At 36.4% G+C, this 57671-nt stretch carries 59 protein-coding genes, 3 pseudogenes and 1 riboswitch (1 of these 63 cut by a window edge); of the genes and pseudogenes, 33 read left to right on the forward strand and 29 right to left on the reverse strand.

Annotated elements, in window-relative coordinates; genetic code table 11:
* Positions 1-144: 144 nt before the first annotated feature.
* The 7 genes from LCY76_RS23330 to LCY76_RS23360 all read right to left on the reverse strand — a co-directional run bounded on the left by LCY76_RS23330 (position 145) and on the right by LCY76_RS23360 (position 9857).
* Positions 145-759, reverse strand: coding sequence for a hypothetical protein (locus LCY76_RS23330; protein ID WP_248254887.1), 615 nt, complete (start codon positions 757-759; stop codon positions 145-147).
* Positions 760-778: 19 nt separating this feature from the next.
* The gene (locus LCY76_RS23335; protein WP_248254888.1) at positions 779-2677 is read right to left on the reverse strand and encodes a peptidoglycan DD-metalloendopeptidase family protein; all 1899 of its coding nucleotides are present in this window, start codon (positions 2675-2677) and stop codon (positions 779-781) included.
* A gap of 1 nt (position 2678) precedes the next feature.
* Positions 2679-6035 carry a hypothetical protein gene (locus tag LCY76_RS23340; RefSeq protein ID WP_248254889.1) on the reverse strand — a complete coding sequence of 1119 codons (3357 nt, stop codon included), beginning with the start codon at positions 6033-6035 and terminating at the stop codon, positions 2679-2681.
* A gap of 15 nt (positions 6036-6050) precedes the next feature.
* Positions 6051-8126, reverse strand: coding sequence for a VirB4 family type IV secretion system protein (locus LCY76_RS23345; protein WP_248254890.1), 2076 nt, complete (start codon positions 8124-8126; stop codon positions 6051-6053).
* Positions 8077-8991: a hypothetical protein gene (locus LCY76_RS23350; protein ID WP_248254891.1), complete on the reverse strand. Its 915-nt coding sequence runs from the start codon at positions 8989-8991 to the stop codon at positions 8077-8079. The genes LCY76_RS23345 and LCY76_RS23350 overlap by 50 nt, the downstream gene beginning before the upstream one ends.
* A gap of 3 nt (positions 8992-8994) precedes the next feature.
* Positions 8995-9366, reverse strand: a complete 372-nt coding sequence (locus LCY76_RS23355) for a PrgI family mobile element protein (protein WP_248254892.1) — start codon at positions 9364-9366, stop codon at positions 8995-8997.
* 110 nt (positions 9367-9476) lie between these two features.
* Positions 9477-9857 (reverse strand): hypothetical protein, encoded by a 381-nt coding sequence (locus tag LCY76_RS23360; RefSeq protein WP_248254893.1) that lies wholly within the window; start codon positions 9855-9857, stop codon positions 9477-9479.
* Between the two features lie 286 nt (positions 9858-10143).
* Between LCY76_RS23360 and LCY76_RS23365 the strand changes: the two genes are divergently transcribed.
* Entirely contained in the window at positions 10144-10623 is a 480-nt protein-coding gene (locus LCY76_RS23365) for a hypothetical protein (RefSeq protein ID WP_248254894.1), read from the forward strand.
* Positions 10624-10727: 104 nt separating this feature from the next.
* On the forward strand, positions 10728-11129 hold the full coding sequence (locus LCY76_RS23370) for a hypothetical protein (RefSeq protein ID WP_248254895.1): 402 nt from the start codon (positions 10728-10730) through the stop codon (positions 11127-11129).
* 173 nt (positions 11130-11302) lie between these two features.
* Here the strand turns inward: LCY76_RS23370 and LCY76_RS23375 are convergent, their stop codons facing one another.
* From LCY76_RS23375 to LCY76_RS23400, 6 genes are all read right to left on the reverse strand, one after another.
* Positions 11303-12223, reverse strand: a complete 921-nt coding sequence (locus tag LCY76_RS23375; RefSeq protein WP_248254896.1) for a DUF1259 domain-containing protein — start codon at positions 12221-12223, stop codon at positions 11303-11305.
* A 168-nt stretch (positions 12224-12391) separates the two neighbouring features.
* Positions 12392-12922 (reverse strand): MATE family efflux transporter, encoded by a 531-nt coding sequence (locus LCY76_RS23380; RefSeq protein WP_336606291.1) that lies wholly within the window; start codon positions 12920-12922, stop codon positions 12392-12394.
* A gap of 286 nt (positions 12923-13208) precedes the next feature.
* Entirely contained in the window at positions 13209-14483 is a 1275-nt protein-coding gene (locus LCY76_RS23385) for a DUF3854 domain-containing protein (protein ID WP_248254897.1), read from the reverse strand.
* 19 nt (positions 14484-14502) lie between these two features.
* A complete protein-coding gene (locus tag LCY76_RS23390) occupies positions 14503-14835 on the reverse strand; it encodes a DUF4258 domain-containing protein (protein ID WP_248254898.1) in 333 nt (110 codons plus the stop codon).
* A gap of 171 nt (positions 14836-15006) precedes the next feature.
* Positions 15007-16356, reverse strand: a complete 1350-nt coding sequence (locus tag LCY76_RS23395; protein ID WP_248254899.1) for a hypothetical protein — start codon at positions 16354-16356, stop codon at positions 15007-15009.
* Positions 16344-16565 (reverse strand): hypothetical protein, encoded by a 222-nt coding sequence (locus tag LCY76_RS23400; protein WP_248254900.1) that lies wholly within the window; start codon positions 16563-16565, stop codon positions 16344-16346. The genes LCY76_RS23395 and LCY76_RS23400 overlap by 13 nt, the downstream gene beginning before the upstream one ends.
* Before the next feature lie 389 nt (positions 16566-16954).
* Between LCY76_RS23400 and LCY76_RS23405 the strand changes: the two genes are divergently transcribed.
* From LCY76_RS23405 to LCY76_RS23415, 3 genes are all read left to right on the forward strand, one after another.
* Positions 16955-17227: an excalibur calcium-binding domain-containing protein gene (locus LCY76_RS23405; protein WP_248254901.1), complete on the forward strand. Its 273-nt coding sequence runs from the start codon at positions 16955-16957 to the stop codon at positions 17225-17227.
* Positions 17228-17292: 65 nt separating this feature from the next.
* Positions 17293-17415 carry a DUF4236 domain-containing protein gene (locus LCY76_RS23410; RefSeq protein ID WP_248254902.1) on the forward strand — a complete coding sequence of 41 codons (123 nt, stop codon included), beginning with the start codon at positions 17293-17295 and terminating at the stop codon, positions 17413-17415.
* 129 nt (positions 17416-17544) lie between these two features.
* A complete protein-coding gene (locus LCY76_RS23415; RefSeq protein ID WP_248254903.1) occupies positions 17545-17874 on the forward strand; it encodes a four-helix bundle copper-binding protein in 330 nt (109 codons plus the stop codon).
* A gap of 32 nt (positions 17875-17906) precedes the next feature.
* Here LCY76_RS23415 and LCY76_RS23420 read toward each other — a convergent pair whose 3' ends face one another.
* From LCY76_RS23420 to LCY76_RS23465, 10 genes and pseudogenes are all read right to left on the reverse strand, one after another.
* Positions 17907-18206: a sensor histidine kinase gene (locus LCY76_RS23420; RefSeq protein ID WP_336606292.1), complete on the reverse strand. Its 300-nt coding sequence runs from the start codon at positions 18204-18206 to the stop codon at positions 17907-17909.
* 233 nt (positions 18207-18439) lie between these two features.
* Positions 18440-18982, reverse strand: a pseudogene (locus LCY76_RS24090) (HAMP domain-containing protein); the annotation flags it as partial.
* Positions 18972-19670, reverse strand: coding sequence for a response regulator transcription factor (locus LCY76_RS23430; protein WP_248254904.1), 699 nt, complete (start codon positions 19668-19670; stop codon positions 18972-18974). The gene LCY76_RS23430 and the pseudogene LCY76_RS24090, both read right to left, overlap by 11 nt.
* A 193-nt stretch (positions 19671-19863) precedes the next feature.
* Entirely contained in the window at positions 19864-20418 is a 555-nt protein-coding gene (locus tag LCY76_RS23435) for a YdhK family protein (protein ID WP_248254905.1), read from the reverse strand.
* A gap of 254 nt (positions 20419-20672) precedes the next feature.
* Positions 20673-20972 (reverse strand): annotated as a pseudogene (locus LCY76_RS23440) (alkaline phosphatase); the annotation flags it as partial.
* A 199-nt stretch (positions 20973-21171) separates the two neighbouring features.
* Entirely contained in the window at positions 21172-22110 is a 939-nt protein-coding gene (locus LCY76_RS23445) for a hypothetical protein (protein ID WP_248254906.1), read from the reverse strand.
* 32 nt (positions 22111-22142) lie between these two features.
* Entirely contained in the window at positions 22143-22805 is a 663-nt protein-coding gene (locus tag LCY76_RS23450; protein WP_248254907.1) for a hypothetical protein, read from the reverse strand.
* The gene (locus LCY76_RS23455; protein WP_248254908.1) at positions 22802-23356 is read right to left on the reverse strand and encodes a hypothetical protein; all 555 of its coding nucleotides are present in this window, start codon (positions 23354-23356) and stop codon (positions 22802-22804) included. Before LCY76_RS23455 ends, LCY76_RS23450 begins: the two co-directional genes overlap by 4 nt.
* Positions 23357-23477: 121 nt before the next feature.
* Positions 23478-24332 carry a tyrosine-type recombinase/integrase gene (locus LCY76_RS23460; protein WP_248254909.1) on the reverse strand — a complete coding sequence of 285 codons (855 nt, stop codon included), beginning with the start codon at positions 24330-24332 and terminating at the stop codon, positions 23478-23480.
* A 454-nt stretch (positions 24333-24786) separates the two neighbouring features.
* Positions 24787-25590 carry a helix-turn-helix domain-containing protein gene (locus tag LCY76_RS23465; protein WP_248254910.1) on the reverse strand — a complete coding sequence of 268 codons (804 nt, stop codon included), beginning with the start codon at positions 25588-25590 and terminating at the stop codon, positions 24787-24789.
* A 1043-nt stretch (positions 25591-26633) separates the two neighbouring features.
* Between LCY76_RS23465 and LCY76_RS23470 the strand changes: the two genes are divergently transcribed.
* Together LCY76_RS23470 and LCY76_RS23475 are read left to right on the forward strand one after the other, a co-directional pair.
* Complete coding sequence (locus LCY76_RS23470) at positions 26634-27839, forward strand: ParM/StbA family protein (protein WP_248254911.1); 1206 nt, start codon at positions 26634-26636, stop codon at positions 27837-27839.
* A 17-nt stretch (positions 27840-27856) separates the two neighbouring features.
* Entirely contained in the window at positions 27857-28384 is a 528-nt protein-coding gene (locus LCY76_RS23475; RefSeq protein ID WP_248254912.1) for a hypothetical protein, read from the forward strand.
* Positions 28385-28517: 133 nt separating this feature from the next.
* On the opposite strand, the gene LCY76_RS23480 is transcribed toward LCY76_RS23475, so the two are convergent.
* Both LCY76_RS23480 and LCY76_RS23485 read right to left on the reverse strand, forming a co-directional pair.
* Positions 28518-29129, reverse strand: coding sequence for a hypothetical protein (locus tag LCY76_RS23480; protein WP_248254913.1), 612 nt, complete (start codon positions 29127-29129; stop codon positions 28518-28520).
* Positions 29116-29535 (reverse strand): hypothetical protein, encoded by a 420-nt coding sequence (locus LCY76_RS23485; RefSeq protein ID WP_248254914.1) that lies wholly within the window; start codon positions 29533-29535, stop codon positions 29116-29118. The genes LCY76_RS23480 and LCY76_RS23485 overlap by 14 nt, the downstream gene beginning before the upstream one ends.
* Before the next feature lie 929 nt (positions 29536-30464).
* On the opposite strand from LCY76_RS23485, the gene LCY76_RS23490 reads away from it, so the two are divergent.
* The 21 genes from LCY76_RS23490 to LCY76_RS23590 all read left to right on the forward strand — a co-directional run bounded on the left by LCY76_RS23490 (position 30465) and on the right by LCY76_RS23590 (position 51897).
* The gene (locus LCY76_RS23490) at positions 30465-31688 is read left to right on the forward strand and encodes a replication-relaxation family protein (protein ID WP_248254915.1); all 1224 of its coding nucleotides are present in this window, start codon (positions 30465-30467) and stop codon (positions 31686-31688) included.
* Positions 31666-34434 (forward strand): type IV secretory system conjugative DNA transfer family protein, encoded by a 2769-nt coding sequence (locus LCY76_RS23495; RefSeq protein ID WP_248254916.1) that lies wholly within the window; start codon positions 31666-31668, stop codon positions 34432-34434. Before LCY76_RS23490 ends, LCY76_RS23495 begins: the two co-directional genes overlap by 23 nt.
* Positions 34435-34742: 308 nt before the next feature.
* Complete coding sequence (locus LCY76_RS23500; protein WP_248254965.1) at positions 34743-35531, forward strand: ComEC/Rec2 family competence protein; 789 nt, start codon at positions 34743-34745, stop codon at positions 35529-35531.
* Positions 35531-35752 carry a DUF3006 domain-containing protein gene (locus tag LCY76_RS23505; protein ID WP_248254917.1) on the forward strand — a complete coding sequence of 74 codons (222 nt, stop codon included), beginning with the start codon at positions 35531-35533 and terminating at the stop codon, positions 35750-35752. Before LCY76_RS23500 ends, LCY76_RS23505 begins: the two co-directional genes overlap by 1 nt.
* A gap of 272 nt (positions 35753-36024) precedes the next feature.
* Positions 36025-37020: a DUF3895 domain-containing protein gene (locus LCY76_RS23510; protein ID WP_248254918.1), complete on the forward strand. Its 996-nt coding sequence runs from the start codon at positions 36025-36027 to the stop codon at positions 37018-37020.
* Positions 37021-37033: 13 nt separating this feature from the next.
* Positions 37034-37333 (forward strand): AbrB/MazE/SpoVT family DNA-binding domain-containing protein, encoded by a 300-nt coding sequence (locus LCY76_RS23515; RefSeq protein ID WP_248254919.1) that lies wholly within the window; start codon positions 37034-37036, stop codon positions 37331-37333.
* A 501-nt stretch (positions 37334-37834) separates the two neighbouring features.
* Positions 37835-38719, forward strand: a complete 885-nt coding sequence (locus tag LCY76_RS23520; RefSeq protein ID WP_248254920.1) for an RNA-binding protein — start codon at positions 37835-37837, stop codon at positions 38717-38719.
* Positions 38700-39692, forward strand: coding sequence for a hypothetical protein (locus LCY76_RS23525; protein WP_248254921.1), 993 nt, complete (start codon positions 38700-38702; stop codon positions 39690-39692). Before LCY76_RS23520 ends, LCY76_RS23525 begins: the two co-directional genes overlap by 20 nt.
* A 138-nt stretch (positions 39693-39830) precedes the next feature.
* On the forward strand, positions 39831-41357 hold the full coding sequence (locus LCY76_RS23530; protein ID WP_248254922.1) for a hypothetical protein: 1527 nt from the start codon (positions 39831-39833) through the stop codon (positions 41355-41357).
* A gap of 276 nt (positions 41358-41633) precedes the next feature.
* Entirely contained in the window at positions 41634-41966 is a 333-nt protein-coding gene (locus LCY76_RS23535; protein ID WP_248254923.1) for a hypothetical protein, read from the forward strand.
* Between the two features lie 292 nt (positions 41967-42258).
* On the forward strand, positions 42259-42795 hold the full coding sequence (locus LCY76_RS23540; protein WP_248254924.1) for a hypothetical protein: 537 nt from the start codon (positions 42259-42261) through the stop codon (positions 42793-42795).
* On the forward strand, positions 42774-43016 hold the full coding sequence (locus LCY76_RS23545; protein ID WP_248254925.1) for a hypothetical protein: 243 nt from the start codon (positions 42774-42776) through the stop codon (positions 43014-43016). The genes LCY76_RS23540 and LCY76_RS23545 overlap by 22 nt, the downstream gene beginning before the upstream one ends.
* 112 nt (positions 43017-43128) lie before the next feature.
* The gene (locus tag LCY76_RS23550; protein WP_248254926.1) at positions 43129-43296 is read left to right on the forward strand and encodes a hypothetical protein; all 168 of its coding nucleotides are present in this window, start codon (positions 43129-43131) and stop codon (positions 43294-43296) included.
* A 477-nt stretch (positions 43297-43773) separates the two neighbouring features.
* A complete protein-coding gene (locus LCY76_RS23555) occupies positions 43774-44052 on the forward strand; it encodes a DUF6018 family natural product bioysynthesis protein (protein ID WP_248254927.1) in 279 nt (92 codons plus the stop codon).
* A 94-nt stretch (positions 44053-44146) separates the two neighbouring features.
* Positions 44147-44791 carry a RadC family protein gene (gene radC / locus LCY76_RS23560; RefSeq protein ID WP_248254928.1) on the forward strand — a complete coding sequence of 215 codons (645 nt, stop codon included), beginning with the start codon at positions 44147-44149 and terminating at the stop codon, positions 44789-44791.
* A 590-nt stretch (positions 44792-45381) separates the two neighbouring features.
* On the forward strand, positions 45382-46275 hold the full coding sequence (locus LCY76_RS23565) for an ArdC-like ssDNA-binding domain-containing protein (protein WP_248254929.1): 894 nt from the start codon (positions 45382-45384) through the stop codon (positions 46273-46275).
* Between the two features lie 23 nt (positions 46276-46298).
* Positions 46299-47252: a hypothetical protein gene (locus LCY76_RS23570; RefSeq protein ID WP_248254930.1), complete on the forward strand. Its 954-nt coding sequence runs from the start codon at positions 46299-46301 to the stop codon at positions 47250-47252.
* 250 nt (positions 47253-47502) lie between these two features.
* Positions 47503-47587: riboswitch (cyclic di-GMP riboswitch) on the forward strand.
* Positions 47560-48348 (forward strand): hypothetical protein, encoded by a 789-nt coding sequence (locus LCY76_RS23575; RefSeq protein ID WP_248254931.1) that lies wholly within the window; start codon positions 47560-47562, stop codon positions 48346-48348. (Overlaps the previous riboswitch by 28 nt.)
* Positions 48349-48918 carry a hypothetical protein gene (locus LCY76_RS23580; protein WP_248254932.1) on the forward strand — a complete coding sequence of 190 codons (570 nt, stop codon included), beginning with the start codon at positions 48349-48351 and terminating at the stop codon, positions 48916-48918.
* A gap of 717 nt (positions 48919-49635) precedes the next feature.
* Positions 49636-50748, forward strand: a complete 1113-nt coding sequence (locus LCY76_RS23585; protein WP_248254933.1) for a hypothetical protein — start codon at positions 49636-49638, stop codon at positions 50746-50748.
* A gap of 603 nt (positions 50749-51351) precedes the next feature.
* The gene (locus LCY76_RS23590; protein ID WP_248254934.1) at positions 51352-51897 is read left to right on the forward strand and encodes a hypothetical protein; all 546 of its coding nucleotides are present in this window, start codon (positions 51352-51354) and stop codon (positions 51895-51897) included.
* A 75-nt stretch (positions 51898-51972) separates the two neighbouring features.
* Here LCY76_RS23590 and LCY76_RS23595 read toward each other — a convergent pair.
* Positions 51973-52255: pseudogene (locus tag LCY76_RS23595) on the reverse strand (IS1595 family transposase); the annotation flags it as partial.
* A gap of 314 nt (positions 52256-52569) precedes the next feature.
* Here LCY76_RS23595 and LCY76_RS24095 point away from each other — a divergent pair.
* The 5 genes from LCY76_RS24095 to LCY76_RS23620 all read left to right on the forward strand — a co-directional run bounded on the left by LCY76_RS24095 (position 52570) and on the right by LCY76_RS23620 (position 54609).
* The gene (locus tag LCY76_RS24095) at positions 52570-52746 is read left to right on the forward strand and encodes a DinB family protein (RefSeq protein WP_336606290.1); all 177 of its coding nucleotides are present in this window, start codon (positions 52570-52572) and stop codon (positions 52744-52746) included.
* A gap of 313 nt (positions 52747-53059) precedes the next feature.
* A complete protein-coding gene (locus LCY76_RS23605) occupies positions 53060-53308 on the forward strand; it encodes a hypothetical protein (RefSeq protein WP_248254935.1) in 249 nt (82 codons plus the stop codon).
* A gap of 229 nt (positions 53309-53537) precedes the next feature.
* Positions 53538-53846 carry a hypothetical protein gene (locus LCY76_RS23610; RefSeq protein WP_248254936.1) on the forward strand — a complete coding sequence of 103 codons (309 nt, stop codon included), beginning with the start codon at positions 53538-53540 and terminating at the stop codon, positions 53844-53846.
* Positions 53847-53956: 110 nt separating this feature from the next.
* Positions 53957-54235 (forward strand): hypothetical protein, encoded by a 279-nt coding sequence (locus LCY76_RS23615; RefSeq protein WP_248254937.1) that lies wholly within the window; start codon positions 53957-53959, stop codon positions 54233-54235.
* Entirely contained in the window at positions 54232-54609 is a 378-nt protein-coding gene (locus tag LCY76_RS23620) for a DUF6573 family protein (protein ID WP_248254938.1), read from the forward strand. Before LCY76_RS23615 ends, LCY76_RS23620 begins: the two co-directional genes overlap by 4 nt.
* 111 nt (positions 54610-54720) lie before the next feature.
* On the opposite strand, the gene LCY76_RS23625 is transcribed toward LCY76_RS23620, so the two are convergent.
* From LCY76_RS23625 to LCY76_RS23635, 3 genes are all read right to left on the reverse strand, one after another.
* Positions 54721-55530, reverse strand: a complete 810-nt coding sequence (locus LCY76_RS23625; protein WP_248254939.1) for a creatininase family protein — start codon at positions 55528-55530, stop codon at positions 54721-54723.
* A 13-nt stretch (positions 55531-55543) separates the two neighbouring features.
* The gene (locus tag LCY76_RS23630; RefSeq protein WP_248254940.1) at positions 55544-56884 is read right to left on the reverse strand and encodes an APC family permease; all 1341 of its coding nucleotides are present in this window, start codon (positions 56882-56884) and stop codon (positions 55544-55546) included.
* A 128-nt stretch (positions 56885-57012) separates the two neighbouring features.
* Positions 57013-57671 carry the 3' portion of an IclR family transcriptional regulator gene (locus LCY76_RS23635; RefSeq protein ID WP_248254941.1) on the reverse strand. It continues 76 nt past the right edge of the window, so only the last 659 of its 735 coding nucleotides appear in the window; its start codon lies beyond the right edge, outside the window; the stop codon is at positions 57013-57015.

The raw sequence follows: 57671 nt of genomic DNA on the forward strand, positions 1-57671 counted from the left end.
AGGAGGAGAATCATGGTAGCCATAGTCGGAGATATTGTTAAATATAAAGGGCAAAAAGCCCGTGTTATAGCAGCATATACCTATACAATAGTGGCTGATTTTAAAAATGCAAAAGAACGAATTTAAACCTAAGAAAAAGGCCTTTTATGTGGCCTTTTCTATTGTTTGAATTATCGTCCATATAGATGTTGTTATAAAATAAATTTCACTGTTCTGATCATGGTCAGTCCCAATCAGCTTCATTAGAATAGGTACTTTTACTGTTTTCTTATCCTTATAATCAATCATAAGGAGGGCTTCTGTTCTGTCAGATATAAAGCTCGAATTAACCCGATAGCCAATTCTTTGAATAGAATCGTTCCGTGAAATCCTGGCCATCATTTCTTTCATTACTTGTAGTTTATCTTCTTCCTTGTTCTTATAAAGATCTTTCGAAAACTGTTCAAATTCAAAGCTCTCACTAAATAAAGTGGGATCTTTCATTTGAATAGAAGCGAACAAAAAATTCATGAGAGCAGCAGGGTCCTTATACCGTTGCACCATTTTCTTATCAATGTCCGTCTCATGCTCAAAGTCTTTTGTATAAAGCCAATTCTCAAGTTCTTTTTCTTTTTGTTGATGAGTCTTAATATCATGCTTAATATCATTAACTGCAGCGTGTACATTGACCACCTCTTCACACTTCCTATACTCAAAATATAAGAACGCGGATATTACCATGAAAATTAACAATAAGCTTACTGCAATTTTTCTGATCATAGTCTCTCCTCATCGACAATTAAAATGGAATGACTAATACGGGATTTATTGCATTTGATTTACTGAAATTCCATGCTGGCTTATGTATCTCAAAATGCAAGTGTGGACCTGTAGTATGACCTGTATTCCCCATAATTCCAATTTGAGTTCCCTTCTTAACCTTTTGATTGACTGAAACAAAACGAGTGCTCATATGGGCATATAAGCTCTGATACTGTGTATTGTTTATATTGTGTTGAATTATTACGCAGTTTCCATAGGATGAAGACAAGTAGGAACGTACTACTTTGCCATCAGCTACTGCCACTATAGGTACATTAGAACGTCCACCTAAACCTATATCTACACCAGCATGAAGCTTACCCCATCGTCCTCCAAATCCTGAAGTTACTGTTCCTGTTGCCGGCCGCATGAAACTGCCTTTTGTTGCTAAAGGTATATCACTACCAGGATTGGCAACATACGTAGCCCCATCTTTAAAAATTTGAGAATACTTTAAGATTTTGTTTATATACCAATCCTCATGGTTATAATGCCATATTGCTTTTCTAGGATTCTTTTTATAACCATTTTTAGAAAGATAATTTGCTGCTGAAAAAATGCTGTCCTCCAAATTCCAAGGATCTGCTTTTCCATCCCCATTTCCGTCAACCCCATAGCCATTGCCCTTTTTGATAACTTTTAAGCTAGTAATGTCTAAACTCTTTGAAACCAATCCTCCACCGACATCATATGACCATCCAACCCATGTTGCAGGCATGAACTGAAAATGTCCCTCTGCCCCAACAGGAGAAACCATCATATGGTCGGTAGAGAAGGTTGTTTCTACATAATGTTCAGCAGCCAGGGTATACCAGTCCACCCCAAACCTTTTCTCAGCTGCTCGATAAATAGGCATATATTGAGGAGGTACTCCGGCACCAGGAATGACGGTTCCATCAAAGCCATAGTTACCCATGCTAAATCCTGCTCCCCCGCTACCGTTATCCAGCCAATCAGCAAATCCAAGTGGTAACTTAGTAGAAAATTGATACATGAACTCTACCATTTTCTTATCAGCCTCTTCAGCTCCTATGCTGGTTAAGAAGGTGTCCAACTTGGTGAAATCAATATCAAAGGTCTCGGACTCTTTACTATATTTTTTGGTACGAGTTGATGTGGTAACCATGCTCGTTGGTGTATTGCTATCTTTTTCTGAAGGAGTTTCTTTAGTATTTGTTTCTTTGGTACTTTTTTTCCAAGTACTTACTTTACCTTTATATGTAATAGTTTGTTCTCCATTCCATGCGGTTACGTCTGTTAATTTAGAAACTTTGTGTTTCTTCTTAGATGAAGTCGTAATACATTGATTGTATTCACAAGTTTTAACTTTAGTTTCAGTCCATTCCTCAAACGTTTGGTAATTGAATTCTGGCTTTAGTGCTTCAACCATTTTATCTACGGTTTTTTTATAATCATCGCCCTTTCCATTCATCATTTCAAACTGAATCGTAGCAGCTATAATGGCTGGAGGTACTTTATAAGCCATTTGCAACGGATCATTCAAATCTACCGAACCGTCTACCTTTTTTTGAATATATTCATAGACTTCCTTACTTAACTTATGTGGCTGAATGTTTTCATCGCCGGTTGTTTCGCTGTAGGCACTTACCCCCATGATAACTAGAGCCAAAACCAGGATGATCCCGATTATAACCAAGAAAGGTACACCCAAACCGCCCAAGATACTAACAAGTAATTTTCCTGTCAGCTGTACCAGTTTCAAAGCTACTTGTTTAATTACTTTTGCAGCTACTTTACCAGCCTTTTTTAATATTTTCCGTCCAACCTTACTTGCAGCTTTTTTAGCTTGTTGTTCAGCTACCGAACGGACGACGGACTTTTCCTGTTTAGGGGGGTGAGAAGCGGGTAGTGCCATATCACACTACCCCTTCTTTAATTCTCTTCATTTCAAGTTCTCGACGGCGCTTAAACCTTGCATTCATTGGCTGGGAGAACAATTCATTGGGGTTAACATTTACTTTGTGCTGAATTTGTTCAATCTCTCCATAACCGTTCACCCGGTATGGAGCTCTTTCGTTTATATCTGCAGGAATTATTCTGTTGTTATCATTGACGTTATAATTTTGATAGATTACTTCACCTTTTGTAAGTGAAGGGTCTCCATCGCCAAACCGAGATACGCGATAATCCTTTCCGGATTGATCCTGCATGACAACGTAACTTCTGTCTCTTTCAACAACAAGGCGAACCATTTGAGAGACTGAATGTTCCTTAATGTCTGAAACCGTAAACGATTCATTTGAAACCGCCTGGTTAAATGGATGATATACAGGATTCAGTTGAGGATTATTTTCTCGGCTTCGTCTATTTACTAAAAGTTCATTAGGATTAATTGTTACAGGTCTGCTTGCAGCTATCCTACTACCCCCTGCATCTTTCAAATAGGGGGATGGTTTTCCGTTTTGCAATACCGGCATCAGGGAATCATTTTTAATCATATAATCCTGATAGACGACTTGCCCTTTTTTTAGAGAAGAATCCCCGGAGCCATAGCGGCTTGCTCTAAATGTGACTCCATCTGATCCCTTGGCCATTAAATATGACTTGTCCTGTTCAACAACTAATTGAACAGATCCAGGCATAGATTGCATGTTGCCGTCTGGCCCCTGTTCAGTCGGTACATTCCGTTGGATATCTGTTAATTCCATCATGGAATCTTTAACTGCATTGTTATAAGGATTGTAGCTTCCCGCCATTTGAGTGCCTGCTTGATACCCTTTAAGTCCACCTAGAACTCCTGTTGCGAATGAAACACCATTTCGGAACAACATTTGCTTACCAGTTACATCTTGTGCAACATGGGTGCCAGCTACTTTTATCCCTTCTGATACGCCTTGTATTAATCCATTAGAGGCTCCTTGAAGATATTGTAAGGATCCTGACACAAGGCTTGCATCGGTTTCCATGTTTATAGATTGAGCGGTACCAACGCCACTTGCTACTCCTTGTGCTACAGATGTTGCTAAGACACCAATTTTAGTATCTGCTAAGAATTCACCTGCTTGTGCTAGTCCGGAACCTCTCATTCCCCCAATTAATGCCCCCTTTGAAGCACTACTCATTTGTGATAGGAGGACTTTCCCGCGACTTTTTTCTGGTAGTTGTGTCATAGCTTTTTGATGAAAAGCTTGATATTGTTCTCCTTCTCTTTCCGCCCATTGTGATTCAGCTTTAGAAATACTGAGATTTGGATTGGCAGCTTGTAACTGATTCATAAATTGGCCTTTTTGATTCGCAGCCCATTCATCTGTCATATTTTGAGCCAACTTAGCAGCAAGCTGTTCTTTTGAAATAAATCCCTTGGATAGTGGGGTTGTTGACTTTGAGGATTCAATGGCTTTTGCAGCTTCTGTTCTAAATCCATCCATCTTTTCGAGCTTTGCTTTATTAAATGCTCTTTCTCTCTGTGACTCTGTTAGTTGAGGATTAGTTCTCTTAATTTCATCCATAAAACGAGACTTGTTTGTTCTTTCCCATTGATTAATTTGATCTTTTGCATATTGATCTGCAAAGTCATCGACATTTAACGAATCACCAATATTTGAAGCGGATTTCATAGCTTGCTTAAGGTGTGACTGACCAACTTCTTGTTTCCTTTGGTTCCAGGCTTGATCAATTTCTTGAGTAGATAATCCGGGATGTTGTTTTTTTAGATTTTCTTTGAATGCATCCTCATTTTTATCGACCCAATCTTTAGTTCGAAAAGAAGCTGCTTTCTCGGCAATATCCTGAATAGATTCAACCCTTTGAAGAGCTAAGCCGGATTTACCTTCTTTTTTAAACTGACTCTTTTTATCAGCTAACGATCTAGCCCAGGCCCCATTAATTTCATCTTCAGTAGCATTTGGCATTCGGGTACGAAGCTTATCTTTCATGGCAGTTTCATTTTCAGCTGCCCATTGATCGGTTTTAATCCCAGCGATACTATCTAATTCATCTGCACTTAGTTCTCCTGCTTTATTAAAACCGTCGATGGCGCCTTTAGTTGATTTCACCAAACCATTTATAACACTTTTTCCTGCCTTCGTTGCTACAAGTCCTACTGTAAAAGAAGCTCTACCAGTTAGCCCTCCTGCTGCTGCGCCAACTTCAGATCCTATAACGGAGTTAATGGCCACTTGTTTTGCACCCAGTCCTGCACCAGTAGCCATTCCAGCAAATCCACCAGCTAATCTTCCTGCCTTTTTAAAACCATCACCCCATTTGAGCATACGTGATGCTCTACTGGTGGTTCCTGCTAAGGTATCTAAATTTGATGAAGGATTTACATCTTTGTCTATCCCTATGGATGAGGTAGCCGTGTTACGAAGAGCTTCTACAGGATTTTTATCGTTAAGTGCCCCTTTAACTGTTCCATACATAGCGGCTAAGCTCGCCATTCCTAATCCAGTTGACCATTTTGATAAATTATCTGTCATACCGGTAGCCATGTAAAATAATGAGCGGATACTTTCCGAGATTGGAATAAAGCAACAGTACACAATCATTACTACCATTGCGTTATTTGCTCCTCCAGAAACTTTAAGGATCGCAAATACTACTAGAGCATGAACAGATTGTATGAAGATTGTAGTTACTAATTCTCGCAGCCAGCCAATCGTAATCCCTTTAAACGGTTGAAACATCCAAAATACGACCATTAGAGGTCCAAGCATAATTAAAATGAAGAGTGTAACTGTACGCATTAAATAATAAAAGTTAGCCCAAAAAGTTAGTCCAAGTAAAACAAGAGCAATAAACAGAGTCCCTATCATGCCTGTTTCATCTTCTTTTACCATGTCAGCAATGCTTTTGAACCCTCCGATCGCACTTTTTGAATCGCTCGTTGCAAATTTAAAGAACTTTACAATTACATCATTAAATTTGAACAATATATCGAGTAGATCAGGTAAGTTCATTAAGAAGAATGTAACAATTAAGCAATCCTTTACAAATTCTATTAAGATCCCTCGATTGGTAGGATTAATGCCGGCACTGGAAATCCTGGCACCGTTGTAAATAATTGCAACGATCAGGAAGAATGTAGCAATTAATAACATGATGTCCATGCCATCCATTACACTCTTAAACATATCCTTAGAGAAAATTCCATACACTTTATCCTTAGTGTCAAAGATTAATGTGTTTAATGAGTCTAAGTCCTTGAATGGTTCGATGAAGTCTTTCCAAAGTGAGTAAAGTAATGGGGAGATGATTTTAAATAAACTAAACATTACAGGCGGCCCCCTTTACAATGACTCTCTCATCTTTTTGCGCTTTAGGTACTCATCTAATACTGCTTGGTTTGACTCAACAAATGTCATTTCTTCTTCCGAAGGATCTGTTCTCAACCATATGGAACTCTTTCCAGCTCTGAAAATGCCTTCACCCTTATCAGGGTTGTTAAATAAAATATCAATCTCACCATCAGTTAGATCAAAGTTCTCTCTTATCTTTTTCAAGTCTATTTTGGCTTGTTTGAAAAACAATAAAGTATGTGTGTTTTGAAGAATACCTCGGGCCTTTTTGCTTTCAAGAAGACGCACGAAGTCCTGTGAATCATATAAAATACCGCCGTTTCTTTTCCTAATTCTTCGGGCTACTTTTTCAAAAAAGTCTACCGTTTGTTCTGAATCAACAAATTGCCAGAGCTCAGGAGTTACAATCATCTTTTTCTTCTTAGCGTTATTGATGTTTTTAGCAAAATACTCCCATAAGTAATTGAAAATTACGTGGAAGCCAATTGGTCTTAGGTAAGATTCCTCGAGTTGTGAGATATTAAAGGCAACAAGGCGTGAATTTTCAAGACTATTGGTAACTCCTCGGCCTAAGAAGGTTTGGCCATCGAAAATAGGTTTACTTCCTGTGCGTAAGAATGGTTTTAATGCAGCAATTATACGTTCAGCTTTAGGTTCATTCCCGTATCTTTCAGTGATATAAGTATAAATTTGGAGCATTTCCGGCTCTGGTTTCCTTACTGACGATTGAAGGATTTGGCCATCTACTACTTTCACATCATTTTGGAATAAAGACGAAGGATGCGTCGTAATCTTAAGATCCTCGATGATATGTAAAAGAGCTTCTTCTAAATAATTCCTTTCAAAAACGTTTAATCTCTCATCGTTGTTTCCGGACACAACAACATCAAGGAAGTCTAAGCTTTGATTAACCTTTTCCCTAATGGGAACAAACCGTAAATATTTCTTTCCGTCTCTTTCAATGATTTCTTTGGTATCATCTTCTTCTAACAACTCAATTTCTTCATCATCTTTATCATCTAAGGGTATATCTGAGAAGTTGAGAGCGAACGGGTTAATAATAATATCTGATTCCTCGTTGATATCTAGATAAATTCCTCCCAGACGGTTAACCAGGAGCCTCATCTCGCCATCTGGATCAATAATTCCATAGTGAATGCCTGCAGTACTTAAGCCTCTGGCCACCTGTAGCTTCATTGCTAAGGTTTTACCACTACCTGATACCCCAAATATTGCAGAGTTATAATTATCAGGTCGATATTCCTCGTTACCGAATGGATTCAAAAACTCCTTTTGGCCTGTGATTTTATTAACTCCAATTGGAATACCACCGGTATACTTACCGCTACCGCTAATAAAGGGAGAAAATGTTGATAAAGCTCTTCTATCCATGTTTCTAAGTGAATCTTCAATGTGATTTTCCCCGAGCGGAAGAACGGAGAGAAAACCTTTCTTTACCCTGCTCCACGTAGAAGCTAAGGTGAAAAATCCTCCGTTCATCTCATCTTGCAAAAATTCACTAAAACGGTTTAACTCCTTAAGACTATTTGCATAAGCTACAGCATGCGTTCCAACTAGGAAAAAGTCATTATCACCAAATTGGATTTCTTCCATCAAAATTTCTGTGTCTGCAATCTTTGTCTCGAGCTCACTAATTTGATCTATATTCCCTTTTTTCTTTTGATAAAAAAGATTTGATTTTAACATAGTTAATTGCTTTTGAAGAGTTTTAATCGCATTTGTACGACCCATTTTATGAATATCAATTAGTACATCAACTTCTCCTGTACTAGTTAAAGCTGATAACCAGTTGGTCTGCATCTTCCGAGGATAGCCACCTCTTGGTATATAAAATGGGCGAAAAAATGTCTTTGTACCTAGGGACTGTTTAATCGTTCCATAGTCTTCTGCATTAATCTTTAAACCATCTGGGGAGATGATATCCCAGAAATTTGGTTTAGACTCTATTTGATAAGCAACTGTCTCATCTGATATTTGCTGGTCCAGCTCAGCTTGTTTAACTGGCGTTTTCGATTTTTGCACTGTTTTCTTTTTCAGCAATTTCATGTTCTGTCATCTCCTTCACTAGTTGAACTCTTATTTGGTCCTGATCAGCGGTTGAATACAAAGAAAAATTCTCACTTTCTTTGAGATTTTTAAGTTTTAAGCCAGCTGCCGTACGACGATTTAAAGCATGATAGAAAATATCCAAAATTCCTTCGCTATCTAAAACTTTCAAACCAATTTCTGCTTTTCTTAGTGAACTTGCTGCTGTATTGATTCTTCGTATGATCTCTTGTTTTGCTTTCTCTGTGATTTTTTCTTGAAGCTCATCTTCTGTATCAGCAGTTATGCTACTTGTTTTCACTTGATACTGGAAAATGATATAGGCCTTTGTTTCGAAGCGTGGAGAATAATTTTGCCATTGTTCAAGTTCTTTAATTAAGCTATCGCCGTATGAAAGCGCGTTTGGATGGAGATCTTCTGTATTTCTTAATTCCTTTCTCATATTTTCAATGGGATGAGAAAGATCGATAAAACGATTTTGTAGGTACCAAATCACTTGGTAATCTAAAGTTGCTAACCACGTTTCAAAGGCAACATCGATGGTCTCTTGCTCTGAATTAGATTTAAGGAAGTAATTCACTGGATCCACTTCGCAGTACATAACAAACCGGTTATCTGTGAGATGGAGCATGTTGTCCTTTATATCAACAACACTAGACAAGAGATCTTCCATTAAATTAGGTTCTTGATCGATTTCAATAGTGTTTATTGCCTTCTTCTGATTTCCAAGTGCTTTCTTACCATTAGAAATGGTTTGTTTTTTCGTTTGCTTTTTTTGAAATGGAATAATCGGCAACTTGGCCGCGAGTCTAAAAACGATCCAAGCTATTGAGCCGAAAATTAGTAAAAATATTAAGTCCTCCACTTCCTACTTCCTCCTTGTTAAAATTCTAAATTGAGACATCCACTGTTTAGGTTCTTGGCCTTTTCTCCAAACTCCAATTTCATCTTTGTATCTGAATTTTGTGAGCAGATACTGATCGAGAAACATGTGATACTTTTCTCTTCTCCAAAAACCAAGGGGTAAAAAGATGACAGCAAAAGGAAAAGCTAAGAGTACGGTAGTAATAATTCCACCTATATATCCGCTTAACATTATTCCTACTTTCCAACCAAAAGGAGCAACTATGTAAATTAACGCTCCACATACCAGGCAATAAATAAGTTGACGAGTAGAAACAATCCCAAGTATGGTTTTTTGCTCAGATGTCATATCAACCGGAACAGTCACTTTTCTCATATAAAACACACTCCTATACACATTCCATCCCTCTACAAACACTGGAAATAATGTTTGAAAATAAATTTTTACCCTCCTGTATTAAGAAGGGTAAAGTAGTAATTATTTAATTAAGCTCCAAAACCTTGAACGAAGCCGGCAATTGTCAAACATTTATATACGACCCATCCACCTACACAAGCCATTGCTAATCCACCAAAGGCTTGTGCCCTTGCTTGTGGGTTTGTTTGTGCTGCAGATAATTTGGTTCCTGCGAAAATGAGACATGCTATAACCCAAAACCCTGCAAAAAACATGATAGTTGTTAAAAGTGCATTCATATCTTTAAATAGTCCAGCAGATCCTTTCTTTGAATATCCAGTTACTTTAGAAAACGGATCGGTTGCTGCACTTGCTGAGATTGGATGTGATAATACCATTGCTGCTCCTAAGATTGGAAGCGTATTAAATAGGAAATTCAATTTGCTTTTTAAGTTAAATGGTTTCTTCATCTTATTTTCCTCCTTCTTTTTTTTCGAGATGGTTTGCATTCACTTCACCCTCCTTTAAAAACGCAAAAAAGCCCCGAAGCGAGAAAAATAATTTACATTTTTCTCGCTTCGGGGCATCCCGTTTAGGTTATGTAGTTTTTAATATCTCCAATATAATCCAAATAAAGACAAAGAGCAATACATTTTCCTATTAATCTCTTGTAATCAATAATGGATTGGTATAAAATTACAATATAGTAATAAAGTACTACGTTTTATACCCTAATAGGAAATGGAGGGAAAGTAAATGTGGGAATTTGCAAATATATGGTTGTCTTATAGAAGAGGTAAAGCAGCGGGTTTACCTGGATTAATTGCAATTATTGTGTTCTTAATCTTTTGCCACACGTTTGATGAAATGCTTTCAGTTTATAAATGGTTACAACTAGATGATCTATTTCGATACTTGAAAATTATTCAAAATGATGGTTTTCACATTGAAGTATTAATTTTGGGGTTCTTAGGCTCCTTGCTTGCTTTAGCAGCAATAATATTAGGGCTATTAACAGTTTTTATGTTAGGTACCATTCTGTATACCTTCATATTTGAATATATTACTCCAGAACAAAAAAGAAAAAGAAGGATTGAAAGACTAAATGCTCAGGGAATTTACTATATTCCTGAAAAAGAACCAAAGGCTAAAAAGGTGAAATACCCTAAGCCAGTGAAGTACAAGGAAGGAATGAATCCAAGAAGAATGGCAGCAACAAGTAGACGAAAGTATTGATTAATTAGAGACTCTGAATTTCAGAGTCTTTTTTATAGAATACCATCTATTGGTAAAATACATTATAATTTATGCAATGTATTTTATTAAAAGGAGTGATTTCAATGAAGTATGAAAATGCAAATGAAATATTCCCATTAATGAAAGACGAGGTAACCGCAAAAAAAGCGGAAACTATTTTTCACTATATCTTTGATAATTTCACAGATTCAAAAGTTGTATCGTTAAGAAGCTGTATTTCAATCGCTAAACAAGGTGATAACCATAGAAAGTATGCCACTATTTCTGTTGAAAATGGTAACTCCCTCCTTCTCCACTATCCCTTAGAACTACGAGAAAAAATTTCCATAAATGCTTCTAAATATAAAATCAAATTTTCGATTCCGAGAAGATACGGAAATCAAATTAATATTAAGCTGGATGATATATTGAGTTTAGATGATCTGCATGAATTAATTGAGATCGCCTATAAAAATCCAAGGATGAAAAAGAGTGCAATTATCTAATTTTGCGCAATATTTCAAATAATTTAGAAAAATTTATACAATTTTGTGCAGCAATCGCGTCCTATTGTGGAAGATCTTAAAATTATTATTTCTTACTGAACTAAAGCACCCGTCAGCATCCGTTAGTTCAATAAAAAAAAGCTGTTTCAGGTAACTCACCCTTTTGCTGAATGCTACGTGCTATGTGTTTTATTCAGGGCTTCACGTAACGCATTTGCTAATTTGAAAGGATCGTCATTCGCCCAAAAATGTAAAAAGAACAGACGTGGATTCTCTATTAACATGTGATTATGTAAGGCAGTTACTTCAATACCACGCATACGTAAAGCCCGAACAACAGGATTTACTTCTGTTGCTGTTAGAACAAAATCCCCAGTTATTGCTGCTTTCCCATTTTGTGTCGGCTGAAAATTTATAGATGTCGCAACCCCCATAGCAGGAGGGATTTCCATGCCATTTTCCATGATTTTTTCTAACCGGGGAATACTTACATGATAAACGCCATTTGAAACCGTACCTTTATGTCTCAAGATCTTATCAAGCTTCTGTTTATCAATGGGAAAGGAAGCCGATTTGACTGCTGTGTTCTTTGATATTGTTGTTAGTTGTAATCCAGAACTTATTGCTTTCGCTAATTGAACTGGATTACCATGTCCTTCAATGTGCAAATACATAATTCGAGGCGTTTCACCTAATAAATGGTTATGTAGTGCTGAAACTTGAATTCCTTGATGAATTAGCTCAGTCATGACAGGCTGAATTTCTTTTTCCACAAGGACTAAATCGCCCATGACCATTGTTTGTTTAAAAGCAACCCAACCTCCTAAAGCCAATCCAGTGCGGATTGGTGTCCCCTTTACAGTTACTTTCAAATCATTACGTGGCAGGCTGACATAAAAGACTTCGCCCGGCTTCATTTCACCTGGTTTTCCTATTTCTTTCTCAACAAGTTTCCATTGTGGTAAAAGATTTCTTAAATGCGAATGGTTAGGAAAAGACAAATTCATTGAATGAATAAAGGTAGGGAATGTTAGATCAACAATCAAAACCACAACTAAAAAAACAATTAGTTTCAAATACTTCCGTATATACATAGAGAATAACTCCCTTTTGAATGTAATTTGATTTCGATATTAATATCCCCAAACCATGTTATTTCATGAGCTGTCGAACTCCACATTACATTAGTCTTTTCTCGAAATTAAGAGGTCTAACTACATAAATAAAGACCATTAATTGATTATGTTAAGGGGTCTTTATTTTTACAGGACAGATGCTGTTTTATTACTAGCTGTTTTTGGATTTAATTTAATTCTAAAAAATAAGAATATTGCTCGAACATATAAATCGATGGCAATGGAAAGCCAGACGCCTGCTATTCCCATCCCTAAATGAATTCCAAGGATATACACACCTAAAACCCGAATAACCCACATTCCAATTGCTGTGCTATACATTGGGCTTTTCGTATCTCCTGCACCTTGTAAGGCACCAGCCAACACTAACCCAACCGCTAATGCCGGTTGAGCGAAAGAATCAATTCTTAAAGCGGTAACGACCATATCAATTGCATTTTTATCTGTAGTAAACCAAGTGGCAAACCAAGGGGATAAGAAAAATAAAAGAACACCAATAAAAGACATGAATGCAATGGCAATTCCTGTCGTAAACATTCCATACTGATAAGCATCTTTATATCGTTTTGCCCCAACGCTCTGCCCTACCAGGGTAGTTGCAGCTATTTCCAAACCATATCCCGGCATATAAGAAAACGTTTCAATATTTCCTGCAATTTATCCCCCCTTGGGGGATACAAAGTCAAAAAAAATAGACCAAATCGATTCAAATGGTCCGTAAATCTTATTAATCTATACTGCCCGTTAGTTTAAGGCATTTCTTCACAATTTCACATAAATATCCAGTTTTGCTTTGAGAGCCTTATTCCATTAAATGGCCCGTTTGTTAAATAAAAAAAGAGCTTACCATTTCGGCAAGCTCACTTGAAAAGTCCTTTCAATTAATTATGAAATATATTCTAACAAATATTGAAAGAATTCTAAGAAATTATGAAAAATCACACTAGAATAGTTTCTGAATGGTAGGGATCTTGAAGTTATTTAATATGTCGTCTATTCCCTTTCCATCTAATTCGTTCCATAGAATCAAGTTTGCTGAGTAATTTCGTTTTTTAAGTTCTTTAGCACACTCAAATAAATGGTGTTTTACGGAGGGATTATTGGCTGAGTCAGCATCAAAGCAGAGGTTCACTGTATCAACTCCCATTCTTTCTAAAACAGGAAGTGCTAACCTCCAGCTGTTTACACCTGGAATTGATACAATAGTTGTGCCTACAATACTTAATTCTTCTGGATCTAAGAGCTCCTCTAACTTATCTGCAGCAATATCTCCTTTTAAAAGTCCTTCTCCAAGCCATGCAGTTTTGGCTTTTTTTAATTCACCTTTCCTCCACTTTTTTAGTTGGCCGGATGGTACGGAAATGTGTACCGGGAGCGGATTACCAGCTCCAGTCCCCCCCTCTTCATTAGCTGAAGAGAACCAAAAGTATTTCTGTCCTTTTGATACCTTAATTTCACCAAGATATTTCCCTTGATAGTGGACTTGTTTCGGTACACCTATTTCTAGTGAACCTTCCCAAAAGATCTCTCCTTCAATTAGAAATTGAACTTTATTTGGTTGCTCGGCCACTCTGGCCATAAAGGCTGCGTGTCTAGAGTCTAATACTGTGACAAAGTTCTTTACCTGGTCTACACGGTACTGAAAACCAACAATTTGGTTATACTCATTCCTTGCTGGTATTAAAAGTCCCGCATTGCCCTTCATTGTAAGGTACTTTCCATATTGACCGTCTCGTACAAAAAATCCAGGAACACCAACAAAATCATTATCACCTAAACGAGCAGCAATTTCTTTTACAGCTTGCCAAGGCTTCTCCGGGAATGATCTATAACCCCTTGCTGTAATTTGATCTTCTTTTAGCTGGCGTTCTTGTCCTTTAAGCATCTCCTTATGTTTAGGACTAACTGATAGACAATTTAGCATCGCTTGGAATATTCGATCAAGGTCTGCACTCACCTTTTTAGGATTGTCCGGTACATCAGGTATAGAACTAAAATCAATTTTTGGATAGTTTTTACCGTTAAGAAAATGTAAATGACCGGGTATTGCGCTATTTTTTGCCCAAGCTATGTCACTAGACACTCTGCAACACACCACCCGATTGCCATCTTCATGGATCATGCACATATTGGAATGACCACAGATATAGCAACGCTCTTTCATAAATTCATACCAAGGGCCCCCCTTTGCCGAAGTTCTCCTAAAATCTTTAGACATGCTATTCTCTCCCCTTTTATTAAATAACTGCTTTAAAGCGGGCTTTATTAATTGGTGGCATTACCGTTACAACTAAATAACCGTTTACTTTTTCTTGAGACAAAATCACCACAATAGGGTTATCATCCATATCCTTACCTTCTACCGTTAAAGTAGGGCATATTCGATTCAGCTTAATATTATGCCCCCTTTCAATACCGGTAACATTGCCGGTCAGAAGGCTGCGGACAATATCTTTTGATGTATAACCCCTTTTGTTCATTTGTTTCTTAGAATGACTCCCTAGTTGAATGTAGCCTTGTTTACTTAACAAAGTTTTTCTTACCTCTCGCATTGCAGTGACCTCAAACATTTATAATCCCTCCTCAAGAATTTTTGGCAAACAAAAAGACCTTTGGGGAAATGAATACACTTAAAGTGTTTGCATTTGCCCAAAGGCCTGTTATTTTTACTACACCTGCGAACGAAGTGTTGCAGAACATAAAAGTTAATACAAAGAAAATTATGAGGTAATCTTATCATATTAGACTTTTGATTTCCATATTAATCCACGTTGGATTTTATCTTTTACGTTCTTGATGGTGTGTATCATGCTTTTTGGGTTATCTGGTTCGATGCCAAACAAATGCATGGTTAAATTTTTATATCCGTCTTCCAATACCTGCTCTGCTCCCCTTTGTTTAATCAGAGGGTAATTCTGATACTCGTTGTTTATCATCTGATGATGCATATCTGGAATTGCAGCAATTATTGGGATGCCTAATCTTTCGGCAAGCTGCTCTTTTTGGGTAATGGAGTGATCGCGATGGAAAACTAGATGGCAGCTTATTCCCTTCTTTTCCAGCTGTTTAATATGATCTTTCCATTCAAGTACTTGATGTACCTGATTATTAACGAGAATCCATAACTCATTAACTGATGACAGTTGAGATTCGATAAAGTTCTCCAATTTTCCTGTTGGTAAATCCATTAAGAGGACGTCATTGAATTTCATGGCGTTGAAATAAAGATATAAGGATTTTTCATCCCATTCATATTTCATATCCTTTGCTGGGTTAACAGGATACCAGTTTACTCCCGCATACTCCCATTTTACGTCAGTGGGATTTATGTTTTCTTCAAATAGATAAGTGCTAAACGAATGCCAATTTTGCGGTTGTGTGGAATACTGTTTCAAAAGACTCTTAATACGGTAATTCGTACCCAGCATCTCTATAACACCGACAGATATCGGCATTTTCGATAAATACAAAGCAAAATTTATAACAAAAGTTGAAACACCTACATTCGTAATTGGGGACCAAATGGCAATCGTCTTTTGTGTTCTTGTCCTTTGCCAAATCGGGGGTGCTAAGCTCTCTTTTAGAATGAGGATTTTTTCTTCCCAATTCATGATATTTTTGTTGTCCTGGTTAGTTTCGGATACTTCCACAACATCTTCTTCCTGTTCAATCATTGTATTTTTATCCTGTATAACAGGATCTTTTTCAAATTGCTCATGAAACTCCGGAATGTGTTGCTTTCCAGTTACTTTAACCATTGCTTTTTGTCCTTTAAGCCAGGTCTTATAAGATAAATGATTTTCAAAACAAACAGCCTCTTTGCATGCATCGGGCTCACTACCGTTAAAACAGAAATATAGGATTTGCTCTAGACTTGGGTACCGTTCTTTATACTCCATTTCCTTAAATTCAAAATTTACAAAGGTATCTTCCAAAACAATAATTATTACCTTTGATGGTACATCCTCATAACTGGCTTCTCCTGTTGAGTACTCCAATTCCACTTGAATATAATCCGGATAAATTTTTGCAAGATCTGCAGACACAATCTCTTTTAAGCTTTCATCAACAATTCCGCTTAATAAATACATTGCCCGCTCCCATCAATTCTTTGAAATAATTGGTTAATGTTTTCTTCAAATTTTTTAGTCAGTGGAGTTTTGTAATTTAAGACTTTAGTTAAATAACTATTTGAACAGTTAAGAAGATGCGCTATTTCATGCTGCTTCTTCCCGGACCGTTTGATGACAATGGTTAAGGCTTCTACTTTCGTTTCTATTTGGATTTGACTTAAATCCATAGTAAATCCCCCTTTCAAAAAAAAACGCCCAAATTAGCCATCTACAATGGCCAAAATGAGCGTTCGTCACTTCTTATATTTATGTGAGATAAGTATATCACATTTAACATATTTTCCTAGTTATTTATTAAATCTGTTATAAACAACCATGGGGCACATCAGACAGAATAAAAAAGTTGAAACGTATAGTTTTTTAAGGATTTTCCCCTACTACTCTGATCAGAGCTCTGTTTTACTATTTCCTATGACACCGGCTATTTTGCTTATTCATCCATGTTGCTGGCGATTTTTCTCACATACGACCAGGACTTAATTTCCAGGAAGAATATTGAAGTAGCAAATCCCATGCTATACAATAACCTTACATACAAAAAAAGGAAGTGAATTGCATGAAAAAACTAAGTACCTTTCTTCTGACATGCGGATTAGTTGTTGGTCTATCTAGTGGTGTAAATGCGGAAGCTAAAACTTCTGTCACAAAAGTAAAAACGTACGAAAATTGTACCGCTCTGAACAAGGACTACAAGGGTGGCGTAGCTAGAAGCAAGAATGTAAAAAACAAAGGTGGCAAAACCCATTACAAACCTTATGTTTCAAAGGCCCTGTATGATGCCAACAAGAGCAAAGATCGCGACAAGGATCACATAGCGTGCGAACGTTAAAACTCACCAAGACCTTTCATTGACGATGAATAGGTCTTTTTAAATGCCAAAGAAGGCCTCAAAATATGAGATTTGGATTTAGGAAAAGTTTCAAAATAGCACTTGGTGTACGTTTGAACGTCAGTAAAAGCGGGGTCGGTGGTAAGGTTATTCACCAGTTGGACTTTGTAAAAACATACCCTCTTTGAGTACAAACGGAATAACCATTATACAGGTCACTTATGTAGGAATTGTGAAGTTACACAATCTTTTTCAAATGAGTTTAACCCTATAAAAATAGGGCAAAACAAGAACTGCAAATAAGAAGGAGGGATAGAGTGTCACGTGAACAGTTTCAAGAATGTATTGAAGAATGTCTAGCTTGTGTGAAGGCTTGTAATCACTGCTTTAATGCCTGTTTAGGTGAAGAAAACGTAAATATGATGGCGGAATGTATCAGACTTGATCGTGAATGTGCGGATATCTGTAGTTATGCTGCGGATGCCATGTCAAGAAACAGCCCATTCGCACAAGAGATATGCAGCCTTTGTGCACAGATCTGCGAAGCCTGTGGAAATGAGTGTAAAAAACATGATCACGACCATTGCCAGAAGTGTGCAAAAGCTTGCCTCCGTTGTGCTGAAGTCTGCCGTAAAATGGTGACCTAAAGGAAATCTCCACTCAGTATGAGTGGAGATTTTTACTTATATGGCAACCGTATAAATACTGTAGTTCCCTGAAGCGGATCACTAGTTATCCAGATTGTTCCCCCATGAGCCTCCACAAGTTGTTTGGATATGGTCAATCCAATTCCACTTCCTCCATATTTTCGATTCCTGGATTTTTCACTTCGGTAAAACCGCTCAAACACCTTTTTGACATCCTCAGCTGGGATGCCAATACCCGTATCTTTAATGGATATATGGGCGGCATTATTTTCTGTATGCGTTGATATAACGACACTTCCCCCGCGGGTGTAAATTTTAATGCATTCGTCAATAGGTTAATCAATACTTGAACCATACGTTTTTTGTCCAATAGCAGTTTGACATTTGCTGGATGGGGATATGTAAGACTAACTCCTTTTTGTAAATAGGACTCTATTAGGGGTTTAATACTTTGCTGTATGACTCGATCTAAATCCTCTGGTTTTTTTTCTAGCACAAAATCTGGAGCTTCAAGGGTGGTCAATTGCTCCAAGTCCTGAACCAAAAAAATTAGACGTTCGATCTCTTCCTTAAATGAATGAAAACGCTCAGGAGTAGCCTCAAAAATCCCATCCTCGACCGCCTCAAAATGGCTTTTAAGGGTAGCCAAAGGCGTTCGTAACTCATGGGCAATATCGCTGGTCATGTTCTTTCGTGCAGTCTCCTGCATTTCAAGTTGGGAAGCCAATTGGTTTAATGATTGTCCCAATTCTTGCAACTCATCATTTCCCTGAGTGTTAACTCTTACATGAAGATTTCCTTTTGCCATTTTTTCCGCTGCCATCCTCATCTGTACTAACGGTCTTGATAACTCTCTTGTTACAAAATAACTAATGATGCAAACCAGTATAAAGACTCCAAGAGAGGTCCATAAAATGGAGCCAATGACGGCTCTTTCAAAATGAAGTGTTAACGGTTTTATGGCTTTAAATTCGGGAGCATCCTTTTGAAACATTGAAAAATGATGATGAACTTCCAGCATGACGATCAGACTGGCAATAACGAGGATGACAGTGGCCACCAAAATAAAAATGATCGACAAGCGAGCATGCAGTCCTTTAATCTTCATAAGAAGTTCCTTTAAACTTGTAACCTACACCAAAAACGGTTTGTATGTAATGGGGGTTTTTAGGGTTGCTCTCAATTTTATGACGAAGGTTTTTAATATGCTGGTCAATCGCCCTGGTATCTCCCTCATAATCAAAGCCTAGTACTTTTTCCACGAGCTCATTCCTTGAAAACGTCCGTTTCGGATGCCTAGCAAAGACCAACAGAGTTTTATATTCATTGGGGGTCAGATTAACTTCAGTTCCCTTCAAGAACACTTCTTTCGAATTTGCATCAATGGTTAACTCTCCGTCATTATAGGAGATTCGCTCGGCAAGCAAATCATTATCATTAGACCTTCTTAAAATGGTTTTTACCCTCATCACCAGTTCTCTTGGGCTAAAAGGTTTCGTCATATAATCATCCGCACCCAAAACTAAACCGTTAATACGCTCCTCTTCCTTCACTTTTGCGGTTAGCATTAAAATCGGAATCGAAACCTCTTGCCTGATAAGTTGACAAACTTCTTCTCCTTTAATATCAGGTAGCATGAGATCTAAGATGACAAAATCAATGGGACTTTTCTTTATTTGTTTGATCGCTTCTTGTCCAGTTGAGGCCTCGATCGTTTGATAACCCTCGTTACGTAGGTAAGACGAAACAACTTCAAGTAATTTTGCTTCGTCATCCACAATCAAAATCGTTTTCATCGATCAAAATCCTTCCCAGCATCGTCTTATTTAATCCCATTATAAAGGAATAGCTAATGGAGTCCCTTATATTACACTCTTATCTTAACTTTGCTCCATACCTTCTTTAGATGAAAGCATTCAAGTATTAAGCTTAAAAGAGAGAATACCATCGTAAATCAGATGGTATTCTCTATAAAATGAATAAGCTTTATTAAGGTTGTAACTCGCCTTCAGTTACCCATTTATGATTCGTGACTTTTTCTCCGCCCGTTGTTGTTGTGTAATCAACCATATATACCGTTGTTTTTTCAGAGGAAACAATATCAGCAGTTGCCCCTTTCATTCCCTTCATATGATTCGCATTCAGTTTCACTTCTGTTCCAGCTTTTAACGTCTTATTTCCTGCATCCCTAATTTCCTCTTGGATGACCCATTTGTGATTTTCCACCCTTTTTCCACCAGTTGTTGGTGTATAGGAGACGACATACGCGGTTGTATCATAAGCACCGATGATCTTTGCTTTTGCCCCTTTCATTCCTTCCATATGGCTTGCTTTAATAATTGCTTGGCTGCCTACCTCATACTTTGGATTTATTGCTTCTTTTAACTCTTTGGGAACTTCACCTGAACCAGAATGGTTCATACCTTTATGGTTCATTTGGTTCATATCCTGTTTTTCATTTCCTTTTTCATCACTAGAACACGCACTTAAAGTAAGTGAGAGCGCAAGCAAAATGACTACAAATAAGCTGTTCTTTATGTTCATTTTATTTCCTCCTTTTAACCCATAAACCGAATATCTTTGTACTCTAATGAGGACATTATAAAAGGAAGTTATGAAGAAGTTATGAAGAAAAGACTGAAACATACTGTGTTTCCATTAACGCCTTTTTTGAAATTTTAGTTAGACACATATGAAATAAGATGACCCTTTAGAAGGGCCATCTTTTTGAACTCTTTTGGCTTAGATTGTTTATTATTTATTACTTTTGATAATATCGAAAATTTTCTTGGCTTGGTTTCAATCAACCCAGAGAATCCATCTTTACCTTGACCATTGGCATACACATTTACATCTTCACACGTTGTTCTACCTGTAAATGATCGTTTATTAAAAATTGTTTCAATGGCATCATCTACTTGCGTCGGCATCCTTAATGGATTGATTCACTTGGTCAGTTAAATCCAGATCAATGTACTTCTTCAAAGTAGTTTCCACATCCGCACCTGCTAAGATTTACGGACCATGAAGTCAGGTGTTCGTTTTGCTGTTTTAATTGCATCTGTTTTCCAATTATACTCTCCGTTAGATCCTATGGAATTATATGAAGTTATTAAAAACAAAATGATAAAAACACTTTCAAATGGATATTTAACGTGTATTTTAAAAGTTAGTTCAACCAAAAGGACCTCTGGATAAAAGGTCTTTTGTAATTTACTTTCCTATCCTTGTCATTAATTCAATAATTGCTGTTAATAAAAATGGACCTTCTAAATAGAAGGTCCATTGATGAAATTATCAAATTGGTTGATAATGCAACGTCTCCTCTATTCTCGCGAGCTTTATTTGTATATCTACCTTATCACCGTGTCGATCTTTCATCATATTATATAAATTTTCAACTAGGATTCTTACTTCATGATCTGCTATTTCTTTAGTTAGATTTGCTGTAAGAATGATTTGTCCTCTTGTAACTTTTGTATTTTCATTTTCCATATAAAACGGCAGCTTATTAATACTAATCTCAACTTCCTCTTTTGAAAGGGAAATCACGTTAATCTCACCAATTTGACGTTTTGTTTCGTAAGTGGACCAATAGTTAATTTCCCAAACTTCTCCTTTATCATGAGCGGCTATACACGATATGTACTTATCCGGATCGAGGAATAAGCAATCATCCGTTCGAGATATGATTCCTACTTTATTTTTATCAGCTTTCGGCTTTAAATTCCTCTTTGCTCTTTCTTCCAAGATGAATTTATACGCTCCATACGTTACTATGTCTTTTTTTGTTTGAAACAGGACTTTTTCTACAGAAGAGTACTGAACAAGCAACCAGGTCTCAAACTCAGCAGTTTCACCATGAGATACAATCTGTAATAACTCATTACTAGTATATCCGTTAATAATGCTAAATGTTTGTTCTTTTAGGATTCCTTCTGTTTGCATAAAGAACTGATCTGGAAATATAGCAGTTGGATCCTGAAGAGCAGTCTTAGCGATATAAAACCCTTGGAAGAACAAATCCGTTGAGTAATTATAGAATTTTTCGCTGAATTGATCTCTATCTGGTTTCTCTTTTATAGTTTTATAGAATTTCTGTTTATAGAAGTTATAAGAATGATTGTATTCTTTGATAAATTCCTTATCTTCGTTAAAGATATTGGTAAGCTCCCTTTGAACTTCTAAGTAAAGTGCAAACTCCTCTTGATTTAAATTCTTCTTTTCTATAATCATTTTTATTCTCTCCTTATATTGAAGCCTGTCATTTATTTGCTTTCTATTCTAATTGGAGGAGCTGGTCTATTATTTATAAACTTCCATGTATCCTGCTCCTGAATCATTGAAATGATAAATGTTTGTGTTTTGTTTAGTGAGTCACTAAATTCCAAGTAAAAGTAACCATCTGATGCACTTATTACAGGCTTGGTAATCTTATAATTGCTCGGTATAAAACCACTTTCTTTTATGGTTTTTTGTACTTCATCAATAAAAGAATCCGCATCTTTATTCTTTAGAAATTTTTTGCTTATTTTACTATCTCCGTAGGACTCCAAAAACGCCCTATATTGCGCCGAATGAATGTTTTGGGTATAGAATTCAAAAAGTATCTTTCCTGTGAACTGAGCGAACTCGACAGGGTCAGAATAGGATTGTCTTTGCTTTCCCTTGTTTGCAATTTGTTCTGCCTTTTCTTTAGGTACTTCATCCACAACTTGATTAATAGGTTTTTCCATTTTCTTATATATTTCATTTTCTTTTTTGGTTTGTTCTTTTGACAATTTATCTTTTTCATTCTCTGATAACTTTTTATGTACTTCAGCTGCTGTATGCTTGGCCAATTCTTGTTCCATTTTATTGTTAAAACATCCAGACAAAAAAGCTAAGCTGCCAATTGCAGCAATTACGATAACCCTTTTTCCGCTTTTCATATGGTCACCCTATATTTTTGGTATTGTAAATGCTTCTTATCTATCAGATTGGAAAAAAACGTACTGTGTAGTATGTTTGTTCTTTTTCTTACAGAACGGTAAAGATCTTCGGTTATCATGAGTTTTACTCCTACGGTTGATAACACTACAGGAGTATTTAAATGTGAAAACAAAGAAAAAATCAGATTCTTTTTATGTTCTTTATTTATAGTTGTTCTAATGGCGATGCCGTTTGTCATTCTTTTCCCGTATATATTTGCCCAAAGTATAATTGAATGAAAATCGATCTGTTTACTGCTATATATTTTCTTATCACCTTCGTACCATTCTGAATACAACAATTTGAACTGATCGGTTTCTTCCTCAATGATTAATTCAGAACGATTTAATACTAATTTCCTCTCCATCCCCTTCCCTACTATCGCTCTAATGTAATCAAGCATTTCTTCATTAAACGGAAGTCTAAAAGACAATTTTCCATTTACATTCAAAAATTCACCTTCTCCCAATAAACCTGCAAGAATTATTTGAGTTAATCCAGTAGGATGCATTTTTACCCCTCCAAAAAAAGCCCCTAAACAGAATCACCATCTTAAAGATGAGATTAGTTTAGGGGCTTCCCTTTTATTTTACATTTAATTACTTATATCTTATACGCTACTAATTGATTTATCAAGAAGTAATGGAGTCTGGCTCCAGGTAGGTTATTTGTTTACATTCATTTGCGAGAATGACAGCAGATGCGGTTTCAATCCCCATTCTACTTGCAATTTCTTCTATGGTTAATCCCTCATGGGTTAATAAATAATGAGCATATGCAAACCTAATATCATTGAGATTAAATTGAGGGACATTAAAATTCCTAGCAATCACTCTTAAATTAGAATAGATCGTCATTTTATTAACAGGATTTAAGGTTTCATTTTCTCTTTCTTTTGTAACAAATACATATGGAGAGTCATTAAACTGTGCTTGATTGTAATATTGCAAAAAGTAATCTGATTCTATTTCATTCAAAAAGATTGTTCTCTTATGGAGTCTAATCACTAACCCTGATTTCTCATAAGAGACATCATCTTTAATGAAATGAAAATCCGATGGCCTTAACCCATAAATAGAACAAATTAATATAGCTTTTCTTAATGGTGAGTAATCAACTCTTTCGAGTGCTTTGCTTTTCAATTCTTGAAATGCCTTATAGGACAAGATGGGTTTTTCCTCTTTTTTTACTTTGAACCTTTTTATTTTTACCATTGGATCATAAGGGATTTTATTTATCTCCCAGAGATAGTTAAAGAAGGATTTTAATATAGAATGTATTTTATTAATGCTGCTCTCTTTAATAGTGGATTTTTTAAAATTAAAATACTCTCTAATATGATCCGCCTTTATTTCATGCAGCTCCACTGAGCGATTGTAAGTTTGATCTAGGTAAGAGAAGAAATAATCAATTTGCCGCACATTTTCGTCTATTGTAGATTCACTTTTTTTATGTTGCATTAAATACTGTGAATAACCAAATTGCATAACATCCCTTCCCCTCTTACAAACTTATATATATTTTAGCATTAATTTCAGCATTATACTTTGATGTATGTTTACGTAATTTGGTAGATTTATTATAATGTGTTGGTAATTGTTTTATTTCTTAAAAATATTTTTCAGTATTATAATACTACAAGATACTGCTACGAACTAATTGAATTTATTGGACATAAAAAAGAACTTGTACGTTATCTTGTACAAGTTCTAATCTCTTTTAATGAGAAATTATCGTAATAAACAAGGCTATTGTTAAGTTAACAACCGCTAATCCTACAATAGTTTTATCCATTCTCTTTTGTACTTGCTGGCTAAAATAACCTAACATAATATCCCTCACTTTTTTAATTTTACATTTTTTTGCAGTTTATATTAGGATGAGATATATCACAAGTTTTTTTTCGATAAAATAAATCAGGCACCATGGTGAGTGTCGTTTTTATTCATATTCTTTTTTTAGTTTCTCCTCGAAGTTCGAATCTATATATCTTCTAATAAACAGCTCTTTTTTATATAGATCCTCCTCTACCTTAAAGAATCCAACTTTTTTAGTTCTCTCAGACTCAGGCTCTTCTTTCCACTTCTGCTCCGCCTCATCTTTTAATAGAGTTTCTATACGCTTGATTGTTATAATTTGCTCCAAGCGGTTCTCCCTCTCTTTAGACGGATCATTTAAATTAGTTATCAAAGTCTTTAAACCTTTCAAATCTTGTAGATCATTTTTTACAGTAGCAATGTCATTTGTTAGGTTCTCCGCTGCAGGTAATTGCGCGGGTTTATTATCCACTTTCTCTTCTATTGATTTGAATCTAGTCTCCATATATTGAATCATGTTTTTAAATAACTCTTGATTTGATTCTTGTAACTTCTCTAATGTAGTTTCATTCATGGTTGCTATTTCATTACTGGTTGGTCTGCTTTGTGTGTAATTCGGTTGATTTTGTACACTTTTTCTAAATGTCGTAAATATCTTTCGTATAGCGTTAAAGTTTAGTCCCTCTTCTTTGAGATCAGCTATCTTTCTAAGCTGGTCAATATCGTCTTGGGTATAATACCTGTTCTGATTGGAATCCCTATTAATTCTAAGGATCCCCTCCATCTCTTTTTCCCATTTCCTGATTGTACTAGTTGATAGTTCTAATTTTTCAGCTACTTCCTTAACAGTATATATTTGTTCGTTATAACTTTCCTCTACTCTATCATTCTGCATTTCATCAATATGTATATCTCTTCGATCGCTCATTTTCTAACCTCCTCAAGGTTGTTAGCAGCTAATAACCTAATTATACCATGAAATACAAGGGCTTGTATGCATTTAAACAATACCCTATCGTCTCTATTACAATCCCCTCTTTCATAAAAAACAATTAAATTACTAACCTTTTATACTTCGCATTACAACAGCTTATTAATCATTAAATGAACCCTTTTATCTTGTAGTCCAATACCCTTTACCACACCTTACAACTAGATTGTATGGATCATCCAGGGTTCAGGAGAAATCAATCTTTTACATTCAAAAATCAAGGCCTTCCACAATCAAAAACAAGGTATCACTTCATACGTTGCACATTCTAATCCAACGTATTTTTATTTAGTGTATAATCTATTAGATGTGGAAAGTTAACGTATTAGTTTTTGCGTGACAACGCATTGGATTTCTACTAACAAGGAGGTTGTACGATCCATACAACCTTTTTGCACGGATCATCCGGAGTTCAGGTAAAACAATCCTTTATACTCAAAAAAACAAGGCTTTCCACAATAAGAAACAAGGTATCACTTCATACGTTGTACATTCTAATCCAATGTATTTTTATTAAGCGTATAATTCGTTAGATAACAAAAGATAATGTTTTAGTTTTCACGTAACAACGCGTTGGATAGTCGCTAGCAAGGGGGTTATACAATTCATACAACCCGTTTGCATGGATCAGTCAAGGTTCAGGTAAAACAATCTTTTATATTCAAAAAACAAGGCCTTCCACAATAAAAAATAAGGTATCGTTTAATACATTGCACATTCTAATCCAATGTGTTTTTATTAATCGTATAATTCGTTAGATTTGAAAAGTTAATGCCTTAGTTTTCGTAAAACAATGCGTTGGATTATCGCTAACAGTGGGGTTGTACGATTCATACAACCCCAATACTACACCATATTATTTACCAAAGGTATACCTTTGGTAAATAATATATAAACCTTGTATTTATCTTTTGTAGACAACCTAGTAATAATAGGTTAATATGAGAAAAGAAATTACTTTCTATAGGGGAGGAATTACAATGCATTTAAAAGTAGGTAATGACAATGGGAATTCTGAACAAGATATCATCATTGAGGGAGAGTTATTTAAACAACCAAATGTGTATTCTCTGGTTTTAAAAGCACCTTGGAGTGATGATACTAAGCCGGAAAGTTTAATCCCAAATATCATGAAAAATTTAGTTGTAAGTATTGAGTCACCAGCTACTTCAATGAGCAGCGCAACATATTACATAGGTGAGTTCGCATTAAAAAGCGGAGAGCCATTAACCACATTTAACGTGGGAATTGAGAAAAAACATACTTCAGATCTTCCGATTATCAATACTTTAGGTGTAATTGCCGGGTATGCAGTAAAAAGAACATATGAGGAAGATAAACAAATTCCAGAAGTGATTAATTTGACTGTTGATATGTCAACGGCTTTACCAATTGATGATTGGGATAGAGATACATCACAAACATTCATTGATCGTTTCACTAAAGGGGAGCATAGAGTTTCTGTTTATTTAGGAAGTACAAGCGTATTAGTCCGAATTAAATTTGAAGCAATCTACGTTATGCCAGAGGGAACACCTGTTATTTTTGCTTTACAGAAGAACTTTAAAGATGAAGGAAACGTGTGGAGAAGCGATTCGATTTTTGAAGACTTTAATAAAAAATATGATGTAGCAATCGATGGATCATATTTTAAAAATATTAAAGCCGCACACGTGGATATCGGGGATGGCACTACTGACTTGCCGATTACAGAAGGGTTAAAGTTCCTTACAACCTATAAAAAAGGAATTAATAAAGGAGTAGGGCACGCTATTCAAACTGCAATTTCTCCGTTTGAAAAAGATACCGGCCTTATTAATATCGAGAGACAAGAGTATTCAGAGATTTTAAAGGATAAAAAACATAAGTACCATCAGGATGCAACAAAGTATTTCATGATCGGTAAGATACAACAATCTAAAGAAATTGCTGGAGAATTATTGAAGCAGTTGAACAAAGTAAGAAACGATGTTGATGTAATCCTTGTGTACGGAGGTGGAAGCATAGCCATGCGTGACGCTCTGTATAACATTTTAGAGCAAACAGCTGAGGGAGCTCGTACAAAATTATTTTATGTTCCCCAAGAACATGCAGTTACACTAAACGCAGAAGGACTGTACTTGTTTGTAACCAGTAAGATCTTTGCAAACTATAAGAAGCAACTAAAGGAAAAAGTTAAGAATTAAGAAAAGGGGGAGTAGTGTTGTCTAAGAAAGTAAGAAAGCCTAAGGAAGCGGGAGGCATTGTTACCTGGAAACTCAAACAAAATGAACCCCAACTTATTCTTGACTGGCTAAATCAACAAGACAATGTAATGGACTCCCTACGGTTCCTGGTAGAACAAGAGATTGTTACAAATGGGATTAGGAATATGCAATTGCATATTCCTTCATCCCGATCTCTAGAACATTACAATGTCAGTGAACAAATACCAAATGCTTATATCTCTAAACCTCAAGAAGGTATGAGAAAAGAAGGTAAAGAGCCAATTCAAGAGAGAGGTACTGAAGAACCGGCACGCGAGGTTGCAGCACCAAAAGATGAAAGGCCAGAAGAATCACACAGTAAAATGACTAGCAACAAAGAACCAAAACCAATTGAAACTTTACCCCAAGTTAAAAAGCAAGATACTGAACAACCAGAACCCGTTGTACTAACTAAAGAAAAAGAGACCGCTAAAACAGAAGAGGACGGACCGTCCTTTGATGAAGAGAGCTGGTTAGATTTTTAACAAAGTCCAATCTTAAATGATTTGGGCTTTTTATTATATAGGGGACGGACTAAGTAAATAAATGACGTACAGTACGCCTTTATCACACATCTAAAAGAGATTAAAGACTAATCTGTTCCCGAATGTCAGGGGATTAAAGATCTCTATCCATTCGATCTAATATTACTTTAATTGCATTAGCAAATTGGCCCGACTTAACTTTTTCAATAAAATCACAATAAAGAATGGTAAGCAGCTTTTCTACTGTAAAATCGTGTGATGGGTACTGTGTAGCAAGGTCTTGCAGTAATACTTCACCCCTTAAGATCAGCTTTCTTTTCGCTGCAAAACGTAATAAGATGGCATCCAGGGGTTTCTCTGTTGTTAATACATCATAGGGTTCATCCTGAAGGGTAGTTAGGTTTGTTCTGTATTTGATAACTTTTTTAACAATAGGTTTGGTTGAATAGGTATTGCTCTCTGACAGTAGGCGGTAAACATCATTTAACTGTCTATGTCTAATTTCCTTTAAAAAATCTGTATATAACCAGCCTAATAAATGTATTGAAGTAAAATCTTCTTCCATCTCATCAGCTACGTCAGAGCAGAATATTTCACCCCGTAAATAGATTGATTTTGGAATCTCAACAGACAAGATAACATTTGTATTTTTCGTCATGCTGCTTAAGGCTTTGCGGATTAAGCTATTTTCATACATGTTTTGCATTTCTTGGCCGAGTATATTCTTTGCACTAAATTCCTTCACTTAAACTAACCTCGCTTTCGAACATTAGTTGGTTAAAAAAGATCCTGTGAGCCGCTTTTCTTACACTACAATCCCACTCAATTGCTAATTTGAAAATCTGATTATAAATTTCCTTCTGAACTTTGGCATGAACGATTATTTCAGAATCCTCATAACGGAACTGTTGAAAATTGCAATGACGAAGCCCTTTAGTCAAAATTGTGGTTCCAATATACGTTAATGATTTGTTTTGTTTATTTCCTAATAATCTAAGCCTTCCTTTAAGTTCATGGCTTATAGGAATTCTGATATCATGCTTGGCATCTATTCGCTTTTTCCTTTTTTGTGTTGGAGGTTGATCTAGCTGCTGAGAATTTCTTAATACCGGGCGAGTGGTTTTAAACATCGGATTCAAACTGCTGGACATATACTTCCCCCTTAATTCTGGTTTTCAATTGAGGATTATCTCTGGGTTGGTTGGTCAGTTGGTCATAAAAATATATGAAGGGAGGGGGGCTTGTATGTATAAATCATGTAAACCTGGAGAGGATGTGATTAACGATTAAAGGTAGGAGTGAGGGAAATGAGCAACACAAAATCTGGAGTGAACAAGAAGGATCTAAAAAGCTTTGGCCAAAAGGCTAAAAAAAGCAATGCATTTAAAGAAATAAAAACATCAATAAAAGGTAAGTAAAAGGTATACCTTGTATATATATATTTTTATGGTTGATATTATATAAATCTTTTATTGACCAAAGGTATATATCTACCATAAACAAATGAATAAAAAAGAACAGAATTACTTCAATCCACAGTTTTAAAGTTTAACTTTAAATGTACTGGAAATCGAACTCATACTCGGGTATGAAATACCAATCTCGAATAATAAATGAAAGCACGGGCCGACATAGTTAAAGTATGTCGGTCCGTGTGTGTCACTCCGACCGACACACTATGTTGTATGAAGTTCCTTATCAATACTGTAAAAAATGAAGTCTTATGTTATTATTAAAAGCTCAACTTTTACTAGTTCGGCGTAGTGTAAAATAAGCATTTTTAAATACTGTAAAAAAAGACTATTTTCATGAAAAGAGAACGACCGTCTTTAAGAAAATAAGAGTCGACTAAATAACTCCTTAAAGGTGTGTTTTTATTAAATTGACACTCTTTTAAAACTGTTTATAATTGGAATTGTAGAATTAAATAATGAGACTGAATGAATCAGCGAGCGAATCCTTTCTAAAGGGTTTGTTCGCTTTTTTTTGTTAGAGGGGGGTAATTCTTATATTTTTAACGGTACGGAGTAGTAAGAGAGGGATACATTTCAAATCATCTGAATTAGAGCTTCTTGCCCATTTGGAACAGCACCGTTTACTTACTACCAAACAGATCACTCGTTATTTGCAAGCAAAGGAACCCTATCATACCGATTCGGTATTAAGACGTCTTCGCAAGTTTACAAAGTACAAAATCCTCATTAAATACCAACACACTTTTGCAGTAAGAGGATTTAATTTCTCATTTAATTATTACCGATTAGGTAAGAAAGGTGCAGAAATACTGGTTAGTGAGGGATATTTGCCAGTAGACTTTAATACCGGCTCTGTTGCTCTTGCTAAAAAAGGAAATCCTATTCATTATTTAGCAGCCCAAGAAATTGTAAGTCATACTCTTGAAAAAAATCACAATAAGTTTGCAATTGAATCGATAAATCCTTTTTATACCAAATATTTCGATTCAGATTATCCGCAGAAAAGTAAGTTGTTAGTTTCTCCGGACTGGATCTTAAAAAAGGACAATATGTATATCAATTTGGAAATCGATAACAACACTGAGACTCTGGGTGTTCTGGAAGAAAAGGTATCCAGGTATCTAAAACTGAACAAACAGGATCAAAACAAACATACAGTAATGATTTGCTTTGTCGATGAATCTTTTCATACAACCAAGCGGCCACAGAAAAGAATCAAAAACTTAAAAAACAAATTATTAAAGGGAGAAATAAGCGCGAATTTGAACTGTCTAATACTCCCTTTGGAGAGGTCTTATAGCAGGCCATATCAGCTAATGAATGATTTGCCATTTGATTCATCTAATCGAAGAATGTACATGGAAGAAGTGCTTTTGGAAACACTTAAGAGGCAGAGCAAGGTTCACTATCCATTTGAATGTGATCAGTTGGCGGATGAGGAACAAATATTGTCCTACATAGAAAAGGAATATGGAGCTCGTCCCGATCTCCTGTATAAAGAAATCACAGCACAGGGAGTAAGGATATATCGAATGGGGATGATGATGCGCGAGGGAGATATTTATTGCCTCTATAAATTAAAATTGTTCTCCAGGCTAATAAATGAGAATAGTTTTTTGGACCACTTAGGAATAAAGATTGCGGGTATGTATGCTTGTTATTCTACGAAAGACGAATTATTGCATGATATTTTAGGTGACCCGCTTCCCTTTGTTGAATTTACTGCGCTTGAAGAAATTAGCTCTTGGAACAACCCCCCAAAGTTTTATACTTACAACGCTAATAAAGAAATGGAGGGGTTTGTGTATGAACGAAAAGTTAAAACGTAACGCTCCTTTGCTCGTCATTACTATGCTTTTTGCAATATCAGTCTGGTTTTTATTGAGAGCAATGATTAAATATATCCTTCTATTTATGATTCCACAAAATGACTCAATGCCAATACTCCCGCTAATAGGGAACGCTGCTAAAAGATCGCTTGTTGAACTCATAGTATCAACGTTTCTATTTATCGCGGCATGGGCATTAGCAACCCGCATTACTCATTATCAAAAAATACTTTGGAGATGGATATTCTTAGTTAACATGGTGGCGGGTATAACATTTCAATATGGATGGAATGCAACAGCACCGGTTTACTCAAAACTTCTTCCGTATTTCTTTGGGAATATGGAGCGAATTGAGGTTAATACATCTAGCTTTCTAACGCCAGAACTAGTTCAAGTGATTACAGGAAACGTAAGAAACCTCCAGCTACTTATACTGGCTTTACCAGGAATCGCAATTGGTATTGTCCTCCTTTGGCTAGGAAAAATGGTAAGCCAGCACCAAATGGATTTAATTGAACTATTTAAGGAATGGGAATATAAATCGGACAAATTAGGAAACTTCTTTCGACAGCAAGAGAAAGAGAAGTGGCCTGATGTTCAGTTAGGTAAAAGTGAAAGTAACGGAGAAATGGTAGTTTTAAAAGGGAAAGACAGAGCTCTGAATAAACTGATTGTCGGAAGTATCGGTACTGGTAAAAGTGCTGCCTTAATGCTTCCGATGATCAATCAAGATTTACACCATATGACGCGAATGATCAACTCATTCAAAGCGGACCGTACAGAAGAGGATTATATTAGTCGAGTTCAAGGGATGCACTTAAACGGCATGTCCATTATTGATCCATCTAATGAGCTTTGTAAGGATGTTATGCAGCTGGTAAAAGCTCACCAGATACCTGAAGAATCCGTTTTCTATATTGATCCGACGAATCCGCATACACCAAGTATAAATCCCATGATGGCCCCCGTGGATAAAGTAGCTGAGATATTTACGGAAGTTATCGCGGGATTAGGTGAATCTTCCGATTATTTCTTTGAACAAAGCCAGCGGGTTCACTTGAAGCATTACATTTACCTATGTAAATTACATGAACCTGGAAAAGAAGTCACTTTTGATGATTTAATTGATATGTATAACGATCCGCAGCTCGTTTACCTTATGCATTTACAGTTAAAGAAGCAGCTGCCAACCAACATTTCAGAAATTGAGGATAGAGACGAACGTAATCATTGGAAGATTGTAAAAGGTATCTCTGATTGGTTCGAGGCAAGTATTGGAGTTGAGACAGTACGAAAAGGGCCAATGGAAGTCCCGCTCTTTATTGAAGATGAAAGCAGTCTATATTTTAAGGATCCAAAAGTATATGACAAGAAAGCAGAACATGTCGTGGGTTTGCGTAACATTCTAAACGACATGGCCGCGAATATCCTTTTACGTCGCGTCCTGTTCGGAAGATCAGACTTTGATTTTGATAAACATCTAGAGTACGGAGGAATCCTCCTTCTAAATACCGCTCTTGGTGAACTAAGCGCATTATCATCTGTTCTAGGTAAGTTTGTATTATTGTCTTTACAAAATGCCGTATTCAGAAGAACACCAAAAACATCAGCTTATCATCCCATCTACGTGGATGAATTCCCAGAGTACATTAACCGGCAATTCGCTAGTTTCCCGGCCCAAAGTCGTAAATATAAGGTTATCGTAACAGTTGCTACTCAAACCCTGGCTCAGTTGCAGCTTAAGTATGGAGCAGACTTTATGCAAACCTTACTTGGTACGCTTAGAAACAAATTCGTTTACGGTGATGCGAACGAACATGACTCTAAGTTGTTTTCCTCCATCTTTGGAGAGAAGATTACGTATACGGAAGCGGAGTCTGAACAACAAGTATCTGCTCTCTTCGATTCACCGAGCAGAAGGGGAGGCAGCTCGTATACGCAGACTAAAGAAGCCATACTTTCTCAAAATGATTTAATTTACTTAAAAGAGTTCCGATGCGCGGTGAAAATTGTTTCTGATAACCGCCCTATGCCAGTGCAAGTGATTAAGGCGAACTTTGTTCCTCAAGAAGAATTTGAGGAAGCTAAAGTGGAAGTCAACTACGAGGCTGGCCAACATTGGCTCTCTATCCGTAATGCCGGCTTACAAGGGGACCGGCAGCAAGATATCTTAATCGATCCTATACCAACAGAACAAGATATCATTGATGCCTGGATGATTGACACTTCTCTTGAGCAACAGCAAGAAGAGAAAAAGGAAGAGACTGTAGTTGAAGTGATTGACGGTAAAATTCAGATTCTACCATTACGTGACCCTGATCAAACCAAGCCAAGTAGCGAGATAAAAATCGGGGAAACAAAAGTAGTCAAAGGAAAGGCTCAAATAAACGATAATATGGTTCCATTGTTTAGGGTAGAAATAGAGGAATTTACTAGAGCTCCAGTGCATGTAGAGATAGAACAAGCCCCTGCAATCGAAGATGATCCTGTAGAGGACGATGATACTTTTGTTCCTGTATTTAATCCCAATTCAGTGATAAATGAGTCTGCTACTCGACACACGCACATGGATCTCCAAGAAGAAGAGGATGAGGAAGAAGATATAGTTGATTTCTTTGTTGCAGCTAATCGATTAAAAAGTGATTTGTCCCAAAATGATGAGAAACAAGTTAGAAGAAGTGACCTTACAGGTTCAAAGAGTCATAGTATTGCTGAAGAATTAAGCAAGCATCTAGAAAATGATTAACCAAAAAAGCGACAGTTGTCGCTCTTTTGGTTTAGCTACTATTACAGCAAACTTATTAATCACTCTATTATCCTCCTTAACTGGTAAATATAGAGATTAACAATATTTTCTATTTTCACTATTGAGTCATTAAAAGTTCATATATTTAATGAAACGAGTAAGCAAATATTGAGATGATGTATAACATTATTTTTATATAGAATATTTTCACTAATTGGTATAGAATTACAGTTGGATAATGACACAAGGGGGATAAAAAATTGAATAAAATCAAGCAAACACTTGTAGCAGCAACCGTTTTAACTTCAATGCTAGTCTCAAGCACGCCTACAACGGCAGCCACTAAAACTACATCCGTCCATTTTATTGATGTAGGGCAGGGGGATTCCAGCTACATAAAAACTGCAAATGGTGATGATATCATCATTGACGGCGGGAATAAAGATGGCAGCGATGTAGTTGCTTATCTAAAAAAACAGAAGGTAAAAGATATTGAGGTGATGGTGGCCACTCATCCGGATGCCGATCATATTGGTGGCTTAGATGAAGTGTTAAAGGCTTTCAAAGTTAAATCGGTTTACGCTCCTAAGATCTCTCATACTACCATAGCCTATAAAGAATTCCTTACGGCCGTTAAGAAGGAAGGCGTAAAAATTAAAACCGCTTCAAAAGGAGTTAAGGTGTCGCTTAAGGGCGTTTCCGCTACATTCGTTGCTCCTGTTAAATCCTACAGTAAGAGTGATTTAAATAACTGGAGTGCAGTTTTACGCTTAGTCCACGGGAAAAAATCCTTTTTGTTTACTGGTGACGCAGAATTTAAATCTGAAACAGATATGATCGCTTCTAAGCAAACCCTACAATCTACTGTTTTGAAAGTCGGACACCATGGAGCCAAAACGTCTACAAGCTCCGCCTTTGTGAAGGCTGTAAAGCCCCAATACGCGGTAATTAGTGTAGGAGCGAGGAATAACTATGGTCATCCAACAAAAGACGTACTGAACCGCTTAAAATCAGCTAAAATTTATCGAACGGATCAGAAGGGTAGCATTGTGTTTACAACAAACGGATCCTCAATGTCTGTGAAAACCCAAAGGTAATGGCCGGGATTAAAGGGATAATAGATCGATTTGAAGGGGAGTACGTCGTTGTAGAAATCAATGGGTATACAAAAGACTATTTACGTTCTACATTTCCTAAACAGGCGAAACCCGGGGACGTTGTTTTTATTGAAAAGGATAAAGTAACGATTGATAATAATGAAACAGATAAGCTGCGGAAAGAAATTGAAGACTTAATGGATGATGTTTGGGATGATTGATTAGCAAAACAAAAGACACTACCAAATGGCAGTGTCTTTTGTTTTCAGATTAAACCCTACTAAATATACGGATCATAACGAACGTTTGTTGTCGAGCATGCAGCTAAAGGATTCTTTTAGATCCTATGTACAGATAAGCTCATACCAAAGTGGAAAGCGGAGAGGAAAACCTAGGCGATAAAGAGTTTTTTTGTTACATTAAGGTTATTGGAATTAAATTACATCTATGTCCATCTCTCAAAACCTATACTGATAAGTAAGAGGGGAAAACAATGAATTTATTATCCATAGAAGAAAGAGATCAAATGCTTTCTAAGTTAAATGAACAACAAAAGCATTTTCTTTTAGAGAGAGTAAAACGAGGCAAAAAAACCGTGTTTGCTAACGAAATGGCTTTAGATAAGGGATATTTCATACCGGATAACGCTGAGATTGAAGAAATTGAACATTTATTGGATGAATGGATTCTTGAAGACTATATCGACAACGGATTTATAAATTTGGAGACACCTTGTGAATGTGGCCGGCCATTAAGATATCAATATATCGTAAAACATAAACTGACAGGTGATATAAGGCGTTTTGGTATTACGCATTTTGAAGAACACACTGGAATAAGAGCAGAAGTAGTCAAGGCCATAAAAAGTGGTTTTTCAAAGATCGATTATGAAATGGACGAGCTCCTTGAAAAATTACAAAAGGGATGGTCTTTAAACCAGGAGATACAACTGCCAACGAACTTTATCTTTCCTGCAGACATTCAAGAACATTTGGATGCGGAAATACCCTTACTTAATCGTCAGATCAAGAAGCTTAAACAAAAGCTTCAATCTTATCTAGATGATCAGCTGCTGAAACAGCAGAAAGAGAGAGAGTCATACGAACAGGATTTAACTTCAGAGGATCCCTATTTGAATGAAATAGATCAATTTAGCTTTGAGTTTTTTGAAGAAGATAATAAACAAGATTCCATACAGCGAGAAGCAGTTAGGATCCAGGAGTTCTCTATTTCATTTGGTTACCAAGAGGCAATTCGATCCTATCTAGAAAAGGGTATAACCAGTACGAGAATACTATGTGAACTCTTAATAAAGGAACATCACGCTCCTAAGGATCGTTATATATCGGGCAAACCAAAAATTTATTCTGAAGTTTGTTTTTACCTGGAGTCTCTTTGTTCACTCGGAGAAGTAAAATTTATCTCTAAAAAAGATCAAGAGGACCGATTGTATTCAATGAAGGTTAGTACACAACACCTAATCAATTAAAAGGAGAGATGTCATGAAGGGCACAGGAATAGTTAGAAAAGTTGATGAGCTTGGTAGAATTGTAATACCTATTGAGTTAAGAAGAGTATTAGACATCGAAATTAAAGACGCAATGGAAATTTACACTGAAGGGGACCTCATTATTCTTAAGAAACATTCCCCAGAAAATGCCTGTGTTATTACGGGTGAAATTAATCCTCAAAACAAGGAGTACGGTATTGGAGGGAGGAGTTTCGTATTAAGCCCTAAAGGTGCTGAGATATTGCTTCAAGAAATTCAAAACCAAACTGATAATGTACCGGTGAGTAAGTAACAAAAACCCCTTAACTCTTTATGTTAAGGGGCCATTTACTTTTTTTAGAGCTTTCTTAATTTTATTAAAGGATTCTTGTAATTCAATAACATCTGCATAACGGTTCTTCAAATTGCTTTATTTATAAATTGGTCTAGAGCTGAATTCTGAAAGGATACAGTGGTAGTTTTACCGATGAAAATAAATGAGATTAATCTTGTTAAAGCTTAAACCTCATGCCTAATTTCATACTGATCAATATATGTAAGAAAATTTATTTTGACAAAAAACGCCAAATCATTTACTTTAAAGGTAAGTAAATATTGAGATCGGGATTACGGAATGACTCCGAATCTATGAAAGCAAATGCGCTGCAGCTGCTTTCTAGGTTCGGAGTTTTTTTGTTTTCTCAACAGTAAAGGAGGCCTGGATGAGAATTAGTCAATTGATCCTCAAACCTAAGAAGGTTTGCCCTTATATCGTTAAATCGACCAAATACACATTATCTTGGAGGAAATAAGCATGGCAACTTGGACTAGTGCTGATCTTGAGAGATTAGCGGAAATTAAACGTAATGGAGAAATTACAAGCGGGATTATCCGCTCTGTTGGTAAACTGCAAATGCCTGTTGAGGAAAACGGACAAATGGTTTCCAAAAGGGTGGAGGTAGCTGTATTTGAGCTTGGAGGCGGTGTTAAAGGCTATTGTCCGGTTCAAGAGTTCTCAAAATACGAGCATCGTTCGCTTATCGGCTTTGTTGGTACACGCCAGGAAGTTACCATTAAACAACTGCATCTCGATCACCAGGTTGCCATTGTCTCTGTGAAAGAAGCGGATCACCAGCGCAAAAGTGTGCTCTGGCACAAAATTAAGGAACTTAAGGAACAAGGAACTCTGAATGATCAGCAGTTTACAGCTAAAATTACTGGTTACAACGAAGAAAAGCAATACATTTACGTCAAGGTTGAGGGTGCAACAGCCTTCATGTTCAGAAATGATTGGAATCATGAGCGTACATATAATGTTGCTGATGTGGCGCAGCGTAACTTGGAAATTCCCATTAAGATCTCTCGATTTGATGAAGAAACGGGTAAGATTCAAGTATCACGTAAAGCCGCGATTGAGGACAATTTCCGCGCTTTGATGGAACAGTATGAGAACATGGAACGCTTTGTCGGTCGGGTTCAAAACGTTCATGCCATTCACGGGATTTTCATTCAGTTGGACAAAGGTGTAGTTGTTAAAGGAGAAAAGCCTTCTTCTATTCCTTCACCGCGGCCTAATGACATCGTGAGCTGCCGGTTAAAAGGTGTTGATTATAAGAAACGAACAGCACGCGTCGTAATAACCGGTTACCCAGAAGGACAGAAGGAAAGAGTAGATCCAGGTGCGTTCCTCTATCAGTGATTTTAATCTCGATTCACAGAGAGATGATAACAAAGAAAGCATTGACTTCCCCTATTTTTATAACCAAAAAGGGGAGGTTCCCATTTGGGACAATCCAACAGTAAACGGAGGGATACGACGCCCTTCCGTTTATAAACCGACCACCACCTTAAGCGGGGTCATAACAAATATCCAGCGTGGATACTTTAAGGAAGATGATCTAACGCTGCTTAAAGTCCTTGGAGACTCTATGTGTTCTAACGAGAACCAGCTTAGACGATACATGTCGCGAAAAATGAGTGCATCTAAGGTTTCGCAAAAACTAAAAAGATTCAGAGAGCAAGGTTTGGCTGACCGGTGGACGATTCTTAATGATCTGCAGCCGGAGTATAAGCCACCCGCTCCTTGGACTATAGGTGTTTCAGGATATACACTTCTAAAGCACATTAACAATATGGACTTTGTAATGGCCCCTGAACGGTGGAATAGCATTAAAGCTATTCAACGTTTTGTGGCCATGAATGAAATCCGATGCCAGCTGGCAGAACAGCGAGTGTTAAGAAATTGGGTATGGAATGCGGTGATTGCTAATAACCCACATCTTACTCGACCGCTAGGCGTGGCAGAAGTGGAAACACCTAGTGGAAGGATTAACTTCGTTATTGAGCGGGTGCAGCAAGCAAAGGATTTTTACACTTTTCTTGATAACAAACTTCAAAAATGGGTACCAGTATACGATAAATTTAAGTTTTTCCCAATTAAACGAATGAATGAGAACCAGACCATTGTTGTTTTATATTGTTCGACCAAAACGTTAGCACAAGAAATTCAAAAGTCTCTTCAGTTACATAAGTATCCCTATACCATTTGGTTATGTGTAGAAGAAAATCTTATGGATTCAGGTATTGGTAAAGGATTTTATTTACCTACAGAAAAGGGCTTAAAGCGTATTGATTTAGGGTTCCTTGATAAGGTAGAACCGCTAGAACAGTAGCTTAAGACAATTTTTGAAGTATTCATCCCACACCTGAAGGAGTGGGCTTTCCCGTTCGGAAAATCTGTAATTTTTGTGGAAAACCCCTGCCAGGCATAACCTAGTAGGGGTTTTTATTTTCTAAGGAAGCGGTGGACTATGAAAAGAATACTTCTGGCCATTGGTCGAGATGATTTTAATAAGATTGTAAAGCAGCAGCTGGAATCCCATCAGGATTTTTCTGTTATCGATACGATGGTCTATCATATCAATTTTTTACCACAAATGGTTGAGGAATTTAAACCTGATATCGTCATTGGCCATGATAGCTTTCTTCCTTCAGAACATTTTGAATCTCTAGAGAGGGAACTAGAATGGTTAAAGACCGTTGAGTTCATTCGACGGAAGTATGATGATGAGATACGATTCGTATTCTTCTGTGAAAGAGAAAAGGGAGACCCCTTCTTAAGTGAATTGATTAGTCGGAACGTCCTTGATATTTTTAACGAAAATGGAATAGATACGGTTCAATTGATCGACCAGTTGAACGATCGGCCGCGTTATTCTAATGTATCCAGACTGACTATTGAGAATTCGGATTATAAGCAGCTGATCAATTCCAGGCTAAAAGATGAAATACCTCAACATGAACACGAAGAGCCTGAGATTTTGGACAGGTCTTCAGCAGAGGTAACTCCAGAAATCGGGGATGAAATTAACTTTTCCGATGATAAGCCTGAGAAGAAAGAAAAGCCCAAGAAGGTAGTCGTTCAGAAAATTGTTAAGAAAGAAGTCATACAAAAGGTCGTCAACAAGAATGTCATTAAGCGAGATATTAAAGTAAACATTACTCCTGAAGTTGAGAAAATCATTGGTGTTCCCGTAACACAAAAATTAATCCTTATTGGAAGCCCCTATCCTAGGGCCGGCACATCATTTATCGCACACTTACTCGCAAAGGCAATAGGGCAGCGGAATGTAGGAGTAAGTTATATAGAGTCTCCGTATATCTCTCCTTACACCTATGACCGGTTTCTTGGAATGGATAATGCCAGAAACTATAAGAGCCCATATCATCATAGTGATGAAGAAAACGAATGGATTACAACTAAAGAATGCCGATGGATCGAAGGGAATAATCACTGGGTAGTAAAACATCCCAGTTATGAAAAAGCCTATTCTGAAGACAAGGTACCTTTAGAAGCAATGATTCGGTTATTTTACTTGTTGCGATCCACGCCTATTCAAATCCTCGATGTAGGTAGCAAATGGCAGTCTCACGTGATACAGGAACTTGTTAAAATGGCCGACCATTTATTCTTTGTGGTGGATCCGGATTTATGTAGAGTAGAAGAAATATACGAAAATCCAATATTTCATCAGATCATAAAAAATGACATTACTACTGTAGTTGGGAATCACTTTACTCGAAATATCGAAAGAAATGAGGCCATCCAGGAATACTATGGTGAAGTGTGCAGCTTTCCAACTTTTGATTCTGATGATTGCTTTGAAGCTCAATACAAAGGAAATACACTTTTTGAACAAAGATCTATTCGTAAGTCTATTGAAAGTTATTTAAATCCTTTGATTGAACGTATATTACCAGGTGAGCTGAATCACCATAAAAAGGGACTACTGAAGAGCTTTTTAAATAAATCTATATCTGTTACAACAAATTATTAAAGACCTTCCCTTTTTAGGGAAGGTCTTAAAATTAGCATTCAATAAGTATAATTTTTACTAAAATTAAATTATGTGTCATTTATTGTATTATTTTACCTTTAAAAAATAACAGAACATTCCCTTAAATTTAGGTATAATTGTAAAATGAATAATATTTCCTTTGGGGAAATAGTCACTATTTCAAACTATTTTTTGAGAAAATAACAAAAAAGAAGATTAGACCTCTCGAACTGAGTTATTTTATTATAAAATACACGGTTTGAAAGGAAGCTTGAGATGTTAGCGACTAGGGAGAAGATGATAAAATTGACTCGAAATAAAGTAGAATATTTCTACAAACGAACATTCCAATACTTTACAGAAAGAGAAGTAATGGAAGTTAGATATATAGTGAAACAAACAACAGATGGAAGATTACATCATGAAAAGCGAAAAGTAATTAAATCAGAAATTAATTATGTTCCACGTTCAAAATTCTCCGAAAAAGATTTTAAATCTTTAGAAGTTGAACCGTTAACTACCCAATTCCCTTTATCCCTTGAACAATTAGAAAGAGTAATAGAAAAAGGATCATTATTTGATGAAAGGATCATAAGCATTTTTAAATAAATCAGACACTCGTGGCCTGGTTTTTTTAAATTATTTAAGTCTGCTATCAGCCCACTTATTTTTTATTAATTTGGATAATTTGTAATGGATATCTGTAATGCGATTGCTTACAATGTAGTATCTGGTGGTAAACACTAATGCCTCCAGCTCAAAAAACTCCTTTTTCGCGCCTGGATCATTATTGACCGAGATACAGAAATCCACGAAAGGATACAGAGTTGGTCGTGGTAAGAAGATTTACCTTCAAAAAAATGTTATAATAAGGACATGATAAAGAAAGTGAAACGAAAATATGATAATTGATGCTGTCACCAAAAGAAGAGTAGATGTATATTTTCGAGAAGTCACCAAAGAAGAAATAAGAGCTAATAAATATAATAAACGCGGCGGCTGGGCTTTTAATTGGTTAACCCCACTTAAAGATGGTTTTAGAGTATTCGCCCTTATAACAGAAACAGAACCAGAAGTGGCTCAAGGATTAATTGCAATGCGCGCACTGCATGATCCAGACTTCAATTGCGTTCATCTTGAAAACATTGAAGCCGCTCCACAAAATAAACGCTTTCTTGGCCCAAAGGGTTTTAACAACGCTCAACGTTATGAGAACGTAGGAAAGTGTTTGGTTGCTTTTGCCTGCCAGTACAGTTTAGACCAAGGCTTAGAAGGATATGTAGAACTTATAGCGAAGAATTCAGTATTACAATTTTACTCTGATTTAGGTGGGATTCCTTTCGGGAGAAAAGTAATTTTCGATGAAAGAGGTGCCCTTAGATTGATAAGAAAACATTTTCCAGGAGGTGCTAAGTTATGGCGAAAATCCAAGATTTAATATTACCGTCTAAGAAAGGGTACACTGTAAAAAAGGTGAGTGACAATATGACTCGTAAAGATTTTGAAAGTGGCTTCCCAGACGGCGTTTATGGCTGGCCAAGTAAACCTGGAGAACCCAGACTTAAAGTAAAAAAGTTATTAACATACTGTAGGAAACATGGTATTGCCCCAAATGATCTATCTGAAGAGGATAGAAAACAATTTTACTCTTATGATTGATTTGTATGATCAAATTCATAAATTTGAGAAATGTTTTCCAAACTGCGTTTATACACTTCTAACAGATCTTAAAAAGCCGCGCTTGAAAGTCAGAGCATTAGCGGAATACTGCATGAAATATGGTAAAGAGCCAGAAAAGCTTACAGAAAAAGAACGACAACAATTTATGATTATTAAATTTAACCGCGGTAGGGAAACCTGCCGCTTTTTATTATGTCTAAAAGGAGAGATTGAACGGCCAACATTTAATGAACAACTATGGAGCTACCTATTGTTATGAGAATAAGTTTTATCAGTTTTTTTGACCATTTTCCTGGTTGTGTTAGTGAATATTTGGCAGGAAGAATACAAACTCATGGATTTGAATGATGAGCCGTAAAACTCAAAATGAAACTAAAACGCCTTAAAGTCTATACCGATATAATTAATACACCAAACATTTATCTAAAAAAGAAGGCTATTTTCGCATAGCCTTCTTTTTTTGTTTAAATTTTAATCTTAATTCTGGAAGGTTTGGTAATGGTCAGTTTTAAAAACAAATTGTTGAAACAAAATACCAATAATGGTATATTTATCATATAGTTTTTTCCATTAAATCTTTATTATTTTGCCTCACTTTGTTGAGAGCTGGTTACGTAGAATCTATAGCAATCTTTTGGATTGATTTTTATACACACGTTTTACGTGTGTATTTAAAAACACTCTGAGAGGTTGCTTTTTTGCGTTTTCTGCAAAATTACTTTTAAGGGGAGATTTCATGTTTAAGAAAATGATCAATCGAAGAAAGTTTGTAGATGCTCGTGATATCAAAACGGGGAAGGTTTATCAATTTGATTGTAGAACCTCAGACTATGTTAGAGCGTTTAGGGAAGCTTATACTTTCGTTAAATCATTAGAGAAAGAGCTTGATACTACATTGGTATGGAGATTTAAAGGTGAAGAGCTATATCGCTTCGGAGCAGATGCTTATATACCTGTAACTCTAACCATGAAGCTCAGAAGCTTTTTTAATGATTTATTTGAATTAGGAGCTTAATTTTATCATTCACAACTGATTAGAGAGTGAGCCATTATTTTGGGATAACCCCGAAGTAATGGCTTTTTTTATTTTAGAGATGAGGAGAGTTCAAATGAAAAGTCAATATCTTGTAGCTAAAGAATCACTTGCTGTTTACGGTGCAGATCAGATAGATCTTCAGGCACTGCTATCAAACATTTTAGGGCCGAAAACTCCTGCGGAAACAACAGGTTTTCTTTCTGCTTTAGGAATCCGTAGATTAGTTGAATTAAGTGAGACAGAATTATCAAATGTTCCTGGCTTATCAAAATCAAATTGTATCAAGCTGAAAGCAGCTTTTGGTTTGTTCCAAAAATTAAGCAAGTCTTTACCAGAGAAGAGAATTGCTATTAAAAGTCCAGAAGATGCTGCGGATTGCATTATGGAGGAATTACGTTATGAAAAACAGGAGCGATTTCTCGCACTTTATTTAAATACGAGAAATGAAATCATTCGGAAACGTATAATCTTTGTTGGTACGCTTAACTCCAGCGTTGTACATCCAAGAGAAGTATTTAAAGAAGGCATCAATTCCAATGCAGCTTCAGTTATTGTTGCTCATAATCATCCTTCAGGTAATCCACAACCTTCTAGAGAGGATATTGATGTAACAAAGCGTTTAAAAGAAGTCAGTTCTGTTATTGGGATTGATTTGTTGGACCATATTATCATCGGAGATGGAAAGTATATCAGTCTAAAAGAAAAGGGATATATTTAAGGAGAAAATGATTTAATCAACTTACTTTTTAACTTACGATTTAGTTGAACTCCATCATTGAACAACATTTGATTAAATAAAAATAGCCCAGGCTCTGTACCCTGGGCAGTGGTTCGTTTGAAGAATTATAACATTAAAAGTGGCAAAGGCAAAGTGATGATGGTTATTGGCGGATATTTAGCCGAGCTTATTATAAAAAATAATAACTGATTTAGGTATAATCAGATGAAAAACAATGATTAAATAGTGGCGACAAAGCGGCTTATATCTCTTCTTTATTCAAAGATATTCACTTTCTTTAAATCCATCTTTACAAATTTATACAATGATTTTATACTATACGTATACCTCTTTACTGTTTACCTTTTTGTTTTGCTATTCTATTTGAAATAGCAGGTTAATAATCAATCTACGGTCTCTGGGACTGACGTTTACACTACAAGTGTGTAAAAATCAGCTCAGAGGCCTTTTTGCGTTTCTGGCAGCTATTCAACAAACGAATAGGCGTTTTCCAAAACTAGTATAATCGGTGCTTTCGCTCCCTTATACTCGTTTTTTATATAAATACAATGATTATTGGAGGGTTTAAAATGGATAAAAGTATGCCTAAGAGGAACTGGAAGAAAAGCTGCCCAACCATTGAAGAAAAATTGAAGCAGCTACAGCAGACATTAGAAGATGGCGTGAAGAACTTTTCTTATTCTCCAGAACATTTCAAGGCTATTCTGGAAATGAAAGCACTTATGCCAAGCTATTCATTTAAAAACATGCTTGTTGCAAAAGCACAGCTTCCTCATGCTTCCTTTTTGGCATCTTATTCGCGATGGCAAGAACTTGGAAGGAATGTAGTAAAAGGTGAGAAAGCCATCCGCATTTTCAAACCAATCTTTGGATCAAATAAGAACAAAGATCCAAAAGAAGATGTCTTGGAGTCTGATGAAGAAATCAAATTGGTTGGTTTTTGTCCAATACCGGTGTTCGATTTTAGTCAAACCGAAGGTGAATCGTTACCGATTGATCAGATAAAGATTGAATTGGTCGGAGATTGTAGCGAGGCTCGTGAAATTATTGAAATGGTGCATGAAGTAGCAGATTGTCCAATTTCTTATGGTAATACGGGATCTGCGAACGGTTATTATATGCCAGGCACTCATGAAATCGTTGTGAGTGACAAAGTTTCGATAAATCAACGAGCCAAAACTTTAGTTCACGAATATGTCCATTCGCAGGTGCATCGATTAGGAAACATGAGCACTTCTAAAGAACGGGAGGTTGTAGCAGAAGGAACAGCCTTCATTGTTTGTTCATTCTTCGGATTGGACACCAGCTCTTACAGCTTTGAATATGTAAAGGGTTGGAGCCAAGGAGACGGAGACGCGCTATTGAACTATGGGTCTCAAATCTTCGATATCACAAAAACAATCATTGAGCGGTTTCGGGAACGAGACGGGAGTAAAGATAACGAACTGCTAATGGCGGTTTAATTAACTTTATAGGGGGATAAAAAGTGAACATATTGCTGATGGTCTTAGGATCCATCTTTATGGTCTTGTATATCATAATTGATTGGTATTCCTTTGATAAAGGTCTGATCCATTTAAATACACAATATACAGCTGAAGAGCAGCCTGACGATGGGCTTCTCTATCAAGCTACATATGACGAGTTTGGTAAGGCTGATTTTTCTAAGTGGATTGAGGAGAATTGTGAGGTTTCTGAAAAAACAAACACAACGTTCCAAGAACCTCAAACGAATTTTCAAAGTTCTAGTGCTGTGACTTCCTTAATTGCGGGTTCACCACAAAAAGACTTACTCGCAGAGCTTGAAAAGGAGTTAGAGAAGACTGAAATGGACAAAGGAGAAATCCTTCGTAATCGGCTTACTGGATTAGCTGAATGCGGTGATGATTTGGAAGCTATCATTCAAACTCAATATCAGCTATATGAGGTTGAAGGAAAATATAAAAGCATGGATGATTTAAAAGGGCAATTTCCTGAGTATTTTACGCCCGCTATCCCTTCTCCAGTAGTATTGGATGAAGATGTTCCACCTGTAATTACTGAATGTATTCCGGAACATTCTTTTGCGGAAGAAGGATCTATGCAGCTTAAGCAGCTGAATCCCAGCGATTATATCCTTAATATCAATTCAGAAGAAGACACAAGCTTACTAGATATTGATCTTCCTGTTTGTCATCAGCATCGTTCAACAGCTCAGATTGCTCAAAATTTAGAGGGTACTCAAGTCTGGTATGGCCGTGTAATCGGCATTCAAGAACGCTTTATCCATTTCAGAGATTTGTCAAAAAGAAAATGGCTGAAAGTAGGGAAAAGAGCCAGGTTTTTATCTAATGGAGACCTGCTGCTCGTTCACGTTAATCGAAAAGGTAATTTAGTTTCCGTTGTAAAAATAGTGAGAGTAGAGGAAGCAGCAGCTAATTCTATGCAAATGATTGGTTAGTCAACTGCGGGACAAATTGATTTTGTCCTTCCTCTAGATTTACATCATATTGGTTGAATCTAGAGGGTGGATAATATTTCACCGCTTTTATAAGGAGGTGCTTAAGGATATTAAATTACTATTGTTTATTTACACTTTATTGCTTTTTATGATAAAAAATGACAAAATTCGAATAATTTAGTAGAAAAGGACTGCGACTTTATTATTATTTTTGGTATAATGTAACTGTATAGTTAAATATTGTGATTTTGAACCGAAAAGGCAAACTTGGGGAAATCCAAGGACGCAAAGCCAAGGGGCTTCATCCATGATGGAAAAGCTAGCCGGTTACCGAAACCAGAAGTCTGTCGTGGATACTGTTTTCAAACGGTATCTTTTTGTATTTATTTTTATAAAGAAAGATGGGGTACGCATGGGGAATTTGGATAAAAGCTTTGAACAACTTAAAAAAGAAATTAGAAAGGATGGCACAGCCATCAAAAAGTTTAAATTTGAGTATATATCCGGTGAATCTCCTTTTATAAGCTTTAAAGGAATTCAACACATGCAAATGAGCAATACATATTTTGAAACTTTAGAAGAACATATGGAATATGCGTACTACCAATGGTTACAAAAGTTCACCGATCGTTTTGAAGCCTTTACTATTAGTGCAGACGTAAATGATGAAGGTGAAATAGAACACGAGGATTTAGAAGTTGAGATAGGAATTAATATTCCCTCTAAAATGCAAAAGAACTGGGTTAGCTTTTTGGATCGTCCATTAAGAAAGTTAATGGTCCTCTCTCAAAATATTACAGGATTACAATTCGTATATCGGAACTACAGAATGATTCAAGTTATATTCAAAATTAAGGTGGGCAGCACTAAGCTTCGAAAATGGGGCACAGATCAAAAATTTAATCAAACTGTTTATTCTCATTGGGTTGCAAGTTTAAGTGATTTTATGGAAAACAATGATCTCAAAAATTCTCTCGACACGCATAATAAATACTTTTCTGTTTCATTCTACTGCCCAGTCCTGCAAGGGAAATTAGCTCAAGAGCTAATGGAAATGGAAGTAAGACACCGTTTTTCGGAGGCTTGGGGAAATTAAATGAAAAAACTGCTTTCATTGATTTTCTTGCTTCTGATTTTAGGTCCCCAACCCGTCCTGGCAGATTCATTTAATGTAAATAAGTTCAATACTCAACTGGAGCAAAAAGACGACACAACCAAGGTTTTAGGAAATATGCAGCAGGATGCCGGTCAGCTCACTCCAAAGATTTATAACGTTGGAATTAAGCTTATCACCGTTGTTTTTGTCCTTTCGATTTTAAGTTACGCGGTTGCCATTCCATTTAAACATCCAGTATGGCTAAAATGGTCGTCAACTTCCATGATTTCGTCCTTAATTGCCATAATAGGGTTCCGTCTCGTTCCAATCTTTGTATTAACGAGAGACTTAAATAATTTTACAACACTCACCAATGATTTTATCGGTTTACTAACCAGCGTTGGCATTTACCTTGCTATAGCTATGGTTATCATTGGACTTGTCATACGTCTCTTCTACAAAATGTTCGGGCAGCCAGAATACTTCCGCTGGAGCAAACGATTATATGTAGGATCCATTATCGTAACTTTACTTTCCTTGATTGCTCCTGCTGTTTTAGGATCAGTTTAAACATTTTACACGAGAAAGGGGATATACATTATGCTAAAACTAGTTATTGATAATTCTAAGAAACCTGCTGATACCAACCAATTCATTGAGAAAAAGACGTGTCAAACTCAGTGCTGAGCCTAAACCTAGAGGATGGGTATAAACGAAAAATCCTCCCACTTATGTGAGAGGATTTCCCTGTCGATGAAAAGCGTTAAACGCTTTATTTAGTTAAACTCAGTATAAAATATTTTAATGTTTTTGGCAACTATTGACTTGTAAAATTTGTTTACCAAATTTACTCATAATATGATATAGTAAATTTGTCGATGAAATGTGTCTGGGAGAACTATACCCATTTTTAGGGAGGAGTCTATCCTTAAACGCATTTAATTCGACGTGCATACAAAAAGTGGACGTTTTTTTGTATTCTAATTTTACATAAATAGTAAAAAAATAGCTGATCGCGCCAACGACCAGCTTTCCTCACTAGAGGATGTAAAACACACTGTTTAAACTTACAACTTTCAACGGACAACTTTATAAAATCCACCCTTTTAAAAATGCCACTTTTTAAAAGGCTGCTTTCTTATTGCCTAAATTTGTATTGTTTATAATCCCTATTATAAACAATGCAGCTCCACATTTCAATGATATTAAAGGCAAAAAAGCAGTGGATTTTCAACATTATTCTACAAAAATCATCGCTAATTTATCATTGATGGAGTGTATTTTCTTATGAGAACGCAATCAATTAAAATACCTAGATCGGATCTAAAAGTGTCTGGTTTTGTGTTCCCACATTTTTATAGAAAATTTCTATTGGAATTGGATGAGGCCTATCAATTCCCTGCTTCAGCTTGGGCAAATATCCTTGCTTTAGTATGTGATTCCGAAAGTACTGGAATCGTAAGGAACTTTATTCCTAACCAATGGGCTAAGAAACTCTCCATACCAGCCTCTTCCTTTTACTATGGATATCAATTCTTGATTCAACACAAAATCATAAAAGAGATCGTCATTAATAATGAATATTGTGTAGAGATTCTCAACTATGAAAGGTTTACTAAACAGGAATTATATAATGACGATCGTAAAGCCAGACCTAACTATTTCAGGGTTCCTTTCGCGTTGTTTGAAACCAATATATTAGCGGAGTTTGTGAGAACTAAAAACCCACGTGCAATAAAATTTACTTTAAAGTTATTTAATCAGCTACGCGTAAAATTAGGACAAAAAAGAGGGAAATCAGCTTTAGAAAGTTCCTTCCAGGTCCAAAATTTATCTACTTTAAAAAAGGAGCTCAACCGAACGTCTAAAGAGATTAGAGCTATTTTTGAAATTTTAAAACCGATTTTTAACGTTCACTCCATCGGCCTTTCCATGAGGAAGCACCAGGTATGGGTGAAAGCTTATCAATTTAGCTTTAAAGAGAAGTGTGTAGAGCAGCCAGATGTTTTAGGTGTGGATCAGTTAATGGCCGCCTATAGTGACGACCTATCCCGCTACTTGGATAGAAATGGACTTCGTTACAAGAAGCGGGATCGAGTCTCAATTATGCTGGCCTTCAAACAAGAAGTAGTAGAAAATTTGAAATACGTAGATAACCTTTCCTTAAGGGATGGCGTAATTAAAGAGATTTACGGAGCAGCCACAGCCATTATCGAAGAACGATTAAACACCACAGCAGCATCTGGTAAACGTTTTAAGATTTACAGCTTAGGGGCGTACTTCAGAGTTGTTTTCAGATCCATATTTGAGCCTTTTAAGAAAACTATACCGGCCGTGGAATTAATAAAGGCACATATAGAGTTACATTTAGAGAAATATAGAACAAAACTATCATTTTAATATTCAGATTTACTCTTGTTTAAAAAGAAATGAAACAAGAGTATTCGTCGTGTTGCAGATATACCTAAATAACCAGATTCAGTACCTAAGGGAATCCATCCAAGCATAAAGATCTTGGAAATCGAAGGATTTCTATTTTTTTTACCTTTTTGTTGTTCCAATTGTATTCTTGTGAATTGTGGATATTCTATTTATTCACTTGTTATTAAAGATCCTTATCTAACTAACGACCTGTGGAAAGTGAATAATCTAATAGATTACATGTGTATTTGTGAGTTTTATGAATGAGCTGGTTCTTAATGTAGCCGGCCAAGCTTAGAGCCCGTTGAAAGAACCTCAAATCTGGAAGATCAGCTTAATATATTTGATTTTGTTTTATTGTATTTGAATCTTTTATTACATTATGACTTTTTAATTCTATTTGATTTTTTTACCAAATAGCGAGTAGGGAATCCATAAATTAAGGCTGTTTTCGTAAAGTTTGTTGTTTTTATACGTAATAATTACTCGTTAAAAAACATATCAAATAAAGGATGAATCCCTATTACAGGGAATACATTTATTGGTAATAAGCATTCTGGTTAGAGTATTGAGGAGGATTTGATGAAAAAAATTTGGTTAGTTCCTGTATTATTGATTTTTATACTTGTAGGTTGTAATGATGCTAAAAATGGTAAACTTGACACTTCGAAAATAGAAAAGGTTGTTCCAGAGGGAAATGTAACTAAAGAACAGTTAAAAAATACTCCAGTAAGCTATACAGTTTCTTCACTTGATGTAGGCTTAGACTCCCTTCCGTTCGACTTGAAAATTCCGAAAGACATTCCTTTTGATGCTAATCCACTTCAAATCTCAACAATCGAAGATTTTAAACACGATGGAAAAAATTTAAGAGTTAACTTTACAACAACCGCTAAAAACAAAACTGATGTGATTTTATTAATGATTACTGTCCATAATTTCAAAGTAGAATATAGTGGAGCTGGGAAAGATATTGAACTATCAGATGGTGTAGTCGGTAACTATAATGGAAATACAGTCATCTTTGAAAAAGACGGCATTTACTATGATATAAGTTACAATAACAAAAATATTTCATCCCAACAGCACAAAAAAGACATTATAAAAATCGCAAATCAAATGCTTTAGAAATCGCCTGTTAAAAGAAATTTACAAAACAGAAAAGACTCAGTTAGCACTGTTAAATTCGCAGTGCTTTTTTCTTTAGGCAGTTCTTAGCATATTCACAGTCGTTTGAATTGGATTTTGACACGGTGAAATAAGCATTTGCTTTACACGTTCATCAAATGCTGTCTTCTTTCCTAACTCAAGCCATCGGAACCAATAGAGATAATTGTCGAGATACTTAGTTGCAACCCCCTTGGAACCTTTCCATCCATTTCTTGAGCCGTTGGTGAAAATTATTAACGTGTTAAATATGGTAAATGCCTTTTTTGACCCGTTCTTTCTGTCGCTCATTTACCGTTTTGTGCTGTAAACCTTTAACAATTGAAGAATTTGAAATGAATTGGAATCATGAAGTAAATTTAACAAAGAAGATTTTGGAAACCTTAACTGATTAATCTTTAACCGTACATGTAGCTGAAAATCATTGGACACAAAAAAACTCGCTTGGCATCTTGTGACTTCTATGCATGAATTGCTTTCACAAACAGGGTTGAATTTTGAAACTGTAGATGACAGAAGTGAAGCCCTTCTTCAGCAAAGGAAATTATCAATTGTTATGGTCAAGCCAGTGATTCAATGATTGTAGCAATTAAAAGCCAATAGACTGACGAGACCTTATCAGAAGTTAAGGAAATGTATGGAGAGAAATGGGAAAATGGATTAACACTCTACATTCTAAACTGTCATCAAATACATCATCGAGGACAAATGACTGTGTTAATGAGATTAGCTGGGTTAAAGGTTCCAGGAGTGTATGGTCCATCTATAGAAGAAATGGAAGCAAGAAATACTATTCAGCAATCAAATTAAAAGAGAAACCTTTAAGAGTTTCTCTTCTACCGCTAAGTGAAGGTGGTGCGGTTAAATACAGGATTTCCTATTTTTTATCTACTAAACCTTTAATTTCGTCTTGAAAAATATGGATATTAAAGGTAAATTTAAAGTATATCTATTATCCTTTTGTCGTATTTGTTCACGATTTTCGTGGTTATCTAAAAATGAAGCAGCCTTTGGGCTGATTTTTACACTACATGTGTGTATTAAATCAGCTCAAGGCTGCTTTTTTTATTGTCAAAATAACAAAAGGGTAAGAGTAAATCTTATTTAGAAAGAGGTAGAGTTAATGTTAGCGGTAACGACGGAAGATACCAAACGTATACTGCAAGAAGGTGAGGGTGCCTATCTAATTACATTCGCGGGAGAATGGTATAAGAAATGGTTTAATCTTGCAAAGGATTGTATGCGATCCGGAATGAGTAAAGAAGAATTTAGAGAAGCGATGGATCCGGAAAGTGAGACGGCCTCTATTTTCTATACTACTTTCTCTGAGCAGGAGGCCTCAGTAGCAATTTTCCTGAAGAGGAGAGTTTGATTGTCTACAGTGCTACTGGAAACACCATGTTACTTGTAGCAAATGGAGCGGTTACGTATTGTAGAGATTTATCTTATTTAGCAAAAAGAAACGTTGCCTTTAAATGGGGAATTAAGAAACCAGATAAGTTTAGCCCGTTGCGGGAGATGAAGAGTACACCGTTTACTGAAAAGTGTACATTACGTTGTTCTTAACATTAAAAAAATAACAGAAGAGTGAGGGTTAGTATTTGAAAGGATTTAATGACAGATGTTTTCAATTTGGAGATCAGGTAGATGTTTATAGAAATTTAAATTCAGGTGGTTCCTCCATTCGCTGCAGCAAAACAAAGCTTTTTGTCGCTCATGTGGAATCCGTTGAATTGAAGGAAAGTGAATTTAGAGTAAGCGAGCCTGGCTGGCAAAAGGTAATTCTCCAGAAGAGAAAATCCGTCCACGCTTATATAAAAGGGAATTTGGTTAGCATCAATCTACCAAAGCCAGAGAGTTATGTTAGGCAGGTTCACTATAATCCCTACATAACTCTTTTTTTTATGTAGTTAGATTCCAATGAAACCACTAAAAATGCCTCAAATGTGTTCTGTTGCGATAAATATGCTTACACAAAGCATGAGAATGAAACCACATTATTTTCCCGGGAGGAATTAATATGTCAGTAAGAGTAAAGAAGCATCCGAGTTGTATAGGGTGTAAAGCAAGGAGACTATATAACGGGAAGCAATGGTACTGCATTCTCGGATTTAAAGTAGATCCTGAAAAAAATGAGCAGGATGAAGTTGTAGGTTGTCTTCCGCAGTGGAAATGTCCAAAGCCAACAGATTGGTACACTTTCTATGATCTTGTAGACGAACAGAATTGTAGAAAACATGACAATCTACATATCCTTGAACGCCGAAATGAAGAAGATAAAAAGGAGAGAGCGATATGAATGAATTCTTTGGACCCATTATTCATTCATTTACAAGAAAGGATGCAATCCAAACAGGAGATCTTGTTGATGTTTCATCTATGGGAAGGGAAGCTGGAATTAGGTTTCCCGTTGCAATAACTGCTGCAACTTATCAAAGAATCGTAAAGCCGGATGAAGCAGCTAAATCAATGGGTGAGAGTGAAGAGGGCCGCTTATGGGACGTCCTATATATGTTTAGTGTATATGCTAGACGATCGGTGGGTTCTGAAATGAATTTTTCGCTTGTAGCAACGTTTAACGGATATCCTCAAGAAGTAAATTTAAATGCCGTAATTGGACCAGGAGATGATTTTGCTCCGGTAATAACAATTATGTTACCAACTGAAGATTAAATTTCTGGGATCTTGAATATCTCATCGTTTTTATTTCTAAGTTTATCCAAATAATAGCTGAAGGAAAGGAGACACATCTCCTTTCCTTTTATAAGTTTCTATAAAGCATTTTTATAAAGGGATTTCCTGGTTTCGTAATGATACTTCCACTTTGGAATTACAGTAATTAATCAGTTCAATCATATTAGCAATCAATTCTTTATGATAAATTTGTCCGTTTTCTGCCGTTGAGACAGAAGGATCACCAACCACTCCAATATTGTTTGAATTTTCTCGATAAGTTGAAACATCACTGGGCAAGAAAATACGGTCTCCATCAATATACGGATCGTGGTTTAAGAAAGAATGTTTCTCATGGATGTTCTTAACCGCATTTTCCATGTTACACAACTCAGGGAAGAGATGTAACATGTGTGAAGTCTCCATTTCATCCGCATGACCAACTCCACCCGGCTCTGATTTCCTTATTTTTTTACCAATATTTTCTGCAAAATAAAAAGGATCAACGATACAAATAAAAGCTCCTGTTTTATTTCGTAGTTTTGTCGCTGCTATTTTTAAAGGAGGTAGATTGGCCTCTCGATGTCCGTTAATAACAATAATTTTCTGAAACCCGTGATAGGTTAAACTTTCACAAATATCCAGCATCAAATTTGTTAAGGTTTCTGGTCTTAGTGTAATCGTACCTGGATAAGCCATGTGGTGAGGCGCCCATCCCACCCAGTTTGGAGGTGCGACTAGGGTGTTCGTTTCCTTAGCCGCATCTTCCGCAACCTTTAATGCTACAAAAGAATCCGTTCCCATAGGCAAGTGGTGGGCATGTTGTTCTACACTGCCAAACGGAACGATAATGGTTTGTTTTTCCTCAAGGTAATTTTGTACATCTTCCCATTTGTTTTCTTGTAACCAAACACTTTTCAAAATATAAGCCCTCCTACATTTTTTGATTTTTCATAGTGGATTGAAAGTAATTTCGCTGTTTTCCATTATTAAAAAAGAAGTAAACGACCAACCCGGTCACCATCCATGCAAGCCCCAATAATATGGCTAAAGGATTTAAATAGAACAATTCAATAATAATTCCGCCAATGCCCAGAAGCGGAAATAGAAGTCCTCCCGGGATTTTAAAAGGTCTATTTGTGTTTTTTTCTTTAAAGCGAAGAATGATTACGGCCACGTTTACTGCAACAAATACGATTAATGCGGTAAAGACTCCAGCAGAAGCGACCAGGCTAAGGTTACCGGTAAGGGTTAATAAAATCGCAAAAACACCTGTAACGAGGGTAGCGACGCTTGGTGATTTAAACTTGGGGTGGATTTTTCCGAAAGAAGACCATAGTTGCCCTTCTCTTGCCATCGCGAGCCCTACTCGTGGGCCACCAATCATACAGCCTAATCCAGATGTTATCGTTGCTGCAATACCAGCTGCTGCCACGAAACTTGATGCCCAGCCTGAAGTAACGACCTCAAGTGCAGAAGCTAGCGGTGCTTTAAGCGTTGGAAGTACATCTGTAGGGACTAGAGTTACAGATACCCAGCCTACAAGTGCATATAAGATCACAACGGTAAAAATTGCCCAAACGGTTGCCCTTGGAATGTCTCGATATGGATTTTTTGCTTCTTCAGCAACGGTCGTTATGGCATCAATATGGATTTGCCCAAAGGCAATAATGGCAGCTGCGGCCATTAACCCACCAAAACCCTGTGGAAGAAAGGGTACCTGATGAATGGGCATAGGGAGTTGGGGGTGCAATAAGCCCAGCACCACGAACAACAGAAGTGCAAAAACTTTAACAATGACTAACAAATTAATAACAGTTTTAGAAAAGGAGATCCCAAGATATAAAAGAGTCACCGTAAAAATTCCCAATATTACTGCCCACAATGTCACTGACAATCCTGGAAGAAAAAATTGTGCATACAACCCAAAACCGAGCCAAACAGCTGCCCCCACGACAATGTACTGAGTCATCAGGGTCCATCCGACTATAGAAGCTACAACGTTTCCTATTCCTTGACCTAGGGTAGAAAAGGCTCTTTTACAATACACATAGCTTGCGCCCGCTTGAGGATACATGGCCGAGAGTTCTGCAAAAGATAATGCTGTACATACCGCAATACCTCCTGCAATAAGGAAACTTAAAAATAGGCCAGCACCCGCTGGTTTTGCTGCAATCCCTGTTAGTACAAATATTCCAGTGCCAATGAGTGCCGCTACGCCTAAAGAATAAAGGTCGAGAAATGAGAGTGAACGTTTTAATTTTTGTTGCTTCACAAATAGTCCCTCCGTTTCATATTCCTTATAATGGAATAGACATTCCAAATTCGGTTTTATAACACTTTCTTTTTTTAAAACTATAATCCTTCTTGTTTTTCAAAAAAAAAAAACACGTTTGCACGTGTTTAACCTTGTAACTTTGTTGTAATGGCTTCCGAGGCGATTTTTAAGCTAATGATTACTTCCTTTGTGTCTTTAAATATATGGTCATGTTCTAAACCAATAACACTTAGTGAAGCGATGACTTCTTTTTGTCCATCAAAAACAGGAACTGCCATAGCAATTGTTCCTTCAGCCAATTCTCCTTTGCTAACTGCAAATCCCTTTTCCCTTATACGTACTAATTCCTGATACAAGTTGTTCGATTTGCTATCACTCAAAATTCCTTCTTGCTCTCTGTGGGAAAGATAAGCTAATAAAACTCTAGGACAGGCTGCTGAATATAACGGAACTCGTTTACCGATTTCAGGATATATTCGGATCGGCTGAAAAGAAGGTATTTGCTCAATATAAATGGCTTCCTTTCCATCTTGTAAGGCTAATTGAACAGATAAGTTAGTTTTATTCCGTAATGATATCATTTCATCCCTGGCTAATTCTTTTAAATTAATTTGATCCTTTACCAAGGCAGCCTTCTCTATGAAAACCCAACCTAAACCAAATAAGATTTCGCCATTTTTAAGTATTCTCCTCACATAACCAAATTTCTCAAGTGAGCATAATAAACGAAATAATGTGGTTTTTGGATATCCAGTCTCAGTTGAAAGTTGTTGCAACGTATAAA

Source organism: Fictibacillus marinisediminis, assembly GCF_023149135.1.
Classification (GTDB): domain Bacteria; phylum Bacillota; class Bacilli; order Bacillales; family Fictibacillaceae; genus Fictibacillus_C; species Fictibacillus_C marinisediminis.

Excerpts from the sequence above, each read along its gene's own strand:
- LCY76_RS23445 (WP_248254906.1), bottom strand. The coding sequence starts at position 22,110 with ATGATTATAGAAAAGAAGAATTTAAATCAAGAGGAGTTTGCACTTTAC.
- radC (WP_248254928.1), top strand. The coding sequence starts at position 44,147 with ATGAAAAGTCAATATCTTGTAGCTAAAGAATCACTTGCTGTTTACGGT.
- LCY76_RS23355 (WP_248254892.1), bottom strand. The coding sequence starts at position 9,366 with ATGAGAAAAGTGACTGTTCCGGTTGATATGACATCTGAGCAAAAAACC.
- LCY76_RS23470 (WP_248254911.1), top strand. The coding sequence starts at position 26,634 with ATGCATTTAAAAGTAGGTAATGACAATGGGAATTCTGAACAAGATATC.
- LCY76_RS23335 (WP_248254888.1), bottom strand. The coding sequence starts at position 2,677 with ATGGCACTACCCGCTTCTCACCCCCCTAAACAGGAAAAGTCCGTCGTC.
- LCY76_RS23460 (WP_248254909.1), bottom strand. The coding sequence starts at position 24,332 with ATGCAATTTGGTTATTCACAGTATTTAATGCAACATAAAAAAAGTGAA.
- LCY76_RS23500 (WP_248254965.1), top strand. The coding sequence starts at position 34,743 with ATGCTAGTCTCAAGCACGCCTACAACGGCAGCCACTAAAACTACATCC.
- LCY76_RS23520 (WP_248254920.1), top strand. The coding sequence starts at position 37,835 with ATGGCAACTTGGACTAGTGCTGATCTTGAGAGATTAGCGGAAATTAAA.
- LCY76_RS23515 (WP_248254919.1), top strand. The coding sequence starts at position 37,034 with ATGAAGGGCACAGGAATAGTTAGAAAAGTTGATGAGCTTGGTAGAATT.
- LCY76_RS23435 (WP_248254905.1), bottom strand. The coding sequence starts at position 20,418 with ATGAACATAAAGAACAGCTTATTTGTAGTCATTTTGCTTGCGCTCTCA.
- LCY76_RS23360 (WP_248254893.1), bottom strand. The coding sequence starts at position 9,857 with ATGAAGAAACCATTTAACTTAAAAAGCAAATTGAATTTCCTATTTAAT.
- LCY76_RS23385 (WP_248254897.1), bottom strand. The coding sequence starts at position 14,483 with ATGTCTAAAGATTTTAGGAGAACTTCGGCAAAGGGGGGCCCTTGGTAT.
- LCY76_RS23370 (WP_248254895.1), top strand. The coding sequence starts at position 10,728 with ATGAAGTATGAAAATGCAAATGAAATATTCCCATTAATGAAAGACGAG.
- LCY76_RS23615 (WP_248254937.1), top strand. The coding sequence starts at position 53,957 with ATGTCAGTAAGAGTAAAGAAGCATCCGAGTTGTATAGGGTGTAAAGCA.
- LCY76_RS23330 (WP_248254887.1), bottom strand. The coding sequence starts at position 759 with ATGATCAGAAAAATTGCAGTAAGCTTATTGTTAATTTTCATGGTAATA.
- LCY76_RS23620 (WP_248254938.1), top strand. The coding sequence starts at position 54,232 with ATGAATGAATTCTTTGGACCCATTATTCATTCATTTACAAGAAAGGAT.
- LCY76_RS23495 (WP_248254916.1), top strand. The coding sequence starts at position 31,666 with ATGAACGAAAAGTTAAAACGTAACGCTCCTTTGCTCGTCATTACTATG.
- LCY76_RS23340 (WP_248254889.1), bottom strand. The coding sequence starts at position 6,035 with ATGTTTAGTTTATTTAAAATCATCTCCCCATTACTTTACTCACTTTGG.
- LCY76_RS23580 (WP_248254932.1), top strand. The coding sequence starts at position 48,349 with ATGAAAAAACTGCTTTCATTGATTTTCTTGCTTCTGATTTTAGGTCCC.
- LCY76_RS23395 (WP_248254899.1), bottom strand. The coding sequence starts at position 16,356 with ATGTATTTATTAAGCGGAATTGTTGATGAAAGCTTAAAAGAGATTGTG.
- LCY76_RS24095 (WP_336606290.1), top strand. The coding sequence starts at position 52,570 with ATGTATGGAGAGAAATGGGAAAATGGATTAACACTCTACATTCTAAAC.
- LCY76_RS23590 (WP_248254934.1), top strand. The coding sequence starts at position 51,352 with ATGAAAAAAATTTGGTTAGTTCCTGTATTATTGATTTTTATACTTGTA.
- LCY76_RS23410 (WP_248254902.1), top strand. The coding sequence starts at position 17,293 with ATGAGATTTGGATTTAGGAAAAGTTTCAAAATAGCACTTGGTGTACGT.
- LCY76_RS23485 (WP_248254914.1), bottom strand. The coding sequence starts at position 29,535 with ATGTCCAGCAGTTTGAATCCGATGTTTAAAACCACTCGCCCGGTATTA.
- LCY76_RS23605 (WP_248254935.1), top strand. The coding sequence starts at position 53,060 with ATGTTAGCGGTAACGACGGAAGATACCAAACGTATACTGCAAGAAGGT.
- LCY76_RS23550 (WP_248254926.1), top strand. The coding sequence starts at position 43,129 with ATGAAATATGGTAAAGAGCCAGAAAAGCTTACAGAAAAAGAACGACAA.
- LCY76_RS23465 (WP_248254910.1), bottom strand. The coding sequence starts at position 25,590 with ATGAGCGATCGAAGAGATATACATATTGATGAAATGCAGAATGATAGA.
- LCY76_RS23430 (WP_248254904.1), bottom strand. The coding sequence starts at position 19,670 with ATGAAAACGATTTTGATTGTGGATGACGAAGCAAAATTACTTGAAGTT.
- LCY76_RS23405 (WP_248254901.1), top strand. The coding sequence starts at position 16,955 with ATGAAAAAACTAAGTACCTTTCTTCTGACATGCGGATTAGTTGTTGGT.
- LCY76_RS23565 (WP_248254929.1), top strand. The coding sequence starts at position 45,382 with ATGGATAAAAGTATGCCTAAGAGGAACTGGAAGAAAAGCTGCCCAACC.
- LCY76_RS23530 (WP_248254922.1), top strand. The coding sequence starts at position 39,831 with ATGAAAAGAATACTTCTGGCCATTGGTCGAGATGATTTTAATAAGATT.
- LCY76_RS23450 (WP_248254907.1), bottom strand. The coding sequence starts at position 22,805 with ATGAAAAGCGGAAAAAGGGTTATCGTAATTGCTGCAATTGGCAGCTTA.
- LCY76_RS23390 (WP_248254898.1), bottom strand. The coding sequence starts at position 14,835 with ATGTTTGAGGTCACTGCAATGCGAGAGGTAAGAAAAACTTTGTTAAGT.
- LCY76_RS23585 (WP_248254933.1), top strand. The coding sequence starts at position 49,636 with ATGAGAACGCAATCAATTAAAATACCTAGATCGGATCTAAAAGTGTCT.
- LCY76_RS23375 (WP_248254896.1), bottom strand. The coding sequence starts at position 12,223 with ATGTATATACGGAAGTATTTGAAACTAATTGTTTTTTTAGTTGTGGTT.
- LCY76_RS23400 (WP_248254900.1), bottom strand. The coding sequence starts at position 16,565 with ATGGATTTAAGTCAAATCCAAATAGAAACGAAAGTAGAAGCCTTAACC.
- LCY76_RS23540 (WP_248254924.1), top strand. The coding sequence starts at position 42,259 with ATGATAATTGATGCTGTCACCAAAAGAAGAGTAGATGTATATTTTCGA.
- LCY76_RS23510 (WP_248254918.1), top strand. The coding sequence starts at position 36,025 with ATGAATTTATTATCCATAGAAGAAAGAGATCAAATGCTTTCTAAGTTA.
- LCY76_RS23455 (WP_248254908.1), bottom strand. The coding sequence starts at position 23,356 with ATGCATCCTACTGGATTAACTCAAATAATTCTTGCAGGTTTATTGGGA.
- LCY76_RS23535 (WP_248254923.1), top strand. The coding sequence starts at position 41,634 with ATGTTAGCGACTAGGGAGAAGATGATAAAATTGACTCGAAATAAAGTA.
- LCY76_RS23575 (WP_248254931.1), top strand. The coding sequence starts at position 47,560 with ATGATGGAAAAGCTAGCCGGTTACCGAAACCAGAAGTCTGTCGTGGAT.
- LCY76_RS23545 (WP_248254925.1), top strand. The coding sequence starts at position 42,774 with ATGGCGAAAATCCAAGATTTAATATTACCGTCTAAGAAAGGGTACACT.
- LCY76_RS23505 (WP_248254917.1), top strand. The coding sequence starts at position 35,531 with ATGGCCGGGATTAAAGGGATAATAGATCGATTTGAAGGGGAGTACGTC.
- LCY76_RS23555 (WP_248254927.1), top strand. The coding sequence starts at position 43,774 with ATGTTTAAGAAAATGATCAATCGAAGAAAGTTTGTAGATGCTCGTGAT.
- LCY76_RS23345 (WP_248254890.1), bottom strand. The coding sequence starts at position 8,126 with ATGAAATTGCTGAAAAAGAAAACAGTGCAAAAATCGAAAACGCCAGTT.
- LCY76_RS23365 (WP_248254894.1), top strand. The coding sequence starts at position 10,144 with ATGTGGGAATTTGCAAATATATGGTTGTCTTATAGAAGAGGTAAAGCA.